Source organism: Pseudomonas sp. HMSC067G02 (assembly GCF_001813485.1).
GTDB classification, from domain to species: domain Bacteria; phylum Pseudomonadota; class Gammaproteobacteria; order Pseudomonadales; family Pseudomonadaceae; genus Pseudomonas; species Pseudomonas aeruginosa.
Genome location: NZ_KV812728.1, coordinates 1 through 54,692, shown reverse-complemented (window position 1 = coordinate 54,692; position 54,692 = coordinate 1). Strand labels below are relative to the sequence as shown.

Here is a 54,692-nt window from a genome sequence, read left to right as displayed (position 1 = left end):
CAGTCATGTCGGCCTGCGCCTGGTGCCGGCCACCGTGGAAGAGCACCACTATCCGCTGCTGGCCGATGCCGGCCTGCGCCGGCGGACCCTGGCGCGGCTGCGCGACAGCGGAGTGCGCACGCTGGACGTGGAGATCCTGCGCCTGCGTCCGGACACCCGCGTCGGCGAGTTCGCCGCGGTGCTGGAGGTCGGCGCCGAGTTCGGCGCGCGCTATGTGCTGGTGGCCGGCAACGATGACGACGAGCGGCGCAGCGCGGACAATTTCGCCGCGTTGTGCGACCTGGCGCGGCCGCTCGGCCTCGACCCACACCTGGAGTTCATGCCCTGGACCGGGATCCGCGACCTGCGGCAGGCCGCGCGGGTGGTCGAGGCGGCGGCGCGGGACAACGCCGGCCTGTTGCTGGACGCCTTCCATTTCGACCGCTCGGCCAGCAGCCTGGAAGACCTGCGGGCGATCCCGCCTGCGCGCCTGGGCTACGCGCAACTCTGCGATGTCGTCGGGCCGCGTCCGACGTCGATGGACGAAATCCTTCGCCAGGCCCGCGAGGAACGGCGTTTCCCTGGCGATGGCGGGCTCGATCTGCTGGCGCTGCTGCGCGCCCTGCCGGAGAACCTGCCGCTGAGCCTGGAGGTGCCCGCGCTGGATTTGCTCGCGCGCGGCGTGGATGGCACGGAGCGGGCGCGGCTGGCGATCGAGCGGACCCGGGCGCTGCTCGCCCGCCTGTAGCGCCACCGCGCAGGCAGGTTGCCCGTTTGCATAATGGAACGGGGTTCTATAGTTTCCAAACGTTGAAGCCGATCGTTTCTTTCCTCGATGGCGGGTACCGTCAGAATAAATAGCCTGCTATCGATTTGCCCTGGTGCCCGGACCCTCCGATGAACGCATCCACCTCCCCGCTGCCCGCCAGCGACCAGACCCTGCGCGGCATCCTGCTGATCTGTGCCGCGGTGTTCCTGTTCGCCAGCCACGACGGGTTGTCCAAGTTCCTTTCCGGTTTCTACCCGATCGTCATGGTGGTCTGGGCCCGCTACCTGGTGCACACCCTGCTGATGGTCGCCGTGTTCGTGCCGCGCAACGGCCTCGCGGTGATCCGCAGCCGCCGTCCGCTCATGCAGTTGGCGCGGGCGCTGTGCCTGATCGGCACCAGCCTGTTCTTCACCACCGGCCTGCGCTACCTGCCCTTGGCCGAGGCGACCGCGGTGAACTTCCTGGCGCCGCTGCTGGTGACCGCGTTATCCGTGCCGTTGCTGAAGGAGAAGGTCAGCCTCGGTCAATGGCTGGCGGTGCTCACCGGCTTCATCGGCGTGCTCTTCATCGTGCGTCCCGGTGGCGCGCTGTTCACCCCGGCGGCGTTGTTCCCGCTCGGCTCGGCGCTGTGCTTCGGGCTCTACCAGCTGCTCACGCGGATGCTCGCCAACAGCGACAGCCCGACCACCAGCAACTTCCTCGCCGGCATCTTCAACACGCTCATCATGAGCCTGCTGGTGCCGTTCTTCTGGCAGACCCCAAGTCTTCTCCACGGCCTGATGATGATCGCCCTGGGCGGTTGCGGCATGGGCGGCCACCTGCTGCTGACCCAGGCCTTCCGCCATGCGCCGCCGGCGACCCTGGCGCCGTTCAGCTATGGCCAGATCATCTTCGCCGGCCTGCTCGGCCTGCTGGTGTTCGGCCACGTGCCGGACGCCTGGTCGCTGCTCGGCATCCTCGTCATCTGCGCCAGCGGCCTGGTGGTCGCCTGGCGCCGTGGCCGCTGAACGCAACGGGGTCGGCGCGTAGGCTTCACAACAGGCTCAGCGGATAGCTGACGATCAGCCGGTTCTCGTCGAAGCGGGTATTGCTGCCCCAGTCGCGGCGCTGGCTGGAGTTGCGCCAGCGGACGTTGAGACGCCTGAAGGCGCCGCTCTGCAGCGTGTAGCCCAGCTCGCTCTCGCGTCCCCATTCGCTGCCGTCGTCGGTGACTCCGGCCAGGCGCACATGGTCGCCATGCAGGTAGCGGGTCATGAAGGTCAGGCCGGGTAGGCCGAGGCCAACGAAGTCGAAGTCGTAGCGCAGTTGCCAGGAGCGCTCGCCGGGATTGTCGTAGCTGGCGTTGTAGCTGTCGTTGGCCAGGGTTCCGCCACTGGTGCCGTTGACCCGCATCCAGCCATCGTCGCCACTGACCTTCTGCAGGCCGAGATAGAGGGTATGCAGCCCGTAGCGCGCGGAGAACAGCGCGGAAACGGTGCGGTTATCGAGCTTGCCGGCGCGCGCGCTGCCAGCGTCGCGGCCACGGAAGCCGCCGAGGTTGGCGCCCAGCAGCCAGTCGCCGAGCGGCTGGCTGTGTTGCAGTTGCAGGTACTGTTGGCGGTAGATGTCCTTCAGCTCGGCGTTCCACAGGCCGAGCAGGGTGCGTTCGCCATTGAAGCGATATTCGCCGCCGGCGAAATCGAAGCGGTCGGAAGTGGCGGCTGGCCGGCCGAACAGCGACATGTCCTGCATGCTTGCGTCGTTGCGCGGGCTGTTGCCGCGGAACTGGCCGGCGTAGAGGGTCAGGCCGGCGATCTCGTTGGCGCTGAGCTGGCCGCCGCGGAAGGTCTGCGGCAGCGAGCGGCCATCGTCGGAGCGGAGGATCGGCAGCACCGGCATCCATTCGCCGATCTTCAGTTCGCTGTTCGACACGCGCAGCTTGCCGGCCACCGCCAGGCGTCCGAAGTCGTCGGCCGGGCGGCCGTCGTCGTGGGTTGGCAGCAGTTGGGTGCCGGCCGTTCCCTTGCCGCCATCCAGCTTCAGGCTGTAGAGACCGAGGACATCGAGGCCGAAGCCGACGCTGCCCTGGGTGAAGCCGGAGCGGGCGTCGAGGATGAAGCTCTGCGTCCACTCCTCGGCCTTGCCCTGGCTGGCATCGCCGACGAAGTTGCGGTGCAGGTGGAAATTGCGCGCGGTGAGGCTGGCCTTGGCATCTTCGAGGAAACCTTGCCCGGCATGGACGTGCCCGGCATGGACTGGCAGGCCGGCGCCCAGGCAGAGGGAAGCGCAGAGCGCGCGGACGTGGCTCGGGTGCGACATGGGAGTGTCCCTTCGTTCTTGTTCTCTAGGCAGGGAGGCGCCCGGCGAGCGCCGGGCGCTTGGACTCAGGCTTCGATCCGGCGCGGGGCCATGAAGTACAGCCAGGTCAGGGCGATGAAGTACATCGCCGGGATCATGGTGAAGAGCACCGCGTAGTTGTTGTTCGTCGCGGTCAGTACGCCGCCGACGATCTGGGTCATGAACATCCCGCCCAGCGCCGCGCACATGCCGCCGAAGCCGAACACCGTGCTCATCAGGTGCTTGGGCGTGTAGTCCATCACCAGGCTCCAGATGTTCGCCGTCCACGCCTGGTGCGCGCCGACCGCCAGGGCGATGGCCAGCACGGCGATCCACAGGCCGCTGGCGTTGGCGGCGAACACCACGCCGACGATGGTGCAGGCGAACAGCAGCATCGACAGCAGGCGCGCGCGGATCGCCGGCATGCCGCGGCCGATCAGCCAGGACGAAAGGATGCCGCCGCCGACGCTGCCGAAGTCGGCGGTCAACCAGATCAGGATCAGCGGGATGCCCATCTGCGTCACGCTGATGCCCAGGCCGTACTGCTGGTTGAGGAACGGCGGCAGCCAGTAGAGGTAGAACCAGAACACCGGCGCGGTGATCGAGTAGGCCAGGGCGAAGGCCCAGGTGCCGCGGCGGCGGAGAATCTGCGAGAAGGGCACGCGGGTGGCGGGCGGCTCCTCCTGCTGCTGGATGTATTCCAGCTCGCTCTGCTTCACCCGCGGATGCTCCTCGGGGTTGTAGTAGTTGCGCCACCAGAACACCAGCCAGACCAGGCCCAGCGCCGACATGCAGAGGAACGCCGCCTGCCAGCCCCAGACGCCGAGGATCAGCGGCAACAGGGCCGGGGTGACCATCGCGCCGACATTGGTGCCGGCGTTGAAGATGCCGGTGGCCACCGCCCGTTCCCCGGCGGGGAACCACAGGCGGGTGGTCTTCACGCAGGCCGGGTAGTTGGCCGCCTCGGTCAGGCCGAGGATGAAGCGGCAGACCATGAAGCCCGCCGCCGAGGTCGCCAGGCCGTGGGCGCCGGTGGCCAGGCTCCAGAGCAGCACGGCGAGGAAGAACGCGCGCTTGACCCCGATCTTGTCGATGAAGCGGCCCTGGAGGATGAAGCCGATGGCGTAGCCGACCTGGAACCAGAAGTTGATGTTGGCGTAGTCCATCGCCGTCCAGCTCATCTTCTCGGCCAGGATCGGCTGCATCACGCCGAGGGCGGCGCGATCGATGTAGTTCAAGGTGGTGGCGAAGAACACCAGGGCGAGCATGCCCCAGCGCGTCCGGCCGACGGCGAAGGCGTTGCGGATCCTGCCGCCGCGGGATTCCCGCGGGGCGTCGGCGGCGAGCAGTCGAGAGCTGGAAGAGTGGATCATTGACGGGGCCATCCTTTCGGCGGCCGGCGCCTGGGCGCCCGGCCTGGATTTGTCGTTCTGGGTTGCACGCAGGCGGGCCAGGGGCCGCGCCGGTGTCAGCGGGCCAGGGGCGGTCGGGCCGGGCGAGCGGCGAGCGGACGGGATGGAGGGCGGACGGAGAGGTCGGCGATGGACATGAGCGGGTACCCGATTCTTGAAATTGTTATGTCGCGTGGGTTGCGCAGGTGCCCGGGGAAGAAGCGCGGAGCGCTTCCGGCAGATCGGGACGGCCTGCACGGGTGGCTGCGATGGTGCGCGATTGGTCGAAAAAGCGTCAATTCGATAATCGTGCTTCCGTTCGATATTCGAACGGAATACTAACCAGTTCGTACATTTTGCGTTGCCCGTCAGTTGGCGCAAACCAATAATCGGCTTGCCGGGCGAGCGGTCTCAGCGACCCGAAGTGGCTTCCCGGCGCATCCCGCGCGGGCTATCCGCGCCTCCGCCGTTCCGCCGCCGGCCCTCGCGCGGCGCCAGGCGCCGTAGAGCGCATTGAGGAGTCGAAGCATGCAGCGTTCGATCGCCACCGTATCCCTGAGCGGCACCCTGCCGGAAAAGCTCGAGGCCATCGCCGCCGCCGGTTTCGACGGGGTGGAAATCTTCGAGAACGACCTGCTTCATTACGACGGCAGCCCGCGCGACGTACGCCGGCTGTGTGCCGACCTGGGCCTGGAGATCCTGCTGTTCCAGCCGTTCCGCGACTTCGAGGGCTGCCGCCGGGAACGCCTGGGGCGAAACCTGGAGCGCGCCGAACGCAAGTTCGACCTGATGCAGGAACTCGGCACCGACCTAATGCTGGTGTGCAGCAACGTCGCTGCCGATGCCCTCGGCGAACCGGCGCTGCTGGCCGATGACCTCCGGCTGCTGGCCGAGCGCGCCGCCGTCCGCGGCCTGCGCATCGGCTACGAGGCGCTGGCCTGGGGGCGCCAGGTGAACACCTGGGAGCAGGCCTGGGACCTGGTGCGGCGGGCCGACCAGGCTAACCTCGGGCTGATCCTCGACAGCTTCCATACCCTTTCGCTGGACGGCGATCCGCGCGGCATCGCCGATCTTCCGGGGGAAAAGATCTTCTTCGTGCAGATGGCCGACGCGCCCTTGCTGGCAATGGACGTGCTGGAATGGAGCCGGCACTTCCGCTGCTTCCCGGGTCAGGGCGGCTTCGACCTGGCAGGCTTCCTCGCGCCGGTCGTCGCGTCCGGCTATCGCGGTCCGCTGTCGCTGGAGGTCTTCAACGACGGCTTCCGCGCCGCGCCGACCCGCGCCAACGCCGTCGACGGCCTGCGCTCGCTGCTCTACCTCGAGGAGAAGACCCGCGAGCGCCTGCAACGGCAGACGCCGCACGTGGCGGTGGACGAGCTGTTCGCGCCGCCGCCGGCGAGCCTCTGCGACGGCATCGAGTTCCTCGAGTTCGCCGTCGACGAGACGCTCGGCGCGCGCCTTGGCCAGTGGTTGCAGCGACTGGGCTTCGCCAGGGCCGGCGAGCACCGTTCGAAGAACGTCAGCCTGCTGCGCCAGGGCGGCATCAACCTGGTACTGAACGCCGAACCCTATTCCTTCGCCCACGGTTTCTTCGAGGCCCACGGACCGTCCTTGTGCGCCACCGCGCTGCGCGTGCGTGACGCCGGCCAGGCGCTGGAGCGCGCTCGTGCGTACGGAGGCCAGCCGTACCGCGGACTGCTCGGCCCCAACGAGCGGGAAATCCCGGCGGTGCGCGCCCTCGACGGCAGCCTGCTGTATCTGGTCGAGCGGCACACCGAGGGCCGCAGCATCTACGACAGCGACTTCGTGACGAACGACGCCGACACCTCCGGCCTCGGCCTGCGACGCGTCGACCACGTGGCCCTGGCGCTGCCCGCCGAAGGCCTGGACAGCTGGGTGCTGTTCTACAAGAGCCTGTTCGACTTCGGCGCCGATGACGAGGTGGTGCTGCCCGACCCCTATGGCCTGGTCACCAGCCGTGCCGTGCGTAGCCCCTGCGGCAGCGTGCGCCTGCCGCTGAACATTTCCGAGGACCGCAACACCGCCATCGCCCGATCGCTGTCCAGCTATCGCGGTTCCGGCGTGCACCACATCGCCTTCGATTGCGCCGACATCTTCGCCGCCGTGGCCCAGGCCAAGGAGGCCGGGGTCGCGCTGTTGGAAATCCCGCTGAACTATTACGACGACCTCGCCGCGCGCTTCGACTTCGACGACGAGTTCCTCAGCGAACTGGCCTACTACAACGTCCTCTACGACCGCGACGCCCAGGGCGGCGAGCTGTTCCATGTGTTCACCGAGCCGTTCGAGGAGCGCTTCTTCTTCGAGATCCTCCAGCGCCGCCACGGCTACGCCGGCTACGGCGCGGCCAACGTGCCGGTGCGCCTGGCGGCGATGGCGCAAGCGCGGCGGGGTGTGCGCCGGGCCAAGCTGTGAGAATTGTCGGGGCTCCGGCAGGTGCTCTTCCTACAGCCGGGCGGGCCCCGCATAATCGGCCGCAATTCCCGCCGGCCACGAGTGAGTCACCGATGTCCAAGCCTGATCCCGCCCTCGTGGAGGAATCCGCTCCGCGCGGCAAGGGACGCAAGAACAATCCCGAGAAGACCCGCCAGGACATCCTCCGCGCCGCCATCGACGAGTTCGTCGCCCAGGGCCTCTCGGGTGCGCGGGTGGACGCCATCGCCGAGCGCACGCATACCTCGAAGCGGATGATCTATTACTACTTCGGCAGCAAGGAGCAGCTCTACCAGGCCGTGCTGGAGAAGCTCTACAGCGACATCCGCGGTATCGAGGGCACCCTGCGGCTGGGTGCGCTGCCTCCGGCCAAGGCGATGGAGAAGCTGGTGGAGTTCAGCTTCGACTACCACGACCGGCACGTGGATTTCGTGCGCATCATCAGCATCGAGAACATCCACAAGGGCGAGCACATCGCCAGCAGCGAGCTGGTGCAGAGCGTCAACAGCTCGATCGTCCAGAGCATCGCCGAGATTCTCCGCCGCGGCGAAGCGGAAGGGGTGTTCCGCGCCGGGCTGGAGGCGCTCGACGTGCACATGCTGATCAGTTCGTTCTGCTTCTACCGGGTGTCCAATCGCTACACCGTGTCGCGGATCTTCCGCACCGACCTGCACGACGCCGAGGTTCGCCAGCGGCATCGGCGGATGATCGGCGAGGCGGTATTGCGCTACATCCGTGCCTGACTGCCGTCCCCTCTCCCCTTGGCGGGAGAGAGGTGCCATTCAGTCGTCCAGGCTGGCGAAGTGCGCCTGCATGCGCGCGGCGTCAGCCTCTACTCCGCTGAACAGTTCGAATGCCTTCACCGCCTGGAACACCGCCATGGTGCCGCCGTCCAGTGTGCGGCAGCCGAGGGCGCGGGCCTGGCGCAGCAGCTCGGTTTCCAGCGGAAAGTAGATCACCTCGGCGACCCACAGGTCGGCGCGCAACAGTTCCGCCGGCACCGGCATGCCGGGCAGCTTGGCCATGCCCACCGGGGTGGTGTTGACCAATCCCTGGGCGTCGCCCAGGGCGCCGGCCAGGTCGCTGCCGGCGAGCGCTCGTGGCGCGCCGAAGTGCTGGTTGAGGTTGTCCGCGAGGGCCTGGGCCCGCGCCGGGTCGACGTCGAACAGGGCCAGCCGCTCGACGCCCTCGGCGAGCAGTGCATGGGCCACTGCCGCGCCGGCGCCGCCCGCGCCCATCTGCACCACGCGCTGGCGCGGCGCGTCGGCCAGGCCGCGCCGAAAGCCCTCGGCGAAGCCCAGGCAGTCGGTGTTGTGGCCGATGCGCCGGCCATCGCGCAGCACCACGGTGTTCACCGCGCCGATGCCGCGCGCCTCGGCGGAGAGTTCGTCGAGCAGGGGGATGATCGCCTGCTTGCAGGGGAAGGTGACGTTCAGCCCGGTGAAGCCGAGGTCGCTGGCGGCGGCGAGCAGGAACTCCAGGTCGTCCGCCGACTTGCCCAGCGGGTCGAGATCGATCAGCCGGTACAGATAGCGGATGCCCTGGGCGTCGCCCTCGCGCTCGTGCAGGGCAGGGGTCCGCGACGCCTGGATGCCGGCACCGATCAGGCCGGCGAGAACCGATCGCGGCGCGCTCATGCGGCCGCCTCGAAACGCTCGGCGAAATGTTCCAGGGCCAGGCGGTAGCCGAGGCTGCCGAATCCGCAGATCACTCCCAGCGCCACCGGCGAGACGTAGGAGTGGTGGCGGAACGCTTCGCGCTGGTGGACGTTGGACAGGTGCACTTCGACCACCGGCAGTTCCACCGCGGCCAGGGCGTCGCGCAGCGCCACCGAGGTGTGGGTCCAGGCGGCGGGGTTGATGACGATGCCGGCGACCCGGCCGCGGGCCTGGTGGATCCAGTCGAGCAGTTGGCCTTCCTGGTTGGTCTGGCGGAAGTCCACGGCGAAGCCGCGCGTCTCGGCGAAGGCCGCGCATTCGGCGGCGATTTCGCCCAGGGTCCGCCGGCCGTAGGTCTGTGGCTCGCGGGTGCCGAGCAGATTCAGGTTGGGGCCGTTCAGGACCAGTACCGTGCGCGTCATGGCGCAGCCTCCACAGCAATGATGTCATCGATGCCGGGAAAATGTACCGAACGGTTACTTTTGTAAACCGGACGCCGTCGCCAACGGGACGAAAGCGTTCGATTATCGGCGTCCGCTCACTCGCCTGCCGCCGGTTGCGTCGCGCCGCGGCCGCGCAGGGTCATGTCGGGCAGTGCCGAGGCCACCGCCAGGCCGAGCAGCGCCACCGCCGCGTTGACCAGGAAGAGCACCTTGAAGGCATCCGCGAGGACATGCTGGAGGATCACCCGGGCCGGCCCGCTGGCGGCGTCCAGGCTGCTCAGCAGGGCGCTCTCGGAAAAGCCCTGGTCGAGCCCGCCGCCGATCCGCAGGTGCTTGAGCAGGGCCAGCAGGATCGCCGACATCAGCGCCACCCCGACCGCCCCGCCGAGGGAGCGGAACAACGTCGCGTTGCTGGTGGCGACGCCGATGTGGCGTTGCTCCACGGCGTTCTGCGCGGCCACCAGGCTGGTCGGGAACTGGGTACCGATGGCGATCCCGGTGAGCAGCATGCACAGCCCGGACAGCGAGTGGTCGCCGACCGGGACCAGGGCCAGGCCGGCGATGCCGCAGGGCAACAGGACGGCGCCGAGCAGGATCAGCGGCTTGTAGCGTCCCAGGCTGGCGGTCAGCCGCCCGCAGCCGTACGCGCCCAGCGGCAGGCCCATGACCAGCGGCAGCAAATGCAGCGCGGCGCTGTCGGCGCCGGCGCCGGTAACGCTCTGGTAGCGCAGCGGCACCAGCACGGTCAGCGAGATGGCCTGGAAGCTGGCGAAGAACGCAACCAGCCAACTGAGGGTGGCGGCGCGGACGGCGAACAGTTGCATCGGCACCAGCGGTTCGCGGAAGCGCCGCTCCTGGGCGACGAACAGCAGCAGGGCGAGCGCCGCCAGGGCGAACAGGCCGAGCAGCGCCGGGTCGCTCCAGGCTGCGCCCTGGCCGATCTGGGTGATGGCCAGGAGCAGCGCGGTGAGGCCCACCACCATCAGCACGATGCCCAGGTAGTCGATCACCGGTTGCCGGCGCGGCACCGGCAGGCCGACCAGGGTCCGCCGCGAGATGGCCAGCGCGAGAAGGCCGATCGGCAGGTTGATCCAGAACACCCAGCGCCACGACAGGTACTCGGTGAGCAGGCCGCCGAGCACCGGGCCGGCGACGCTGGCGATGGCGTACATGCTGCTGAAGTAACCCTGGTAGCGGCCGCGCTCGCGCGGCGGGACGATGTCGCCGATGATCGCCTGGCTCACCGCCATCAGCCCGCCCGCGCCGACCCCTTGCAGCACTCGCGCCAGCACCAGTTGGCCCATGCTCTGCGCGAGCCCGCAAAGCAGCGAGGCGGCGGTGAACACGACGATGGCGAAGAGCATCAGACGGCGGCGGCCGTAGAGGTCGCCGAGCTTGCCGTAGATCGGCATCGATACGGTCATCGCCACCATGTAGGCCGAGATCACCCAGGCCAGCAGGTCGAGGTCGGCGAAGTCGGCCGAGATCGCCGGCAGGGAGACGGCGACGATGGTCTGGTCGAGGGCGCTGAGGAAGATCGACAGCATCAGGCCGGCGAGGACGGTACGGACGGCGGGCGGGTTCTGGGCGAGATCGGACAAGACGGCACCTGGGGCGGACGGAACGCGAAGGCAGCGGGCATCATACTGCGCCTGGGGTAGGACAGGTGCCGGGGAATATCGATCCGAGGGTCGTCTTTCGTCGATATTCGCCTGCGCCAACGTTGCGTCCCGCCTTGGGAACGGTGCCCCGGCGTTGCGCCGGGGTGGCGCGGCCTACTCGATTTCCTCGTAGGGCAGGCCGACATAGTTCTCGGCGATGGTCGCCAGGCCCGCCTCGGAGCCCAGGTAGTACTCCAGTTCGGTCTGCTGGATGCGCTGGCTGAACGCGTCGGTGTCGGGGAAGCGATGCAGCACCGAAGTCATCCACCAGGAGAAGCGTTCGGCCTTCCAGATCCGCCGCAGGCAGATTGCCGAGTAGCGTTCCAGCAGTTCGCCGCGCCCTTCGCGGTAGGCCTTCAGCAGCAGCCGGTAGAGCGTGCTGACGTCGCTGGCCGCCAGGTTCAGTCCCTTGGCGCCGGTGGGCGGCACGATGTGCGCGGCGTCGCCGGCGAGGAACAGCCGGCCATGCTGCATCGGCTCGACCACGAAGCTGCGCAGCGGCGCGATGCTCTTCTCCAGCGAAGGACCGGTCACCAGTTTCTCCGCCACCTCGGCCGGGAGGCGCGCTTTCAGTTCCGTCCAGAAGCGCTCGTCGGACCAGTCCTCGACCTTCTCTGTCAATGGCACCTGTACGTAGTAGCGGCTGCGGGTCGCCGAACGCTGGCTGCACAGGGCGAAGCCGCGCGGATGGTTGGCGTAGATCAGTTCGTGGCTGACCGGCGGGGTGTCGGCGAGCAGGCCGAGCCAGCCGAACGGATAGACCCGCTCGAAGACCTTCAGCCGTTCCGCCGGGATCGATTGCCGCGAGATGCCGTGGAAGCCATCGCAGCCGGCGATGTAGTCGCAATCCAGGCGCAGCCGTTCGCCGTCGCGTTCGAAGGTCACGTAGGGGCGCTCACCTTGCAGGTCGTGCAGGCGCACCTCGGCGGCCTGGTAGACGGTAGTGGCGCCGCAGGCTTCGCGGGCTTCCATGAGGTCGCGGGTGACCTCGGTCTGGCCGTAGACCGTCACCGTCTTGCCGCCGCTCAGGCGCTTCAGGTCGATGCGCCGGCGCTGCCCGGCGAAGGCGATCTCCACGCCTTCGTGGACCAGCCCGTCGCGCGCCATGCGCCGGTCGACGCCGGCCTCGCGCAGCAGGTCGACCATACCCTGTTCCAGCACGCCGGCGCGGATGCGGCCGAGCACGTAGTCCGGGGTCTGGCGTTCGAGGATCACGTTGTCGATGCCGGCCTTGTGCAGCAACTGGCCGAGCAGGAGGCCGGACGGACCGGCGCCGATGATGGCGACTTGAGTCTTCATTGCGGATAGCCCTCTCGCTGTTATGGCTGGCCGGCGGCGCATGCGCCGGCGCTGATCTTGTCTGGAGGTGGCTGTATTTTTGTTTGCCGTGGGGTGCTATAGAAGGCAAATTGCCGATCTATTTCTGGACTTTTATAAACTCTGTTCGGCAATCGGCCATTTCGCTCGGAGGGCTCGATGACGGATTCCACCCGCGACGTCCCGGTGTTCAAGCTCTACGGCGCGCCCCTCGAATGGCCGACCCCGGACCTGCTGCACTGCGAGTCGATCCCCGCCCGCAGTCGCCTGCACGATTGGGAGATCAAGCCGCACCGGCACGCCGATCTCGCTCAGTTGCTCTACGTGCGCAAGGGCTGGGCGCAGCTCCAGGTCGAGGGCGAGCCGACTCGCGTCGAGCAGCCCTCCATCCAGTTCGTACCGCCGTTGTGCATCCATGGCTTCCAGTTCTCCGAGCGCATCGACGGCTACGTACTGACGCTCGCCGCACCGTTGCTGGCCCGCTTGCAGGCGCACCTCGGCGCGCAGCGCCAGGCGCTGGAAGCGCCGGGGCTGTACCCGGTGGGCGCGGACCGGCGCTATATCGACACGCTGTTCGACGCCATAGATGGCGAGTACGCCGGCGCTGCGCCGGCGCGCGAGCTGTTGTTGCAGTCGCTGATCGGCGTGCTGGCGGTGTGGCTGGGGCGGCAGGTGATGGTCCGGCGGGCGGAGGCACGGCCGGGTCGCGGTCAGGAATACCTATCGGCCTTTTCGCAACTGGTCGAGCGGCATTTCCGCGAGCACCTGGGAATCGACGAGTACGCGCGTCGCCTGGGCATCTCCCCGGCACACCTGAACGGCGTGGCGCGCCGCCTCAGCGGGCAGACCGCACTGGGCATCGTGCACCAGCGCCTGCTGCTGGAGGCCAAGCGCGACCTGGTCTACACGGCGATGACGGTGAACGAGATCGCCGACCGCCTCGGCTTCAGCGAGCCGGCCTACTTCACCCGTTTCTTCAAGCGCCTGAGCGGCGTCTCGCCGAGCGTTTTCCGTAAGGGCGACTAGTGTTCGCGGCGCAACTGGACGATCTCCAGCGCGCGCCCCTCGTCGTCGCGCGGGCGTCGGCCGCTCTCGACGAAGCCGCAGCGTGCGTAGAACCCCAGCGCCTCGCGGTTGGCGGCGTAGACCTCGACCTCCAGCGCGCCCTTCAGGGTTGCCGCGTGCTCCACCAGTTGCCGGCCGATCCCGCGCCCGTGGGCCGTCGGGGCGACGAACAGGCCGCCGATGAAGGCATCGAGCAGGCCGATGAAGCCCAGCGGCGTATCGCCGTCCAGCGCCAGCCAGGTTTCCGAGGCATCCAGATAATGATCGCGAACCAGTGCCTTCTGCTTCTGCAACTCGGCTTCGCCGAGGAAACCGTGGCCGACGCGCGAGGCCTCCAGCCAGATGGCGAGGGTGGCATCGCGGTCGGCGGGAATGTAGCGGCGGATCTTCGGCGGAGAGGGCATGGCGGCGGCTCGCAACGGCAACAGCCGCGGATTATCGCGTGAGCCGGCGGGAAAAGGGCAGGGCCGGCACGCCCGCTTCAGTCGCCGCGGATGTACTGTTCCAGTTGCTGGATCAGCTCGGCCTGCTCGGCGATCGCCGCCTTGACCAGGTCGCCGATGGACAGCAGGCCGAGCAACTGGCCGTCTTCCACGACCGGCAGGTGGCGCAGGTGGCGATCGGTCATCAGGTTCATGCAGGTGTCGACGCTCTGCTTCGAGTCCACGCTGACCACAGGCGCGCTCATGATCGCGCTGATCGGCGTACCGATGGACGAACGGCCCTTGAGGACCATCTTGCGCGCATAGTCGCGCTCGCTGACCACTCCGACCACCTCGCCATGGTTCACCACCAGCAGCGCGCCGATGTTCTTTTCCGCCATCAGGCGCAGGGCGTCGAGCACCATCTCGTCCGGTCCGATGGTGTACACCTGCTGGTTCTGCTTGGCGTTCAACAGTTGTGCCACGGTTTTCATGCGCGCCCCTCCGGAGCCGTTCTCACGTCCAGCAAGAATCGTAGACGGCGAGCGGATCGGCAAGCGGGGAAAACGGCATCGAACCGATTGAAAAACGTCATCGCCGGCTTCCCCGACGAAGGTAGGGCCTGGCGACGGGCCTCTTGCTCCGGTTGCCCGGCGACCTAATGCAGTATCCGCTCGAACCCTTCCGGACGTTGGCCGGTGACGTAGCAATGGCGATGCCGGTCGAGGCTGAGCGGATGTCCGGCGTCGTTCAGCACTTCGGCGATGCCTTCCAGGTGCTTGTTCACTTTCACCTGGTATTCCTGCTCGGTCAGCGGCACGACCCAGAGCAGGTCGACCGGATGGGCGGACAGGTCGAAACCGTCGAACAGGGCGGCATCTTCGCCCAGCGGGGTCGGCAGGAGAAGGAAGTGACGCAGCAGGCTGTGCTCGTAGAGCGGGAAACCGAATGCCACGCTGTGTCCGTGGCCGAGGGCCAGGCGTTCGTGGAACGGCAGGCCGGCGAGCCACTGCAGGTGGCGCAGGTCCTCACCGCCGAGGACGTCAAGGTAGCAGATCAGCTCGCTGGACCAGCGCGCGCTGCCCATATAGGGCGCGAAGTGCATCCGTGCCTGGCTCATCCCCGCGGTGATCACCACGTGGTGCGGGCGCCGGCTGCTTTCCAGGCGGTAGCCGAACACCGCCATTTCCGGTGCCGTCACGCAGTGCCTCCAGAAGTCACGGCAGTCCAGGACGATGCTCGGCGCACAGCCGAAATGGTCGTCGTATTTCTCGCGCAGCCGGGCGATGTAGTCGTTCATCTTCAGTCCTCGGAGTGGGGCGGGTAGGGCCGGACATGGGCAGGCGCCGGAGGCGCGTCCGTTGCCATGCGAGGGCAATCCAGTCATGGCCGATCCTCGTTGCCGTTGGGTGACCAATGGAATGCGAACGGCGACTGCCGAGAAATCGGCTCGTTCCGAGAGAGGCGAGAGGCTTTCCTTCTTGGTGCGTAGGAAAGCGCTGAGGGCAGCTGAGGGTATCTGTCGGGAACGGAAAAAAGCCCGTCGGGAACGGGCGAAGAGGGAAGCTTACCAGGGCAGCGGGAAGTGGCCTTCCGCGCGCAGGTAGTCAGGATCGGGGGTGAACGGGTCGATCTTCTGCCGCTCGCTGCAACCCTGGCGTTCGCAGTCCCGCAGGCGCTGCAACGGCGAGCGGTCGTCGCGCTGGATGCGGATGCCCGTGGCCGGCGCGCCGTCGGAAAGGCTGTAGCTGCGGCCGCTCTCGCAACCGGGCAGGATCAGGCAAAGGCAGAGGAGCAGGGTGGTGTGCGGGTGTCGTGGCATTGCGGGTCGAATGGGCTTGCGAAGGCCGCCCATGCTATCAATCGGCCAGCAAATAGGGGGCCGGATGGTCAGTCCATGACCGGGATGAGAGTTGCTTCGCAAACCCGGAGATGCCCTCGAAAGGCTATTGCGTCACGCGGGAAAGCCCGTCGAAGGCCCGCAGCAACTTGCCCAGGGCGAGGGTCAGCGCCTCTTCTTCCGGGCCGGCGCCGAGAGCCGCCAGCAGCCTTTCGTCGAGCCCTGCGACCTGTGCCAGGGCCTGCTCGAACACCGCCTGTGCCGCGGGGCTGCGGCGCACCAGCACGGCGCGCCCGTCGTCCGGGTCCGGCAGGCGGCTGACCCAGCCGCGCCGCACCAGCCGTTCGATGGTCCGGCCCAGCGCGGTGCGGTCGGTCTGCGAGTGCTCGATGAGCACGCTCATCGGCACGTCACCGTCGAAGGCGTGGATGATCCGCAACGCACGCCATTCATGCAGCCCCAGTTCGAGAGGGGCAAGCAGGGCGGTGAGTTGCCGTTCGCGCTGGCGGACGATCTCCGTCATCAGGTACAGCGGGCCTTGGGGCAGCCCCAGTGCGTTCGTCTCGGTCATTGGCCCGGTCACCTTCCTCGATCCTCTTTCGCCAGGGCGGGGATTGTAGCGCTCAGGCGTCGGCGAATCCGTAGTCGCTCCAGCGTTCTTCGACTCGCCTGCGCAGCGCCGTCGGATAGGCGTGGCGGAACGACGCCGTAGCGGCACGCATTTGCCCGGCGAACTGTTCCGGGTACAGGCAGTTGATCACCAGCCGACCGCCGCTGCCTCGTGCCTTGTCCTCGGCATCGAGGTAGGGAACCATCGGGAAGTCACGGATCTGCGGGAAGGCGAAATGGTCGTGCAGCGGATGCGCGCGGGTCGCCAGCGCCCATACCACCTGGTCGATCTCGGTGACGTCGATGTCGTTGCCGACCAGGATCAGCTTCGGCACCAGGTGCCCGGCATGCGAGCCGAAGACGGTCTCGGCGACCCGTGCGGCGAAGGCCGCGGCGTCGGTGCCCAGGGCCGCCAGGCGCTGCACGTCGATCGACAGCACGGCCCAGCAGGTCGCCGCCTCGTAGGAGCACCAGACCATGTCCACCGGCAGTCCGGCGTTCTGCGCCACGTCCAGCAGTTGCGCGGAAATCATGGTGCCCCAGATGGTGTGGTTTTCCTCCGGTGGCGTGCCGGCGACGCAGATCGGCAGGATCGGCTGGTCGCGGAAGCTCAGCGCATGGACGTGGAACAGCGGCTGCGGCTTGCCGGTGGGGAAGGAATAACCGTGGTATTCGCCCATCGGGCCTTCCAGCGCGGTTTCGTCGAGGCTGATCTCGCCCTCCAGGACGATCTCGGCATTGGCCGGAACCCACAGGCCGTTGGTCTGCGTGCGCACCACCTCCACCGGCTCGCCGACCAGGGCGCCCACGTAGCCGGCTTCGCTGACCCCCTCCGGCAACGGCATACCGGCCGCCGCGAGTGCCGCCGGCGGTGCGCCGAGGGCCATCGCCCAGGGCGTTGGCTTGCCCTGGCGGCGCCACTGCTCGCGGATGATGCCGATGTGCTGGGTGGGAATAGTCGGACCCGCCAGGGTGTTGCGGTCCACCAGCATCAGCCGGCCCACCGACCAACTGTCCCAACTGCCGTCCGGCGTCTGTACCACGTGGAAACCGTAGGTGCCGAAATAGCGGCCTCCGTCCTGCTCATGGAGCAAGGGGACCGGGAAGCGGGTCAGGTCCACCTGCTCGCCGAGCCAGACGTTTTCCTGCACCGGCCCGCGCTCCAGCCGGCGCGGCGCGATCGGTTCCGCGCGCATCGCGGCGCGCAGCGTGGCCACGATGTCCCGCGGCCCGCTGTGTTCCGGCAGGCCGAAATGCAGCGCCAGGCGCGAATGGGCGCGGGCCCTGTCGGCGCGCAGGCCGGCCGGCGCGCCCAGTACCCGCGCGCCGGGCAGGCTGTCGCGGATGTTGTGGAACAGCGGGGCGGGTGCGCGGCGTTCGTAGACCCGGCGGGTGATGGCGCCGATCTCCAGGTTGGCGTCGACCTCGGTGTGCACGTCCACCAGGTCGCCCTGGCGACGCAGGTGGTCGATGAAGTGGCGGAAATCCAGGGCGCTGCGGTTCATCGGCTCGCCACTCCATATAAGTGCGTGTGCATGCATCTTATGTGCTGGCGCGTTCTTTAGACAAGCGGAGCCCGGTCGGTTCGCGGGCTGGCCGGAAGGTCGCCACCTAGGCAAGATATATGGTTGGTTGGAAGCCTTGGCAAGCTTCCTTGCGCAGTCGCGGCACAGGATCGGCAAGCGCCGTCGTGGAGGAAACATGGAAGCGTGCGATACAGCGGGCATTATGGATGCGATCACGGCTGTCACCGGCGTACTCACCCTTCTGGTGGCGTGGGCAGCATTGTTTTCGTGGCGCCGGCAAGAGCGTCAGAAAGCGATATTGGCGTGGAAGGCCGATCTGGTGGACTACGCCTACGGGTTTCCCAATCTGCCGGTGATATGGGGTTACCAGACGCACAAGGACGAGGTCGACCAGGCCGCAGAGCGTTTTTATCGGTGCGTGAAAAGCTACATGGTCATGCGCGAGCTGGTGTCGCGGAAGCGGATGAAAGCCTATGAGCGAATCTGGCGCCAGGCTCATTTCGTTCATGAGAAATGTACATTCGAAGGGCAAATGACCTGCGCCATCGCCCGGGATCTGCTTTCCCAGGCTTACCTGAACGATTTTCTGAAATCTTGATGGGACAGCTCCCGGCCGCTCAACGCACCATATAGTCCATCTGCCATGGCCGCGGAATCACCAGTGCCAGCAACGCGAGAAGAGCCGCCAGCGCTGCGCTCGCCGCCATCGCCGCGAGGCCCAGTTGCTGTTCCAGCAGGGCGCCGAGCACCGCGCCGACGCACATGCCGCTCCAGGGCACCAGTTGCACCCGCCAGCCGTTGCGCCGCTCGCCCAGCAGCCAGCGGCCGAGGCCGCGGCCGAAGCGGGAGAGGGCGCCGGTGACGTAGGTCAGGCCGATGGGCAGGCCGTTGACCTGCTCGACCACGGCGTTGAGCATGCCCATGGCGAGGATCGCGGCGACCAGCGCCGGCACGTTCCAGTCGAATGGCCAGACCGCCGACAACGCCAGCAGCATCGCGCAGCAGACCAGGATCGGCGCCGCCCGGCGCCCGCTGAAGCGCGCCAGTATCACTCCCAGCGCGTTGCCGACGACGAAACTGGCCAGGGCGACGCTCAGCCGCACCAGCCCGCCGAAGTCGCCCTCGCCCAGCGATACCGCCAGGCGCGTGGTGTTGCCGCTCATGAAGGAAACGAAGTCGCCGGTGGCGAGGAAACCGATGGCGTCGGTCATGCCTGCCAGTACCGACAGCCCGGCCACCAGGCCGAGCCCGACACGCCCGCGCGTCCGCCGCAAACGAAGGCGCCGCGCGCTGCTACCCACCATGCTGTCTGGAAGCATCCGGAGAAACCACCCGCAGGAAGAGAAGGTCCGCCCCAGTGCGGACTCCCGATCTTAAGGCTCTCCCCAGGGAAAAGGCCAGGGGCGAGGCGGAGCGTCTGGGGCCGAAGATCCTGGGCAATCGGCAATGACAGTGCGGGGCGGGGCCTCAGATATCGAATACCGGTACCTGGTTTCCACCCAGTACCTCGATCTTGTCGGTCCGGTAGACCACCATCGCCTTGCTGCAGGTCACCGTGGAACGACCCTCTTTGCTGGCATTGAGATACACCGTGCCCTTGCCGGCGTAGACCGCTCTCGCGTTGGCGGCGATGCGCAGCTCGAGGGCCGCCGCTTCTCCGTCCTCGTCCCCGGCGAAGTCGCACCCGTAGAGGGCGATGGCCAGTTCCTTGCCGAACAGTTCGAGAAGGGTCGCACCAAAGGCCTGGGGCTCGACGAACTGCTTGCCCTGGACACGCCGGGCCATGACGTCCGCGGTGCTATCGCCGTGGGGGTTGCCCAGCCAGAGTTGGCCAGCCGTGCCGTGGGTGGCGATGAGGATCGTATCGATGAAGTACTGTTCGCCGCTCTCCGCGGCAACCTTGCCTAGATCCCGAACCAACTGGGCGTAGTTGGTATCGGCCTTGATCGCGAAGGCCGGCTTGTAGAGCTTGTTCCGCGCATAGGCGACGACCGCCTCCGCGAAGGCGCTGCCGGAGTCGCCTCTCCGGATCTCCTGCTGGAAGTCGTGGTAGATGACCAGGACCGCCCCTTTCCTGACCGGGCCGCTGAGCCCTCCCTTGACGATGTCGAGGGCGAAACGGAAATTGGCGCTGAGCACCTGGGACGCATGGGTAGGAAAGGTATCCGTATCGGTCAGCAGTTCCACTTCGGTACCGACCAGCACCTCCTTTCGTTCGTCGCCCTCCGCCCAGGGCGTGTCGTCCACATCCGTTCCGTAGATCCTTGCGTCCAGGTCGACCTCGACGAGCGTACTCACTGTGAAGGGCACCAGAAGCTCTTCCGGGCCGAGTCGATTCTTGACCACGGCGCCCTTGCCTTGCTTGGCGATTTTCGTGACTACGCCATGCCATGAGCGCATCCTGTTGCTCCTGTGGGAGTCCTGGTAGGAACGGCATCCGAGCATGCAGAACTATAGACGTGAAACGGCCAGCCCCGAGGAACTATCCGCCGATCGACCCTCCATCTGGCCCCGGCCTTGAGTGCCATTCCCGGCCGGACAGGATCGGTTGCTCTGGTCTCTGTGGCGAGGGACAGGCGCCGCTCGGCGGAGCGGGTGGCGGTGAGGCAGGTCTGAAAGCAAAAAGCCCGCACAAGGCGGGCTTCTGGAAGATGGCGCATCCGGCGGGATTCGAACCCACGACCCCTGCCTTCGGAGGGCAGTACTCTATCCAGCTGAGCTACGGATGCAGCGCCGCGGCTCGCGCGGCAGGCCGCAATCATACGCATCTCGTCGGCGGGAGTCCATTCCATGTGCGTACGTTCGTGATTTCGAACGAAAATGACCGTCCGTCGAGGATGTGCTCAGAAAAGCAGCAGAATTTTCCGACTTTCGTTGATTTTATCGAACGGGGTATTGCCCTTTGTCAGTGGTGGCCCTAGGATTCGTTTGAGATTTCAAACGCCCCCAAAGCCACAACAACAGGAGACCGGGGAATTGGCATCAGTTCAGCCGGCCGCGTGCCCCTGGAATGACCTCTTTCTGACCTGCCCGTCGCTCGTCCGGCCCTTCGCGCTGCCGGGCCGCCGTGGTGCCGGCGTGGCGTTTCGTCCGCAATCCCTTTCCCGCACGAGTCTTTCGTATCCTCCCCGACGCCTGCCGGCGGTCGCGTTCGTCCGCGTCCGCCCGTTGCGCACGGTGGCCGGCCGGTAACGGCGACGCCGCTGGCACAGGGCGCAGGAAATGGAACACCGGGGCGCTGGCCCTTTCGAATAACCAGCAGGCAACACTTTCCGGTTACAACCGAACCAGACAACCAGGCACGCGGGGTAGTCGAGGTAGACCCGCTGCTCACGGCATTCCTCGAAGGAGACAGGTCATGCAACTCAAAGATGCCAAGCTGTTCCGTCAACAAGCCTACGTCGATGGCGCCTGGGTGGATGCCGACAACGGCCAGACCATCAAGGTGAACAACCCGGCCACCGGCGAGATCATCGGCAGCGTGCCGAAGATGGGCGCCGCCGAGACCCGCCGCGCCATCGAGGCTGCCGACAAGGCCCTGCCGGCCTGGCGTGCGCTGACCGCCAAGGAGCGCGCCAACAAGCTGCGCCGCTGGTTCGACCTGATGATCGAGAACCAGGACGACCTGGCCCGCCTGATGACCATCGAGCAGGGCAAGCCGCTGGCCGAGGCCAAGGGCGAGATCGCCTACGCCGCCTCCTTCCTCGAATGGTTCGGCGAAGAAGCCAAGCGCATCTACGGCGACACCATTCCCGGCCACCAGCCGGACAAGCGCATCATCGTGATCAAGCAGCCGATCGGCGTGACCGCGGCCATCACGCCGTGGAACTTCCCCTCGGCGATGATCACCCGCAAGGCCGGCCCGGCCCTGGCCGCCGGCTGCACCATGGTGCTCAAGCCTGCTTCGCAGACCCCGTATTCCGCGCTGGCCCTGGCCGAACTGGCAGAGCGCGCCGGCATTCCGAAGGGCGTGTTCAGCGTGGTCACCGGTAGCGCCGGCGAAGTCGGCGGCGAGCTGACCAGCAACCCGATCGTGCGCAAGCTGACCTTCACCGGTTCCACCGAAATCGGCCGCCAACTGATGGCCGAGTGCGCCCAGGACATCAAGAAGGTGTCCCTGGAACTGGGCGGCAACGCGCCGTTCATCGTGTTCGACGACGCCGACCTGGACGCCGCCGTCGAGGGCGCGCTGATTTCCAAGTACCGCAACAACGGCCAGACCTGCGTCTGCGCCAACCGCCTGTACGTGCAGGACGGCGTGTATGACGCCTTCGTCGACAAGCTGAAGGCCGCCGTGGCCAAGCTGAACATCGGCAACGGCCTGGAAGCCGGCGTGACCACCGGTCCGCTGATCGACGCCAAGGCCGTGGCCAAGGTCGAGGAACACATCGCCGACGCGGTCTCCAAGGGCGCCAAGGTGGTTTCCGGCGGCAAGCCGCACGCCCTCGGCGGCACCTTCTTCGAGCCGACCATCCTGGTCGACGTGCCGAAGAACGCCCTGGTGTCCAAGGACGAGACCTTCGGCCCGCTGGCGCCGGTGTTCCGCTTCAAGGACGAGGCCGAGGTCATCGCTATGTCCAACGACACCGAGTTCGGCCTGGCGTCCTACTTCTACGCCCGCGACCTGGCCCGCGTGTTCCGCGTCGCCGAGCAACTGGAGTACGGCATGGTCGGCATCAACACCGGCCTGATCTCCAACGAAGTGGCGCCGTTCGGCGGCATCAAGGCCTCGGGCCTGGGCCGCGAAGGCTCCAAGTACGGGATCGAGGACTACCTCGAGATCAAGTACCTCTGCCTGGGCGGTATCTGAGTCCGGCGAGAAACGCATCCGGAGGGGCCGGACGGCAGGCAAGAGCTGCGCCGTCCGGTGTCGACGTTGCCGGTGGTGGCACCGGACGAACCGGGAGTCGCGGTCGCCGATCGCGAAGCGGCTCCGAGCCCTGGCGGGTCTGCAAGTCCCGAGGCAGTCGATCATCGCATGCTGCCTTGGGGAGCTTCCTTCCCGCCTTCATCCTTTGACCCGGCCGACCCGATGAGCGGCCACTGAGGAAGCCATGAGCAAGACCAACGAATCCCTGCTGAAGCGTCGCCAGGCCGCGGTACCCCGCGGCGTGGGCCAGATCCACCCGGTCGTCGCCGAGCGCGCCGAGAACTCCACCGTCTGGGACGTGGAAGGCCGCGAGTACATCGACTTCGCCGGCGGCATCGCCGTGCTGAACACCGGCCACCTGCATCCGAAGGTGATCGCCGCGGTCCAGGAGCAACTGGGCAAGCTGTCCCACACCTGCTTCCAGGTGCTGGCCTACGAACCCTACATCGAGCTGGCCGAGGAAATCGCCAAGCGCGTGCCGGGCGACTTCCCGAAGAAGACCCTGCTGGTCACCTCCGGCTCCGAAGCCGTGGAGAACGCCGTCAAGATCGCCCGCGCCGCCACCGGCCGCGCTGGCGTGATCGCCTTCACCGGCGCGTACCACGGCCGCACCATGATGACCCTGGGCCTGACCGGCAAGGTGGTCCCGTACTCCGCCGGCATGGGCCTGATGCCGGGCGGCATCTTCCGCGCCCTGGCGCCCTGCGAGCTGCACGGCGTGAGCGAGGACGACTCCATCGCCAGCATCGAGCGCATCTTCAAGAACGATGCCCAGCCCCAGGACATCGCCGCGATCATCATCGAGCCGGTGCAGGGCGAGGGTGGCTTCTACGTCAACTCCAAGTCCTTCATGCAGCGCCTGCGTGCCCTGTGCGACCAGCACGGCATCCTGCTGATCGCCGACGAAGTGCAGACCGGCGCCGGCCGTACCGGCACCTTCTTCGCTACCGAGCAACTGGGCATCGTTCCTGACCTGACCACCTTCGCCAAGTCGGTCGGCGGCGGCTTCCCGATCTCCGGCGTGGCCGGCAAGGCCGAGATCATGGACGCCATCGCGCCCGGCGGCCTGGGCGGCACCTATGCCGGCAGCCCGATCGCCTGCGCCGCGGCACTGGCCGTGCTGAAGGTGTTCGAGGAAGAGAAGCTGCTGGAACGTTCGCAAGCCCTCGGCGAGCGCCTCAAGGCCGGCCTGCGCGAGATCCAGGCCAAGCACAAGGTGATCGGCGACGTTCGTGGCCTGGGTTCGATGGTGGCCATCGAGCTGTTCGAGGGCGGCGATACCCACAAGCCGGCCGCCGAGCTGGTCAGCAAGATCGTCGTCCGTGCGCGCGAGAAGGGCCTGATCCTGCTCTCCTGCGGCACCTACTACAACGTCATCCGCTTCCTCATGCCCGTCACCATCCCCGACGCGCAACTGGAGAAGGGCCTGGCCATCCTGGCCGAGTGCTTCGACGAACTCGCTTAAGCTTCACCGGCAAAGCGATACCCCCGAGGCCCGCGCGTCCGCGCGGGCCTTTCTTTCAGAGGCTTCACGGAAACGGAAGCCTCTTTTTTCTGCCAGGGTTTTCCGCGAAACGCCCGACGAACGGTTTTCCCCTGTTACCCTTGGGCGCCTGGCGCATACGAATCCTCCCGCATTCCTCCGGTCGTTCCGTTCGTGGCGATTAGGACAGGTCCTAGAGGCGCACCGTGTTCGTCCGTCATACCCTTGTGTGCCCGCGGGCCGTGTCGTGCCCGCCTGTCATGCCTGGTGCGTCCCGCTCGGTTCGCCAGGTTCGAAGAGGAACGCCATGAGTGCCGCGAAAAAGGCCCCCGTCATCCTGATTGCCGACCCGGACCCCTGGAGTCGCGACCTGCTTGGCCAACTGGTCCTCGGCGTGCGTTGCGATGCCCGGCTGGTCCTCTGCGGCGATGGCGGAGAAGCGCTGGCGCATTGCCGGCGCCGGCGCTTCGCGTTGATCCTGGCCGAGCTGAACCTGCCGCAGGTGGATGGCTTCGAGCTGCTGCGCGAAGCGCGCCTGCGCCGCTCGGTCGCCGAGCAGCCGTTCATCCTGATCAGCGACCGCGCCGACCAGGCCAGCGTGCGCGCCGCCGTGGCACTGGCGCCGACCGCCTACCTGGTGAAGCCGTTCCAGGCCGAGAACCTGATGCAACGCCTGCGAGGGTTGTTGCTGAAGGGCGACGAAGTGGTCGCCTGTCCGCTGCCGGAGCGGGACGCGGGCGAGAACCTGGAGGCTTTCCTCGAACGCGCGCGCGACTCCGCGGAGGGGGCGCCGTTGCTGGCCGACGTGCGTGCCGCCAGCGATCGTTGCCTGAGCGCCGAGGAGCATCCGCTGCGCGTGCTGGAGGATGAGTTCGGTCGCGACCCGCAGATCACCGCTGGCCTGATCGCCGCCGCCAACAGCGCCGCCCGGCACGTCGGTCCGGCCTGCCAGACCCTGGGCCAGGCCCTGCGGCGGCTGGGACTCGGGCACAGCCTGAACCTGGTGCTCGGTTTCAGTCTGCAGCGGGCCATCCAGCTCGGCGAACCACTGCTGGCCGAGCGCGCCATGCACTTCTGGGATCTTTCGCAACGTTGCGCGGACATCGCCTGGGAACTGGCCGACGCCCTCGGCGCGGACGTCGAGCGCTGCTATACCGCAGGGCTGCTGCATCGCCTGGGCGACCTGGCGCTGCTGCGGACATTGCAGGATTGGTGCGATGGCGGCGGCGCGCTGGACGAGGCGCGCCTCGACGAGCTGCTGGGGCGTTTCGGCGCCAGCTTCGGCTCGGCCCTGCGGGCGCGTTGGCGGCTGCCGCTGGAGCTGCGCCGGCTGATCGCTGCGGCGTACCAGTTCGGTGGCGTGCTTTCCCGCGAAGAGCTGATCCTCAGCCTGGCGACCCAGGCCGCCAGCCTGCCCGAGGACGACGCGGAGCAACTGGCCGAGAGCAAGGCTGCCCGCATGCTCGGGCTGGACGGCGAACGACTGGCGAAACTGCTGCAGCCCTGAGCCGCCCTCGCCGGGCCTTTGCAAGGGGCGGCGCCTCCAGTAGGGCGGATAACGCGGCGCGTCATGCGCCGCTGGGCATGGGGCGCGGTTGCAATCGAGCCTCTGGCCGGGGGGATCGGCACCTACCTGCGCGCCGCCGAGTTGCCGGCCGTGGATGGGCGGAAGCGCGCCTAGCGCCGCAGCTCGGCGCGCAACAGGTCCAACGCCGGGTCGATGTCGTCCCGTTCGATGCAGCCGAAGCCGAAGAGGAAGCCGGCCTGTGCCGGGGTTTCCGCGTAGAAGGGCGGCAGGGTGCCGACCTCCAGGCCTTGCTGGCGCAAATGACGGGCGATGCGCAGCACATCCAGCGGTTCGCGACAGCGCGCCGCGAGGTGGATCCCGGCCACCGCCGGCAGCGCTTCGAGCCAGGGGCTCAGGTCGCCGTGCAGGCGTTCCAGCAGGCGCCCGCGACGCTGGGCGTATTCGCGTTGCAGGCGGCGCGTATGGCGGGCGAAGTCGCCGCGCTGGATGAACAGCGCGAGGGCGCGTTGCTGCAAGGTCTCGCTGTGCCGGTCGACCAGCTTGCGCGCCGCCAGCACCGCTTCGCGCAGGCTTGCCGGCGGCAGCAGGTAGCCGAGGCGCAGCTCGGGGAAGAGGGTCTTGGAAAAGGTCCCGAGGTAGGCCACCTGGCCGTTCCGGTCGAGGCTGCGCAGCGACTCCAGCGAACGCCCGTCGAAGCGGTACTCGCTGTCGTAGTCGTCCTCGATGATCAGCGCCCGGTGGCGCTGCGCCCAGTCCAGCAACTGCAGGCGCCGCTCCAGGCTCATCGGCATGCCCAGCGGGAACTGGTGCGACGGGGTGACGTAGACCAGCTTGGCGTTGTCCGGCAGCAGGTCGACGCGCAGCCCCTCGGCGTCCACCGGTACTCCGCGCACCTCGGCGCCGGTGGCCAGCAGGCTGGCGCGGGCCGGCGGATAACCGGGTTCCTCGACCACCGCCAGGTCGCCGGGGTCGAGCATCACCCGGGCCAGCAGGTCGAGTCCCTGCTGGGCGCCCTGGGTGACCATCAGGGCGTTCCAGTCGCACTGCACGGCGCGGTTGATCGCCAGGTAGCGGGAGATCGCCAGGCGCAGTTCGGGGTCGCCTTCGGTTTCCTTGTAGAACGCCGGCGAGCGCTGTTGCAGGCGTAGCGCCTGGAGCACGCAGGTACGCCAGGTATCGAAGGGAAAGCGGCGCTTGTCGGTCGTGCCGCCGGCGAAGCTGTAGCGGAGCGGTGCTCGCTGGTCCATTAGACCGGACTGCGGTTCGATGCGTGCCCAGCGCGCGGCCGGCCGCAGCGGACCGTCGGCGCGCTGCGGCGGCGCTTCCCCGGCGGGCCCGCGGGCGACGAAGGTGCCGCTGCCGACCCGGCCTTCGAGGAAGCCCTCGCTGGTGAGGCGCTCGTAGGCTTCGCTGACGGTCTTGCGCGACACTTCCAGGCGTTCGGCAAGGTAGCGCGTGGCTGGCAGGCGATCGCCGGTGGCCAGGCGACCGTGGAGGATCGCGTCGCGCAGCTGGCGATAGAGCTGGCCGACCAGGTCGTGGCGGCCGTCGAGGATCAGTTGCAGTTCCATGGCGAAATTGGCTACCTGGTATTTCTGGTAATTGGCTCTTCGTGGAAGCCAAAGGCAGGCTTAGTGTTACCCCATGCCGCGCCGCTTTCCACTCTCGCGGCTGCCAATCAGCCAAGGAGATTCGCCATGACCACCCGCCTCGAATGGGCCAAAGCCTCCCCCGACGCCTATGCCGCCATGCTCGGCCTGGAAAAGGCCCTGGCCAAGGCCGGCCTGGAGCGCCCGTTGATCGAACTGGTCTACCTGCGCACTTCGCAGATCAACGGTTGCGCCTACTGCGTGAACATGCATGCCAACGACGCGCGCAAGGCCGGCGAGACCGAGCAGCGTCTGCAAGCGCTCTGCGTCTGGCAGGAAACCCCCTACTTCACCCCGCGCGAGCGCGCTGCCCTGGCCTGGACCGAGCAACTCGCCCGCCTCAGCCAGGGGCCGTTGCCGCACGGCCCGCTCGACGAACTGCGCGAGCACTTCGACGACAAGGAGATCGCCGAACTGACCCTGGCGGTCTCGGCCATCAACGCCTGGAACCGCTTCGGCGTCGGCATGGGCATGCAACCGGAATGAGGTGGACGGCGATGAAGGCCAATCGATCGATCGCCTGCCTGCTGCTCGCCGCGCTGCCGACGCTGGCCAGCGCCCATGTTGCGGAGAAGGTGGAAACCCTGCACGACCAGGCCCTGGCCGAGATTCCCGGCCATCGTGGGTTGATGCTGACGGTGTCGTTCAAGCCCGGCCAGGTCTCCGCGCCCCATGTGCATCCCGGCTCGGTGTTCGTCTACGTGCTCGAAGGCACCGTGCAGACGCAACTGGAAGGCGGCCCGGTGGAAACCTACACGGTGGGCCAGAGCTGGTACGAGCCGGCGAACGTGCCGCACCTGCTGGCACGCAATCCCGATCCGATGAAGCCGGCCAAGTTGCTGGTCTGGGAGTTGCTCAAGGAGGGCGACCCGATCCTCAAGCCACTGGAGCGCGGCGCCCACTGAGGCGTCGCTCGTTCGTCCGGAGGAGCGTCCGTCATGAGCGCCAGCCAGGTCATCCGTATTCGCGCGCGCAACGGTCAGTCGGAACGGCTTGGCCTGCGCCTGCAACAACTGGTCGAACCGGGGCTGGAGGCGCCGGGTTGCCTGGAGTACCAGGTGCGCAGGGACGCCCTCGAGCCGGATCTCTGGCTGGTGTGCAGCCAGTGGCAGGAAGCGCAGCAGATGTTCGACTACCTGGCCGGCGGCATCCAGCAGGTATTCGCCGAAGTGCTCTGGCGCTCCCTGGCGGCGAGCCTCGAAGTGCAGGATGACGCAGGCTAGAGCAAACCCAGCTCGGCGCAGACGATCAGCACCTGTTCGCGCAGCCAGAGGTTCGCCGGGTCCTGGTCGGCGGCGCGGCTCCATGACAGGTGCAGGGCGAACGGCGGCAGCCCTGACGGTGCGAGGCAGGCGCGATGGCGGCCATCGTCGAGCAGCGCGTGGATACGTCGCGGCAGCATCAGCACGAAGTCGCTGCCCGACAGCAGTTGCAGGGCGGCGACGTAGCTGTTGGCGCGCGCGGCGACTTCGCGGCTGCGGCCCTGGCGTCGCAGCCACGTGTCCACCAGGTTGGCGTTGCTGGCGTCGAGCGGGGTCGGGAAGACGAAGCGGCGCCGGCAGAACTCGTCCAGTTCCAGGCGCTCGTGGCGCGGCTGGGCACGATCCTGCACGCAGAGCAGTTCGTCGCTGAACAGGGCGAGCGCCTGTAGCTCCGGTGCCGGTCGGTGGTACTCGGGACCGAAGTCGAAGACCAGGTCGACCTGGCCGTCGAGCAATGCTTCGGTGGGCAGTTCGGGACCCAGGCGGCGGATGTCCAGGCCGATCCTCGGGCCGTTGGCGGCGAGCCGTCGCAGGAGTGCCGGAAGGATCAGCAGCTCGACGTATTCCGGCGCGCAGAGGGTAAAGGTACGCGGCTCGCCACGCGGGTCGAAGCTGCCCTGGGCGGCGTGACAGGCGTTGATGCGGGCGAGCATTTCCTCCACGTGGGGCAGCATGGCGCGACTCTTGTGGGTCGGCTGCATGCCGCCGCGGGTGGCGATGAACAGCTCGTCGTCGAAGGCCTGGCGCAGCTTCTTCAGGCAGTAGCTGACCGTCGACGGGCTGAGGCTCAGGTGTTCGGCGACCTCGACGAGGTTCTGTCGTTGGTGGACCTGGAGGAAGACCAGCAGGTCCTGCATGTCGACCTTGCGCAGGCCGTTGGCGATCAGCATCGGGGCGTCCTGACGGCGTCGGGAGCGCCATCAGAACCCGTCCCCTTCCTCAGCGCAAGCTTTCGGCGCCGACGCCTCGCGCCTGCCGCTCGGCGAACAGTGCCGCATAGCGCCGCGGGTCGAAGCGCAGGCCCAGTCCCAGCAGCAGCGCCGCCACCGCGGTCAGTCCGAGCCAGGCGCCGGTGAAGCTGCCGAGGCTGTCGCGCAGCAGCCCGGCGACCCATGGCGAGACCCCGGCGATCAGGTAGCCGGCGCCTTGTACCAGGGCAGCCAGTTGACCGGCGCGTTGCGGCGCGTCGAAGTGGTCGAGGCAGACGATCAACCCCATGGGGAACAGCCCGCCGATGCCCAGTCCGAGGCACAGCGCCCAGAGCAGCGGCAGGCTGGCCGGCGCCCAGGCGAGGCCGAGGAAGCCGGCCAGCATCAGCGCGGTTAGCCCGACCAGCACCGGGCGGCGATCCCGCGAGCGGCTGGCCAGGGCCGGCGCGAGCAACCCGGAGAGTACCTCCACGGCCGTCAGGAAACCGAGCAGCAGCCCGGATTCCTGGGCGCTCCAGCCCTGTTCCAGGTAATAGGGCGCGAGCCAGGCCAGCACGCAGGTGTAGCAGGCCGTGCCGAGGCCGAAGAACAGGATCAGCAGCCAGGTCCGCGGATAGCGCAGGAGGCTCCTGCCCGGCTGCGCGTCGGGCAGGCGCAGGCGGGTGCCGGGTTGCAGCCACCAGGCCAGCAGCGCGAGCGCGGCGAGCGCCGCCCAGGCACCGAGGCCGAGCCGCCAGCCGGCGTGCTCCGCCAGGGTCGGCGCAGCGCTGGCGGACAGCGCCGCGCCAGCCATGATGGCGGTGACGTAGAGCCCCATGCAGAGCGGCGTGCGCGCGCCGAAACGGGCCTTGATCAGGGCCGGCATCAGCGCCTGGATCAGGGCGATGCCGAGGCCGGCGAGCATGGCGCTGCCGAGCAGGTCGGGCAGGCCTCGGCTGCCCAGGCGCAGGGCGCTGGCGGCGCCGATCAGCAGCAGGGCGAGGGCCACCGAACGCCACTCGCCGACGCGGCGGGCGATGCCCAGGCCGAAGAACATGCCGAGGCCGAGGGTCAGCACCGGCAGGGCGGTCAGCAGCGAGACGTCGCCGAAGCTGAGCGCGATCTCGCCGCGCATGGCGTTCAGCAGTGGGCCGACGGCGGCCATGGAGGGCCGCAGGTTGAGGCCGACCAGGACGATGGCGGCCATCAGCCAGAGGGTGCGGCAGGGTGGGTTGGCAGTGGGCATGGCGATCTCCTTTCGGGAGCACCATTGCGCCTGCGCCAGGGCGTGGCGGCAAATCAAAATCCGCAGGGCGGATTCGAAAAAATGCGCTGGCCAGGGAGTCGGGGCGGACGCTGGCGCAGCGTGGCGAGTGGCGAGTGGCGAGGTTATCCGCCCCGTGCGGCGCGTGGCCTCACTCCGCGCTCAAGCGCATCAGGCTTTCGCTCAGGGCCCGCGCGTGGCGGTCGACGATGATCGGCGCCCAGGGCCTGCCGGAAGCGCTGACCAGCGCGCTGCTCTTGCTGTTCAGGTCGCGCAGGGCCTGGCTCAGGTACTCCCAGCGGTTTTCCAGTTTCTTCAGTCCCGCCGGGTTGGCGCTTTGCTCCACCAGCAGGGCGATGCGCCGGTCGATCAGCGGAACCAGCACGCTCTCGTCCTGGCCGAGATAGTCCCGGGGCTGTTCGCGGGCAATCTCCAGCCCGCCCAGGTAGGCGCGTGCCAGGTATTGCAGGGACAGGTACTCGACCCGCACCGGCAACTGCCAGAGCGGCAGGGGTTGGCCTGGCGGGGGCGGCGGCACCTGGCGTTCCACCAGGTTGAGGAAGTCACGCAGGGCGCGACTCAGTTGCTGCGGATAGCGCCAGGGCAGGTCCTCCTCGCGGGGGCCGTAGGCCGCGCCTTCACGGATGCGCGCCACCAGCGTCCTTTCGCCTTGCCGCAGGAGCACCCCCTCGGGGGCGGCGGCGAGCGCGCGGTCGAGGCTGGCGAGATCCTTCTCCAGTTGCGCCGCGTGCTGTTCCTGGAAGCCCTCGCCGCGCAGCAGCAACAGGCTGCCCACCGCGCGACAGGCCTGGACCTGCAGTTGTTGCAGGGCGCGTTGCTGGTCGTCGAGGGCGGCGCGCGCCGGCAGCGCCAGCAACAGGCAGCAAAGACAGAGGACAGCGGGAAGCGCGGGACGGAGCATGGGGAGATCCTGTTGTTGTCGTTATGGATATCCGCACCGAGGGCAGGTGCCCTGCACACGGTAGCCGGCCATGGCGCGCCTGCAAGCGTTCGAAAGTGTGATTCGCGCTCAGCCGTGGGTGGCCGCGCGCAGGCCGGCTAGGTCGAGGATCTCGATGCCGCCGTAGCTGAGCTGGAGGATGCCCTGGGCTTCGAGGTCCTTGAGGATCTGGTTGGTGGTCTGCCGCGACAGCGACAGCATCAATGCCAGCTGTTCCTGCGGCAGGTGCAGGACCTGCCGGCTGCGGCTGTTGTCGTAGCCCTCGGCGAGCATCAGCAGGCGCCGCGCCAGGCGTTGCGCGGCCGGCAGCAGGGCCATCTCTTCCAGGGCGATGAATGCCAGGCGCAGCTTGTGGCTCATCAGCAGGGCCATGTCGCGCCAGTAATGCGGCTCGCGGCGAAGCAGTTCGAGCAGCGCCGCCTGCGGTATCTGGAGTAGCTGGGTGTGGCCTTCGGCGTAGGCGTCGTGGGTGCGCGCCTGGCCGTCGAACAGGGCGATCTCGCCGAACCAGTGCGGTGCTTCCACCAGGATCAGCAGCGCCTCCTTGCCGTTCTCGCTGACTGCGCTGATGCGGATTGCGCCCTCGACCACGCAGTACAGTCCGCAGGGCGCGTCGCCGCGGGCGAACAGGCGCTGGCCCGGCGGCAACTGGCGCGGTTGGGCGAGTGCCAGCAGGTGCGTCTGCAAGGCCTCCGGCAAACCCTGGAACCAGCGGCCGGCCTGGAGTTGCGAACGGTAGTCGGTACGCTCGTTCATGTTTGTCGTCTAGCTGACAGAGTGGAAACCGGGGTGGCGCGATGATGCGAGAACCCTGGCGTGAGACCACAACAATGAAAACCCTAGTCGATCACCTTGCGCAATACGCCGCCTACCACCGCGACCGGCGCAACATCTTCAGCCATTTCATCGGCATTCCGATGATCGTCCTCTCCATCGCCGTGTTGCTGGCGCGGCCGGCGCTGGGGTTCGGCCTGTCTCCGGCGCTGCTGCTGGCGCTCGCCGCGGCGCTGTTCTACCTGCGCCTGGACCTGCGCTTCGGCGCGGCCATGACGGCGTTGCTGGCGCTGACGGTGTGGGGCGCTGCGCAATTGGCGGCGGGGACTACCGCGGCCTGGCTGGGCTGGGGTGTCGGCCTGTTCGTGGTCGGCTGGATCATCCAGTTCGTCGGTCATTACTACGAAGGGCGCAAGCCGGCCTTCGTCGACGATCTCAGCGGGTTGATCGTCGGTCCGCTCTTCGTGCTGGCGGAACTGGCCTTTCTGCTGGGGCTGCGCGGCGACGTGCAGCGCGAGGTCGAGGAGCGCGCCGGCCCGACCTGCATTCGCGAGCACAAGCGGGCGGCGTGAGAAGGTCTCCCGCGAGCGCGGGAGACCGGGTCCGGAGCGTTACTTGCGATCCGCGGCGATACGCTGGCGGATGTGATCGGCGCGGGCCTGGGAGCCCGGGTGCGAATCGAACATGCTGCTGTCGCCGCCGCCCAGCTTGGCCAGCTTCTCGAAGGCGGTGACCAGGCCCTGGGTGTTCACTCCGCGCTTCTTCAGTAGCTCGTAGGAAAAATCGTCGGCGTCGGACTCCTGGGACTGGGAGAACTGCGCGTTGATCAGCGATTCGGTGAGTTCGCCCAGCTGGGAGCCGGACAGGGCGGCCAGCGCGCCGCTCTTCGAGGCGCCGGCGGCGCCGCGCACCGCGGCGGCCGCGTAGGCGGTCTGGGCGGCCTTGCGGGTGTGGCCGAGGGCGACGTGGCCCATCTCGTGGCCGAGTACGCCTTCGATCTCGTTGTCACTCATCAGTTCCATCAGCCCGCTGTAGACGCGAATGCAGCCGTTGGCCATGGCCCAGGCGTTGACCTCCTCGGTGAGGTAGACCTTGTAGTTCACCGGCACGCCGTCGATCTGGTCGCCCAGGGCCTTGGCGATCTTGTCCAGGCGCTGGCCGTACTTGCTGTTGGCCGGGGCGATGCGGTTCTGCTGGTCGGACTCGGCACAGGCCTGGTCGGCGACCTGGCGGACCTCGGCGTCGCTCAGGGTGGCGGCCTTCACCGCCATCATGCCGTGCTGCATGAGGTCCCCCTGGGGCAGGTTCTGGCAGCCGGCCAGGGTGGCGCAGGCGAGGGCCAGGGCGGAAAGGGAAAGACGGGTCTTCATCGTGTGCTCCTTGCGATAGGTGGCGTTCCGTGCCGGACGGGCGTGTTCCGCCCGGTGCCGCGCGCCCGGTGGGGGTCGCGCGGCGGCGGATGATAGCGGCTTGTGCCGTTCGTCGGAAGTCCCGCGAAGGCCGCAGGCCCGCCCTGGCGGGTGCGCAATGCGTCCCTGGCGTCAGTGGAAACCGCGCCAGGCGAGGTCGGCGCCGAGCAGCAGGAGACCGACGAAGAAGCAGCGCCTGAACAGCGTCGCGCTGATCCGCTGGCGCAGCCACTGGCCGAGGAGCATCCCGCCCAGCGCCGGGACCAGGGTCAGCAGCGAGGCACCGAGCATCTGCGGTTCGAGCAAGTCGCCATGCACGCCGAGAGTGACCGCCAGGGCCAGGGTCGAGGCGCTGAACGACAGGCCGAGGGCCTGGACCAGTTCGTCGCGCTGCAATCCTAGGGCTCCCAGGTAGGGCACCGCGGGAATCACGAAAACCCCGGTGACCGCGGTCAGCGCGCCGGTCGCCAGCCCGACCAGCGGGCCGGCCCAGGGCTCGTGGCGTGCCGGCAGGTGCAGCGGGATCGCGGCCAGGCCGAGCAGCGCGTAGGCCACCAGGGCCAGGCCGAGCACGCCGGTGGCCTGCCTTGGTGCGTCGCCGCCGAGCCATGCGCCGACCAGCAGGGTGCCCACGACCACCCCGAGCAGCAGGCCGGCCAGGCGCTTCATCAAGCCGAGGAAGCGCGGGCCGCAGGCGAGCTGCCAGAGGTTGGTCACCATCGATGGTACGATCAGCAGCGCCGCCGCCTGCATCGGCGGCATGGCCAGGCCGAGCAGACCCACCGAGACCGTCGGCAGGCCCAGGCCGACCACGCCCTTGACGAAGCCGGCGAGAAGGAAGGTGAGGGCGATCAGCGGGATCAGGGCGTGGAGGTCGACGGACATGCGGGTTCTTCCTTGTCTCGGGCTGGCGCGAACGGGCGATGGCGGCCAGTATCTCTCGTCGTCGACAGGCAATGTTTCATCCGGAGGTGAAGCATGCAATTCAATCCCGGCTTCAGTTCGCTGGCTGCGCTGCTCGCCGATCCCGGCCGCGCGCAGATGATCTGGGCACTGATGGATGGCAGCGCCCGCCCGGCCAGCGAGCTGGCGCTGCTGGCGGGCGTCTCGCCGTCCTCCGCCAGCGGCCACCTGGGACGGCTGGTCGAGGGCGGCGTGCTGAGCCTGGAGGCGCGCGGGCGCAATCGCTTCTATCGCCTGGCCGGGCCGGAAGTGGGGCAGGCGGTGGAAGCGCTGGCCAGCGCCTCCCTGGCCCTGCAGCCGCAGCGGCGCAGCCTGCCGCCGAGCCACGGCACGCCGTCGGCGTTGCGCGAGGCGCGGACCTGCTACGACCACCTGGCCGGCGAACTCGCGGTCGGTGTGTTCGCACGGATGCTGGATGCCGGCTGGATCGAGCAGGAGGGCAGGACGCTGCGCCTGAGCGCGACCGGCGAGGCCGGGCTGGCCGGGTTGGGGATCGACCTGGCGGAGGTCCGCCGCCGCCGTCGGCAGTTCGCCTGCGCCTGCCCCGACTGGAGCGAACGCAAGCCGCACCTCGGCGGCGCGCTGGGGGCGGCGTTGCTGGAGGCCTGTCTGCGCCAGGGCTGGTTGCGGCCGCAGGACGGCTCGCGGGCGTTGCAGGTGTCGTCGAAGGGCCGCGCGGGACTGCGCGGCCTGGCGGAGCGCACGGCGGGCTGAACCCGCCGCGGGATCAGAGATTGGCCACCGGCTGGAAGGCCTTCGGCTTGAAGTAGAGGGTCTCGCCGCGGGCCAGGCCGGCCAAGCTGTCGTGGTCCTTCACCACTTCGGCTTCGATCAGTTCGTCCTGGCCATCGACCTTCAGCGTTACCCGGGTGATCGCCCCCAGCGGACGGATGTCGCGGACCTCGGCGGCGCGGTGCTCGGCCACCGCGGAACGCGACAGCGACACTTCGTGGGGGCGGAACAGCAGGTGCTGGTCGTTGCCCAGTTGCAGGCGGTTGGAGTCGCCGAGGAAGTGGTAGACGAAATCGCTGGCCGGGTTCTCGTAGACCTCGCCGGGCGAGCCGATCTGCTCGATCACGCCCTTGTTCATCACCACGATGCGGTCGGCCACTTCCATCGCCTCTTCCTGGTCGTGGGTGACGAACACCGAGGTCAGGTTGATCTCCTCGTGCAGGCGCGCCAGCCAGCGGCGCAGCTCCTTGCGCACCTTGGCGTCGAGGGCGCCGAAGGGTTCGTCGAGGAGCAGGATCTTCGGCTCCACCGCCAGCGCGCGGGCCAGGGCGATACGCTGCCGCTGGCCACCGGAGAGCTGCTCGGGATAGCGGTCGGCGAGCCAGTCGAGCTGCACCATGTTGAGCAGTTCGTGGACCTTGGCCTTGATCGCGGACTCGCCCGGCCGCTCGCCCTTGGGCTTCATGCGCAGGCCGAAGGCGACGTTGTCGAACACCGTCATGTGGCGGAACAGCGCGTAGTGCTGGAAGACGAAGCCGACGTTGCGGTCGCGCACGTCGTGCTGCGAGACGTCCTCGCCATGGAACACGATGTTGCCGGCGTCCGGGGTTTCCAGCCCGGCGATGATCCGCAGCAGGGTGGTCTTGCCGCACCCGGAGGGGCCGAGCAGGGCCACCAGCTCGCCGCTCTGGATGTCCAGGTTGATGTCGTCCAGGGCCTTGAAGGCGTTGAAGTTCTTGCTGACGTTACGGATTTCGATGCTCATGGTTCATTCCTCGTCAGCATTGCTTTTCAGTCGGGACATGCGGGATTCGCTCCACTGCTTGAGCAGAAGGATGACCAGCGCCATCAGCAGCAACAGGCTGGCGACGCTGAAGGCGGCGACGTGGTTGTATTCGTTGTAGAGGATCTCGACGTGCAGCGGCAGGGTGTTGGTGACGCCGCGGATGTGTCCGGAAACCACCGACACCGCGCCGAACTCGCCCATCGCCCGGGCGGTGCAGAGCACCACGCCGTAGATCAGGCCCCACTTGATGTTCGGCAGGGTCACGTGCCAGAACATCTGCCAGCCGTTGGCGCCGAGCAGGCGGGCGGCCTCCTCTTCCTGGGTGCCCTGTTCCTGCATCAGCGGGATCAGTTCGCGGGCGACGAAGGGCACGGTGACGAAGAGGGTCGCCAGGACGATGCCGGGCACCGCGAAGACGATCTGGATGTCGTGGTCGCTCAGCCATTCGCCGAAGTAGCCCTGGGCGCCGAACAACAGCACGTAGATCAGGCCGGCGATCACCGGCGAGACCGAGAACGGCAGGTCGATCAGGGTCACCAGGATGCTCTTGCCGCGAAACTCGAACTTGCTCACGCACCAGGCGGCGGCGACGCCGAACAGCAGGTTGAGCGGCACCGAGATGGCCACCGCGATCAGGGTCAGCTTCAGCGCGGCCAGCGCGTCGGGCTCGAGGATCGCCTCGAAGAAGGTGCCGAACCCCTGCTTCAGCGCCTCGCTCAGGACCACGTAGAGCGGCAGCAGGAGGAACAGGGCGAAGACCAGCCAGGCCAGGACGATCAGGGCCAGGCGGCCGCCGGCGTTGCCGCGGCGGGAGGCGCTGGCGGTGGCAGCGGAAATGCTTGCACTGGACATGGCGCCCTCCTTACGGGGTTTCGATGCGGCGCTGCAGCAGGTTGATCAGCAGCAGCAGGATGAAGGACACCACCAGCATCAGCACGCCGATGGCGGTGGCGCCGGTGTAGTCGTACTGGTCCAGCTTGACCATGATCAGCAGCGGCAGGATCTCGGTCTTCATCGGCATGTTGCCGGCGATGAAGATCACCGAGCCGTATTCGCCGACGCCCCGGGCGAAGGCCAGGGCGAAACCGGTCAGCCAGGCCGGCAGCAGCGCCGGCACGAGGATATGGCGGAACACCTGCAGCGGCCTGGCGCCGAGGCAGGCGGCGGCTTCCTCGACTTCCTTGGGAATGTCGGCGAGCACCGGCTGCACCGTGCGGACCACGAACGGCAGGGTCACGAAGGTCAGCGCCAGGGTGATCCCCAGGGGGGTATAGGCGATCTTGAAGCCGAGGTCGCTGGCGAACTGGCCGACCAGGCCGGCCGGCGCATAGAGCGCGGTGAGGGCGATACCGGCGACGGCGGTGGGTAGGGCGAAGGGCAGGTCGATCATGGCATCGATGATCTTCCGTCCGGGGAATTCGTAGCGCACCAGGACCCAGGCCAGCAGCGTGCCGATCAAGCCGTTGAGCACGGCGGCGGCGAGCGCGGTGCCGAAGCTCAGCTTGAGCGCGGCGAGCACCCGCGGCGCGCTGATGATGGCCCAGAATTGCTCCCAGCTGAGCTGGGTGGTCTTGAGGAACATGGCCCCCAGCGGGATCAGGACCAGCAGGCTGAGGTACACCAGGGTGTATCCCAGGGTCAGCCCGAAGCCGGGTATGACCGGGGAAATGCGTCGTGACATGTTCTGTCCTTACTCTGCGTTGGAACGCTTGGTGGCTCTCCCGGTGCCGGTTCCTTCCGGCAGTGGGCCCGGTACGGGACCGGGCCTGCTAGCCCCCTCGCCCGTCCGGGAGAGGGTCTGGGAGAGGGGCCGTGGTTCGGGCGACGGGTCTGCCGTCGCGATCATTGCGCCTGGTAGATCTGGTCGAAGATGCCCCCGTCGTTGAAGAACTTCGGCTGGGCCGTCTTCCAGCCGCCGAAATCGGAGTCGACGGTGACCAGGTTCAGTTTCGGGAACTGCGTGGCGAACTCGGCGGCGACCTTCTGGTTGCGCGGCCGGTAGAAGTTCTGCGCGGCGATGCGCTGGCCTTCCTCGCTGTACAGGTATTGCAGGTAGGCCTCGGCGACCTTGCGGGTGCCTTTCTTCTCGACCACCTTGTCGACCACCGCGACCGGCGGTTCGGCGAGGATGGAGATGGAGGGTACGACGATCTCGAAGTTTTCCCCGCCCTGTTCCTTCTTCGCCAGGAACGCCTCGTTCTCCCAGGCCAGCAGCACGTCGCCGATCTGGTTGTTGACGAAGGTGATGGTCGAGCCGCGGGCGCCGGTGTCGAGTACCGGTACGTGCTTGTACAGCGCCTGCACGTAGTCCTTGGCCTTCTCGTCGCTGCCGTACTGCTTCTTCGCCCAGGCCCAGGCGGCGAGGAAGTTCCAGCGCGCGCCGCCGGAGGTCTTCGGGTTCGGCGTGATGACTTCCACGCCTTCCTTGGTCAGGTCGCCCCAGTCCTTGATTCCCTTGGGGTTGCCCTTGCGCACCAGGAACACGATGGTCGAGGTGTAGGGGGTGCTGTTGTCCGGCAGGCGTGCCTGCCAGTCGGCCGGCAGCAGCTTGCCGAGCTTGTGCAGTTCGTCGATGTCGCCGGCCAGGGCCAGGGTCACCACGTCGGCCTTGAGCCCGTCGATCACCGCGCGGGCCTGCTTGCCGGAGCCGCCGTGGGACTGCTGGACGGTCAGGTCCTCGCCGCCCTGGGCCTTCCAGTGCTTGATGAAGGCCGCGTTGTAGGCCTGGTACAGCTCGCGGGTCGGGTCGTAGGAAACGTTCAGCAGTTGCGTGGCTGCGGCAACCGGGCCGGAGACCAGGGCGCTGGCGAGTGCGGCCAGGGCGAAACGACGAAGGGACATGTGCAGCTCCTAGGTGTGTGCTGTTTCGATTGTTCTAATGGGGTGTTGGCGGAACGACGGGAACACGGGGCGTCAGGCGCGCATTCGCGGCCGACAGCTGCAGTACCGGTGCGGATGGGGTATCGAACGGATGTTCATGGCGAGACGCCTCCGGTGGTCCAGTCGGGTCGTGTGCTTCAGGCCTGCTTGACGGCCGGTTGCTGCAGACGGAATTTTTCCTTGCGCTCGATCTGCACCACCTGGCCGTTGTGCACGGTGATCTCGACGGCGCCGAAGCGCAGGCCGCGCAGGGCACTCTGGATTTCACGCAGGATGGTGGCTTCGTCCTGGCCATCCAGGCTTCTGAGGGTTGCGCTCATGGGTCTCTGCTCCTGTGGCTCGAGGTGCCGCGTTGCTCGACGAAGTGGAGGCGGCGTGAGGCGCATAGTAAGCAGTGGGCAATATTCTTAAAAATATTGTTTAAGAATCTTTATAGGTAAAGTGGTTATAAGACGGCGAAGCGGCCCGGCTTCGCCGCCAGGCTCAGTCTTCCGGCAACGCCACGGGCGGCAGGTCGAAGCGCAGCGCTTCCGCCGGTTGCGGCCGTCCGTACCAGTAGCCTTGGCCGAAGTCGCAGCCATGTTCGCGCAGGAACAGCGCCTGGTCCTGGTGCTCGATACCCTCGGCAACCACCCGCAGGCCCATGCTTTGCGCCAGGGCAACGATCGCCCGGGCGATCGCGGCGTCGTCCACCGCGCCGGGCAGGCCGGCGACGAAGCCCTGGTCGATCTTCAGCTTGTGCACCGGCAGCCGCTTGAGGCGCATCAGCGAGGAATAGCCGGTGCCGAAGTCGTCGATGGCCAGGTTCACGCCGAGGATACGCAGGCGGCAGAGCAGGTTGAGGGACTGCTCGAAGTCCTCCATCACCGCGCTTTCGGTGACTTCCAGCTCCAGGTAGCGGGGCTCCAGCCCGGACTCTTCCAGGGCATTGGCGATCCTTTCTTCCAGGCCGCCGCGGTTGAACAGCCGGCTGGAGACGTTGACCGCGACGAACTCCAGCTCGACACCGCGCTGTTGCCACTCGCGCATCTGCCGGCAGGCACGCTTGAGCACCCAGTTGTCCAGCGCGGCGATCAGCCCGCATTCCTCCGCCACCGGGACGAACTCGCCTGGCGGCACCAGGCCGCGCTCGGGATGCTGCCAGCGCACCAGCGACTCGACGCCGACGATCCGCCCGCTGGCCAGGTCGTGCACCGGCTGGTAGTGGACGCGCAGTTCGTCGTGCTCCAGCGCATGGCGCAGGGCCGATTCCACCTGGACATGGGCGCGGGCCCGGGCGGTCAGCACGCGGGTGTAGAAGGCGTAGGCGTTACGCCCGCTGTCCTTGGCCTGGAACAGCGCGGCGTCGGCGTGTTGCATCAGGTGGTCGACGTCGCTGGCGTCTTCCGGGTAGAGGCTGACACCGAGGCTTGCGCTGATATAGATCGGCTGGCAGTGGATGTCGAACGGCGCGTTGAAACCGTCGAGGATGCGCTGCGAGAGTCGCGCGACGGCTTCCGGGTCGTCGTTCTCGACGAGGATGGCGAATTCGTCGCCGCCCAGTCGCGACAGCAGGCAGCGCTCGTCGAGCTGGTGTTGCAGGCGCTTGCTGACCTCCTTGAGGAGCATGTCGCCAGTTGTATGGCCGAGGCTGTCGTTGATGTGCTTGAAGTGGTCGAGGTCGATCAGCAGCAGGGCCCCGGCCACCGTCCGGTCCTTGCCGTTCTCCAGCGCCTGCTCGATGCGCTCGCGCAGCAGCACGCGGTTGGGCAGGCCGGTCAGCGAGTCGTGGTGGGCGAGGAAGTCCAGCTCGTTCTCCGAGCGCTTGATGCTGCTCAGGTCGGAGAACACCCCGACGTAGTGGGTCAGTTGGCCCTGGTCGTTGCGCACCGCGCGGATGTGCAGCCACTGCGGGTAGATCTCGCCGCTCTTGCGACGGTTCCAGATCTCTCCGCTCCAGACGTCCTGCTCGCGCAGGGCCAGCCACAGGCGCTGGTAGAACGCTTGGTCCTGGCGGCCGGAGCGGAGGATCGCCGGGGTCTTGCCGAGCACGTCCTCGGAACGGTAGCCGGTGATGCGCTCGAAGGAAGGGTTGACGTGCACGATCACCGCCTGGGCATCGGTGACCAGAACGCCCTCGCGGGTGCTGTCGAATACCGCCGCGGCCTGGCGCAGGTGGTCTTCCTTGAGCCGCTGCAGGGTGATGTCGCGGGCCACGCCGGTGTAGTGCAGCGGCTTGCCCAGGGCGTCGCGGAGGACCCGGCCGCGCGAGTGGATCCAGCGGTAGTCGCCGTCCTTGTGGCGCAGGCGGTAGATGTGGTCGAGATTGTCGGTCAGGCCCTGCAGGTGGTTGCGGTGGGCCTCCAGCACGGTGGCGTACTCTTCCGGGTGCAGGCGCTTCTTCCAGGTCTCGATGGGGTCGCCGAGTTCCTCCGGGGCGAGGCCGATCAGCGCGGCGTAGCCCGGCGAGACGAACATCCGGTCGGTCACCAGGTCCCAATCCCAGAGTCCGTCGCGCACCGCTTCCAGGGCACGGTTCAGGCGCTGCTCGCTGCCGTGCAGTTCGTCGTAGGCCTGGGCCTTGCGGCGAAACTGGCGTACCAGGTAGAGGTACAGGAGCAGGCCGGTGGCGGCGAAGAAGAACAGCCGCTTGGCGGTCATCCAGAACACCAGCTGGTCGTGGTCCTGGACCTGGTTTTGTAACAAATGATCGCTCAGGAACGCCCAGGCGATGGCGATTGCGAGATAAGCCAGGCTCAGGCGAAGGGCACTCAGGCGGGGGCTCATGGGATTTTCAGTGGGCAATTATTGGCCGGGCAGTATAAATGATGGCCATCCGGCCCTGTTCATATCTAAAAGAACGGATGGTAATCCCCAGCCGCTTGGTGATAATGCCCCCAGGTTTTGTCAGACAAGGCCCTCATCACTCCCAAATCCCCCCGAGGTTCAGTACCGCCTATGTGGTTCAACGGTTTTCTCGACCTGTCGCCCTGGCAACTGGTGGCAGTTACCCTGGTGCTGACGCATATCACCATCGTCAGCGTGACCGTCTACCTGCATCGCTATTCCGCCCACCGTGCACTCGACCTGCACCCTGCGTTGCAGCACTTCTTCCGTTTCTGGTTGTGGTTGACCACAGGGATGAACACGCGCGAATGGACCGCGATCCACCGTAAGCACCATGCCAAGTGCGAGACCGTCGAGGATCCGCACAGCCCGGTGCACAAGGGCCTGTTCACCGTCCTGCGCGCAGGCGCTGAGCTGTACAAGGCCGAGGCGAAGAACCAGGACACCCTGCGCATCTACGGCAAGAACTGCCCGGACGACTGGATCGAGCGCAATCTCTACTCGCGCTTCCCGATCGGCGGCGTGGTGCTGATGGCGCTCATCGACCTGGCCCTGTTCGGCGCCCTTGGCCTGACCGTCTGGGCCGTGCAGATGGTATGGATTCCGTTCTGGGCCGCCGGCGTGGTCAACGGCCTCGGCCACGCGGTCGGCTATCGCAACTTCGAATGCCGCGACGCCGCCACCAACCTGGTGCCCTGGGGCATCCTCATCGGCGGCGAAGAGCTGCACAACAACCACCACACCTACCCGAACTCGGCCAAGCTGTCGGTGAAGAAGTGGGAATTCGACCTGGGCTGGGCCTGGATCAAGCTGTTCAGTTTCCTGCGCCTGGCCAGGGTCGCCCGGGTCGCGCCGATCGCCCATCGGGTCGAGGGCAAGCACAGCCTGGACATGGACACCGCCATGGCGATCCTCAACAACCGCTTCCAGATCATGGCGCAGTACCGCAAGCTGGTGATCGCGCCGCTGGTCAAGCAGGAAGTGGCCAAGGCCGACGAGTCGGTGCGCCACCTGTTCCGCCGCGCCAAGCGCCTGCTGTCGCGCGAGACCAGCCTGCTGCAGGACCGCCACCATGTGCGCATCGACTCGATGCTCGCCCACAGCCAGGCGCTGAAGGTGATCTACGAGAAGCGCCTGGCGTTGCAGCAGATCTGGGCCAAGACCAGCGCCAACGGCCACGACATGCTGGCGGCGATCAAGGACTGGGTGCATGAGGCGGAAGCCAGCGGTATCCAGTCGCTGAAGGAGTTCGCCGCGCAACTGAAGACCTACTCGCTGCGTCCCGCCTGACGCCTGGCGCGCCCTCGCGGGTGCGTCAGCCGTCTCTACAACGCGCCGGCTCCTGCCGGCGCGTTGCGTTTCGGCGTCGCCAATGCGACGCCCCGCCGATACTTCTCTTCCTCCGCAAGTCGACTTGCCCGATCCGGGATTCAGCCCGGGCGGCGCCCGGCCTATCTTCGGCGTGCCCAGGCGCCACGCCGGGCGTCACGCAGAACAACAAGAAAAGGAGCGCGGGCGATGTTGCTGGATTACCTGATCATGCTGGTCTACGCCCTGGCCATGCTGGGCCTGGGCTGGTACGGAATGCGCAAGGCGAAGAGCCAGAGCGATTTCCTCGTCGCCGGACGCCGTCTCGGCCCCGGCCTCTACCTGGGAACCATGGCCGCGGTGGTGCTCGGCGGCGCGTCGACCATCGGTACGGTCAAGCTCGGCTACCAGTTCGGCCTGTCCGGCTTGTGGCTGGTGTTCATGCTCGGCCTGGGGATCATCGTCCTCAGCCTGGTGTTCTCGCGGCAGATCGCGCGCCTGCGGGTGTTCACCGTGACCCAGGTGCTGGAGCAGCGCTACCAGGCCTCCTCGCGCCTGATCGGCGGGGTGGTCATGGTCGCCTACGACCTGATGGTGGCGGTCACCGCGACCATCGCCATCGGCTCGGTCACCGAGGTGGTATTCGGCATCCCGCGGATCCCGGCGATCCTCTGCGGTGGCGGGATCGTCATCGTCTATTCGGTGATCGGCGGCATGTGGTCCCTTACGCTGACCGACATCATCCAGTTCGTGATCAAGACCGTCGGTATCTTCCTGGTCCTGCTGCCGTTGTCGATCGACGGCGCCGGTGGCCTGGCGCGCATGCAGGAGGTGCTGCCGGCGGGCTTTTTCGACCTCGGCCACATCGGCCTGGATACCATACTCACCTACTTCCTCCTGTACTTCTTCGGCGCGCTGATCGGCCAGGACATCTGGCAGCGGGTGTTCACCGCGCGCAGCGAGACGGTGGTGCGCTACGCCGGGCTTGGCGCCGGCGTCTACTGCATGCTCTACGGCGCCGCCTGCGCGCTGATCGGCGCGGCGGCGCGGGTCCTCCTGCCGGACTTGGCGGTGCCGGAGAACGCCTACGCCGAGATCACCCGCGAGGTACTGGCGCCGGGCCTACGCGGCCTGGTGGTGGCGGCCGCGCTGTCGGCGATCATGTCCACCGCCAGCGGGTGTCTGCTGGCGGCGGCCACCGTGCTGCAGGAAGACATCTACGCGCGCTTCCTGCGCCCCGGTACCACCAGCGACATCCGCCTGAGCCGTTGCATCACCCTGCTGATGGGGGGGGCGATGCTGGTCCTGGCGTGCCTGGTCAATGACGTCATCGCGGCCCTGAGCATCGCCTACAACCTGCTGGTCGGTGGCCTGCTGGTGCCGATCGTCGGCGCGCTGCTGTGGCGTCGGGCCAGTCCGCGGGGAGCGATCGCCAGCATCGTCGCCGGTTGCCTGGCGGTGATCGTCTGCATGGCCCGCGACGGCCTGCTCGCCAACTCGCCGATCGTCTACGGCCTGCTGGCCAGCCTGGCGACCTTCGTCGCGGTCAGCCTGGCCACCCGTCCTGCCGCCAGCCTGCGAGCCCAGCCGGAATGAACCCACGGCGCCGGGCGGCGCCCGGTGCTTTCTTCCCGCCACACGGAGACGCTCCATGTCGAACGACCATCCGCAGCCCCTCGACGCCGCCGAGATTCCCCGCTTCGCCGGTATCCCGACCTTCATGCGCCTGCCGGCGTTCACCGACCCGGCGGCGCTGCAGGTCGGCCTGATCGGCGTGCCCTGGGACGGCGGCACCACCAACCGCGCCGGTGCCCGCCATGGCCCGCGCGAGGTGCGCAACCTGTCCAGCCTGATGCGCAAGGTGCATCACGTCAGCCGCATCGCGCCCTACGACCTGGTGCGGGTCGGCGACCTCGGCGACGCGCCGGTGAATCCTATCGACCTGCTCGATTCGCTGCGCCGCATCGAAGGCTTCTATCGCCAGGTCCATGCCGCCGGCACCCTGCCGCTGTCGGTCGGTGGCGACCACCTGGTGACCCTGCCGATCTTTCGCGCCCTGGGTCGCGAGCGGCCGCTGGGCATGGTGCATTTCGATGCGCATTCCGATACCAACGACCGCTACTTCGGCGACAACCCCTACACCCACGGCACGCCATTCCGCCGAGCCATCGAGGAAGGTCTGCTCGATCCGCTGCGCACGGTGCAGATCGGCATCCGCGGCTCGGTGTATTCGCCGGACGACGACGCTTTCGCCCGCGAGTGCGGCATCCGCGTGATCCACATGGAGGAGTTCGTCGAACTGGGCGTCGAGGCGACCCTGGCCGAAGCGCGGCGGGTGGTGGGCGACGGGCCGACCTATGTGAGTTTCGACGTCGACGTGCTCGACCCGGCCTTCGCGCCCGGCACCGGCACCCCGGAGATCGGCGGCATGACCAGCCTCCAGGCCCAGCAGCTGGTCCGCGGCCTGCGCGGGCTGGACCTGGTCGGCGCCGACGTGGTGGAAGTCTCGCCGCCGTTCGATGTCGGCGGCGCCACGGCGCTGGTGGGGGCGACCATGATGTTCGAGCTGCTCTGCCTGCTTGCCGAGTCGGCCGCGCGAAGCGCCTGACGGCGTTCCGCCGGCCCGGCTTTGGCGCTATAACGAAGGCGGACCGAACGCCATGGGGGCGGGAATGCTGGGCAACCTCAACGACATCGACCTGCGCATGCTGCGCACCTTCTGCGCCATCGTCGAGGCCGGCGGCTTCACTGCCGCCCAGGTGCGCCTGAACACCAGCCTGTCGCGCCTGAGCGTGCTGGTGCGCGACTTGGAGGTGCGCCTGGGCTATTCCCTGTGCCGGCGCGGCAACGGCGGTTTCCAGTTGACCGAGGAGGGACAGGAACTCTATGACGCCGCGCTCGGCCTGTTCAGCGACATCGCCCGTTTTCGCGAGCAGGTCCGCGGCCTCGGCGGGCGCGATCGCGAGGCGTTGCACCTGGGTTGCGTCGATGGCGTCATCGGCCAGCATTGCCTGCCGTTGCCGCTGGCCATCCGGCTGTTTCGCCAGCGCGCCCCGGAGGTCCTGCTCAAGCTGCACACGCGGCGTCCCGACGAACTCGAGCACGCGGTGCTGGAAGAGCGCCTACAACTGGCGGTGGGGGCCTTCCATCACCGGTTGTCCGGGCTCTACTACCAACCCCTGTTCCGCGAGGAGCAGAACCTCTATTGCGGCAGCGCGCACCCCTTCTTCGCCCGGGCGGACGACGAGCCGGCGCTGGACGAGATCTGCGCCGCCGACTATGTCGGCCGCGGCTACATGGCGGAAAACCACCGCCCGCACGACCTGCGCTTCAACCAGGGGACCGACGCCTACACCATGGAGGCCATCGCTACCCTGGTCTTCAGCGGCACCTACATCGGCTACCTGCCGACGCACTACGCCGCCACCTGGGTCGCCGAAGGACGCATGCGGGCGATCCGGCCGCGGCAACTGGCCTACGACTCGGAATTCCATTGCATTACCCGCCAGGGACACGAAGAACGACCGACCCTGACCCTGTTCCTGCGCTCGCTGTTCGAGGCGCAGAAACAACTGGGCGTGCAGGTGCCGGCGAATACGAACGGTATCGCTCGGCAACTGTGACCGAGCGCACTGGCTGGAGCCTTTCCCTGCCGTTCGGCGGGCATTTCTGTATCGCCGCGACCCCTGCGCTAAGTTGGCGGTCGAACCCGTTCCGCGAGCAGAGCGACGATCCATGGACGACCTACCCGGCATTCCCGAAGACCCGCAGGAGGCCGCGCTGGCCTTGCTGCACAGCCGTGCCGAAGTGGCCCGGCTGAAGGAACGCGAGCAACTCTTCAGCGCCTTGCTGGCCAGCGTCAACTCGGTGCTCTGGGCCTACGACTGGCAGAACCGGCGGATGGTCTACGTCAGCCCCGCCTACGAGAAAATCTTCGGCCGTTCCGCGGCGCTGCTGCTGGCGGACTACGAGGAGTGGCGCAACAGCATCTACCCGGACGACCTCGACTACGCCGACAGCAGCCTGCTGCAGGTGCTCGAACGTGGCGCCGTGGAACAACGCGAATACCGCATCGTGCGCGGCGACGGCGAGGTCCGCTGGCTCAACGACAAGTGCTTCGTCAGTCGCCAGGGCGAGGCGGGACTGCCGCTGATGGTGGTGGGCATCGCCGAGGACATCACCGACAAGAAGCACATGGAGAGCGAGCTGCAACGGCTGGCCACCACCGATGTGCTGACCCAGAGCAGCAACCGTCGCTATTTCTTCGACAGTGCCGAGGCGGCCTTCAAGGAGTGTCGCCGCGAGGGGATACCGTTGGCGTTCCTGCTGCTGGACGTCGATGACTTCAAGAAGATCAACGACCGCTTCGGCCACCAGGTCGGCGACCAGGTCCTCCAGCGTATCGCCCAGAGCGGCAGTGCCGCGTTGCGCCGTGGCGACCTGTTCGGGCGGATCGGCGGCGAGGAGTTCGCCGTGCTGCTGCCCGGCTGCGACGAGCAGACCGCGCGACAGATCGGCGAACGCCTGCAGCGCGAGGTGCAACGCCTGCGCTTCCAGGAGGGCGAACAAAGCTTCGGGATCACCGTCAGCCAGGGCCTGACGGTCCTCCAGGCCGATGACGAGGGGCTCGGTGCCCTCTACAGCCGGGCCGACGCCGCGATGTACTCGGCCAAGCGCCAGGGCAAGGACTGCATCGTCGTGGGCTGACCGCTGGGCAAACGTTTCCGTTTTGTCGACGGCGCCACGGAATACCTCTTTGGGGAGGCGACCGGCAGGCTGCGGCTGCGGTACAATATTCCTTAAAGCTATTAAATACGAATAATTAATTCTTTTTAGGTTTATTGTGGATATTTTACTGTTTATTACCCACGCGCTATAAAGCGCAGGAAATAACGATTTTCTGAAACGTGGCGGTAACTCGCCAGAAAGGAAGCTGTAATAGGCGGTTTTCTGCCGATACCCTCCGGCCCCGTCAGCCGGGAGAAGGGCAGGAAGCCCGAGAGGACGCGAAGGCGGAGCCCGATGGAAAGATTGGCTTACAAATTGCCTTCACTGGCGGTGGGTCGAGATACCCGCCGCACAATAACAAGACACGAGTACACCCATGCACACGCTTCCGTTCGCTGCCTCCCTGCCTGCTTGCCTGCCCCGTCGTTCCATCGTCGCGGGTTGCGCCGTTTCCTGATCCATCGAATGCCGAGTTTCGCGCGCGCCATCTTCCGGGATGGTACGGCGCTCAGTGTTTCAACGACCGGTCGGGCCCACGCGTTCCACTTCCCCCGACCGGAAGACAATTAGCAATACCAATGGGGAAAAGACCAATGAAGAGTCGCAAGATCAACAAGTCACGACTGGCCCTGGCCATCACTGCCGGTACCCTCGGTGCCCTGGCGCAACAGGCGGTCGCCGCCGGTTTCATCGAGGACAGCAAGGCATCGCTGACCCTGCGCAACTTCTACATCAATACCGACAACCGCAATGGCACCGCCTCGCCGAGCAAGCAGGAAGAGTGGGGCCAGGGCTTCATCCTGAATTACCAGTCGGGCTTCACCCAGGGCACCGTCGGCTTCGGCGTCGACGCGCTGGGCCTGCTCGGCGTGCGCCTGGACGGCGGCGGCCGTGCCGGCAAGAGCGGCCTGGACCGCCAGCCGGGCACCGTGTTCCCGCTGGAAAGCAACGGTGAGCCGGTGCACGACTTCGCCAGCCTGGGCCTGACCGCCAAGGCCAAGGTATCCAACACCGAGTTCCGCTACGGCACCCTGCAGCCGAAGCTGCCGGTGGTCACCTACAACGACGGCCGCCTGCTGCCGGTCACCTTCGAGGGCGGCCAGGTCACCTCGACCGATCTCAAGGACTTCACCCTGGTTGCCGGCCAACTGGAGCACTCCAAGGGCCGTAACTCCACCGACAACCGCAGCCTGAGCATCGCCGGCGCCAACGGCAGCAGCGCCAGCTCGCGCGACAGCAACAAGTTCTACTACGCGGGTGGCGACTACAAGGTCAACAAGGACCTGACCCTGCAGTACTACTACGGCAACCTGGACGACTTCTACAAGCAGCACTTCCTCGGCCTGATCCACAACTGGCAGATCGGCCCGGGCGTCCTGAAGACCGACCTGCGCGCCTTCGACAGCAGCTCCGACGGCAAGAACGGCAGCCGTTCCGGCCGTGCCGACGGCTACGTCAGCAGCGGCTACTACGGCAGCGGCGTGACCAAGGGCGAAGTCGACAACCGCGCCTTCAGCGGTCTCTTCACCTATACCGTCAGCGGCCACAGCATCGGCGCCGGCTACCAGATCCTCAACGGCGACAGCGACTTCCCGTTCCTGAACCGTGGCGATGGCGAAGGTTCCACCGCGTACCTGATCACCGACGTGCAGATCGGCAAGTTCCAGCGTGCCGGCGAGCGCACCTGGCAGGTCCGCTACGGCTACGACTTCGCCACCGTCGGCGTGCCGGGCCTGACCTTCAACACCATTTACCTGAGCGGCGACAAGATCAAGACCGCCCGCGGCGACCAGAGCGAGTGGGAACGCGATATCTCCCTGGCCTACGTGATCCCGGACGGCACCTTCAAGGGCCTGGGCTTCACCTGGAAGAACGCCTCCTTCCGCAGCGGCCTGCCGGCCGCCGGTTCGAGCAACAACCAGCGCGACCAGGACGAAAACCGCCTGATCGTCAGCTACACCCTGCCGCTGCTGTAAGCTCCGGCCGGACAGGAAAAAGCCCGCGTCCTCCTGGAGGACGCGGGCTTTTTTCATTCAGGGCGCCACTCGGCGTGCCGGGCCGGCCAGCGCGAACAGCGCCGCGGCTGGCCATCCGCCCTGGGGGATGCCCGTCAGGCCTTGCGCGGCGCTGGTTGCTGCTGGGTGATGCAATGGATGTTGCCGCCGCCGAGGAGGATCTCGCGCCCCGGGACCATCACCACCTCGTGCTCGGGGAACACCCGCTGGAGTATCGCCCTGGCCTCGGCGTCCTTGGGATCGTCGAAGCTCGGCGCGATGATGCCGCCGTTGACGATCAGGAAGTTCACGTAGGAACCGGCCAGGCGAATGGAGGGATCGCGCGGCTGGCTGCCCTCGACGATATCCACGCCGTCGCACTCTTCCTGGGTCGCGTACAGCGGGCCGGGGATCGGCATCTTGTGCACCACCAGCTTGCGTCCCTTGGCGTCGCGGCTTTCTTCCAGCACGCGGAGGGCGGCCTGGCAGCGCAGGTAGTTCGGGTCGTCCTGGTCGTCGGTCCAGGCCAGCAGCACCTCGCCGGGACGCACGTAGCAGCAGAAGTTGTCGACGTGGCCGTCGGTCTCGTCGTTGTAGAGGCCGTTCGGCAGCCAGATGATGCTGTCCACCGCAAGGTAGTCGCGCAGGGTCCGCTCGATCTCCGCCTGGCTCAGGTGCGGGTTGCGGTTGTGGTTGAGCAGGCATTCCTCGGTGGTGATCAGCGTGCCTTCGCCGTCGACGTGGATCGAGCCGCCCTCGAGGACGAAGTCGTCGGTGCGGTAGCGGGCGCGCCGTTCGATCTCGAGGATCTTGCGTGCCACCTGGTCGTCGCGCTGCCAGGGGAAGTACAGGCCGCCTTCGAAGCCGCCCCAGGCGTTGAAGCCCCAGTCGACGCCGCGTACATCGCCCTTGTCGTCGATGACGAAGGTCGGGCCGGTGTCGCGGACCCAGGCATCGTCGCTGCTGATTTCCACGACGCGGATGTTGCCGTCGTCGAGGCGCGCGCGCGCGTTCTCGTACTGCCCGGCGCTGGCGCAGACGGTGACCGGCTCGAAGCGCGCGATGGCCTTGGCCACCGCGGCGAAGGCCGCTTGGGCCGGCTTGCCGCCGTTGCGCCAGTTGTCCGGGCGCTCCGGCCAGACCATCCAGGTCTGCTCGTGGGGTTCCCATTCGGCGGGCATGCGGAAGCCGTCGGCGCGTGGGGTGCTGGTCGGATTGCTCATCGCTGCTCCTGAAATCGTTGCTATGCGCGGCGGACGCCGGCGCGGAATGCGCGGGGCGTCCCCGCGCGGATCGTTTCCCGAGGCCTCAGGACTCCAGCGAGCCGTCGAGGGTCTTCAGCGGACCGTAGAGGTTCGGCCGGCGGTCGCGGAACACGCCCCAGGCGCTGCGGGTACGCTCCAGCGCATCGAGGTCGAAGGTGTGGACAAGGATACCTTCCTCGGTGCGATTCAGCTCCTCGACTTTCTCGCCGAACGGGTCGGCGATGAACGAAGAACCATAGAAGGTGATGTCGTAGCCGTCCTGCTCCTCGCGGCCGATGCGGTTGGAAGCCACCAGTGGCATCAGGTTGGCCCCGGCATGGCCTTGCTGCACGCGCTGCCAGTGATCGCGCGAGCTGATGCTGGCGTCGTGCGGTTCGCTACCGATGGCGGTCGGGTAGAACAGGAGTTCCGCGCCGAGCAACGCCATGCTGCGCGCCGATTCGGGGAACCACTGGTCCCAGCAGATACCGACGCCGATCCGTGCGTAGCGGGTCTGCCAGACCTTGAAGCCGGTGTCGCCCGGATTGAAGTAGTACTTCTCGTGGTAGCCCGGGCCGTCCGGGATGTGGCTCTTGCGGTAGACCCCGAGGTTGCCGCCATCGGCGTCGATGACCGCGATGCTGTTGAAGCGGGCGCGCCCGGCGCGTTCGAAGAAGCTGATCGGCAATACCACCTGCAACTCCCGGGCGAGGGCCTGGAAGTGGGCGATGGCGGCGTTCTCCTCGACCGTGGTGGCCAGCTGCAGGTAGTCCGGGTTCGGCTTCTGGCAGAAGTAGGGCGTCTCGAACAGTTCCTGGATCAGGATGATCTGCGCACCCCTGGCGGCGGCCTGGCGCACCAGTTTCTCGGCGCGGGCGATGTTCGCCGGACGATCCCAGGAGCAGGCCATCTGGGTGGCGGCGACGGTGACGTTGCGGGTCATGGAACACCTCGTGTGCTGGCTCGGATGGCTGCCGGGCTTGGCGGCGGCCGGTTGTGGGTCGGGCGGGCGGGAACGGGGTGTCGCGCCCGATCGAGGGATGGGCGGATTTATATCCGATAAAAATCGGACTGTGAAGCGGTTTAAGAGGGTTTTATGGGTTTTCTATCGATTTAAATCGGATATAAATCTGGTTAATGGTTCGCTACGCTTTTCCAGGATCGGCGGCAGGTAGAGCCCCAGGTAGGCGTCGAACACCCGCATGCCTTCTTCCGCCAGGCGTGCGTCGATGATCCCGTGACGCTGGACCGACAATGCGTAGACGCGATCGCCTAGCTCCATGGCCAGGCTGAAGATCTCGATATCGGTCGGCAGCGGTGGCAGCAGGAAATGCCGCTCGAACAGGGCGCGCATGGCCTGGCCGAGTTGCACGTCATGTTGGCGATCGGCCTGGGTGACTTCGGCCAGGCCGTGGCTGGCGAGAATCAGTTGGCGGGCCGCCGCGTCGCGGGCGTAGACCGCCAGCATGCGCTCCTCGACGATCCGCGACAGGTCGCGCCAGCAGCGCAGGCCTGCATGGTCCACCGGCTGTTCGAGGCACGCGCGGAAGGCGGCGTGGACCTCGCCGGTCAGCCCCTGGAGCAGGGCCGGCACGCTGGGGAAGAAGTGGTAGACCGACGATGGCGGCATTTCCGCGCGTTCGGCCACGCTATAGATGGTCAGGCCGCCGATGCCTTCGTTGGCGAGCAGGCCGCGGGCGGCGTCGAGGATCGCGGCGATCCGGGCCTGGCTGCTGGCGCGGGGCTTGCGGGTGGACGAGGTGGGCTGCATGGCGGGTCTCCGGGCGTGAGCGGCTATTGGACGCCAGCTCACGCGACCGGGGCAAGCCGCTCAGTGGCTGGCGCCGCGGAAGGCCTTCCAGATCTCGTCGACCACTGGCCGGAGTTTTTCCGGCGGCGTTTCCAGGGCGAACAGGCGGCGGCTGGTGTCGCGGTCCGGATACAGGCCGGGTTGCTGGCGCAGGGCGGGATCGAGGAAGCCGGCGGCGTCGGCGTTGCCGCTGGGGTAGAGGGTGGCGGCGGTGATCTGTGCGGCGATCTTCGGTTGCATCAGGTAGTCGATGAAACGGTGCGCCTCGCGTGGATGCTGGGCGCCGGCCGGGATCACCAGGTTGTCGATGAACAGCACCGAGCCTTCCTGCGGTACCTCGAAACTTACCGGCTGGCCCGCCTTGGCCGCGCGCAGGGCGTCGCCGACCCAGGCCATGGCCAGGCAGAGGCGACCGCCTTCGAGGTCGGCGATGTAGCGCTCGCTGTCGACGTAGCGCAGGTTCGGTCGCAGTCCGTGCAGCGCCTCGGCGGCGCGGCGTACCTGGCTCGGCGCGGTACGACCGAGGTTGCGGCCCTGGTAGTTGAGGAGGATCGCCAGGGTTTCGTCCGGCGCGTCCAGCAGGCTGATGCCGCAGCTTTTCAGGCGCTGGCTCTGGCTGGCGTCGAACAGCAGGCTCCAGCTGTTGGGCAGCGGCCCGCCATAGGCGGCTTCGGCCTGCGGGGTGTTGATGGCCAGGCCTACGGCACCCCATAGATAGGGGACGGCGTGGCGGTTGTCAGGGTCGACTGCGGCCAGTTTGCTCAGCAATTGACGGTCGAGATGGCTGCGGTTGGGCAACTGGGTGAAGTCCAGCGGCCGCAGCAGGTTGTCCTTCAGCAGGGCCGGCAGGGTGTCGTGGGAGGGGACGGCGACGTCGATCGCCTCGCCACTGCGCAGCGCCTTGTCCAGTTCCTCGGCGGTGGCGAAGGTGTGGTACTCGACGCGGATGCCGGTGTCCTTCTGGAAGGACTCGAGCACCTGCGGGTCGATGTAGTCGTTCCAGTTGTAGACGCGCAGGGTCTCCTCGGCCTGAGCCAGCCAGGGCGCGAGGGCGAGGAACAGCAGGACGGAAAGGCGGGGCATGGAATCTTCTCGCTGGACGGAACGGAGCGGACGATGGTGCCGGAGCCAGGCGGCAGAGGCATTGATGCAGGCCAGCATCGAGTCTGGCGGGAGGCGTGGCGGCAGGCTGTGCCGTGGCGCACATTTCCCGGTTCCAAGAAAAGGACCGGGGCGGTTTCCCAGACACAGACGCCCCCGCGTTGAGTGTCTGCGAAACCGCCCCGGATTTCGCTGCGTACGGCGCCGGCCCAGGACCGGCGCGCCGATACCGCTACCTCAGACGGTATGCAGGTACCAGTTGTACTCGAGGTCGGAGATCGAGTGCTCGAATTCCTCCAGCTCGCTTTCCTTGCAGGCGACGAAGATGTCGATGTACTTCGGGTCGATGTACTTCGCCATGATCTCGCTTTCGTCCAGCTCGCGCAGGGCGTCGCGCAGATTGTTCGGCAGGCTCGGCTCCATCTGCTCGTAGGAGTTGCCTTCGATCGGCGCGCCCGGCTCGACCTTGTTGGTCAGCCCGTGATGAACGCCGGCCAGCACCGCTGCCAGTAGCAGGTAGGGGTTGGCGTCGGCGCCGGCCACGC

The 54,692-nt window shown here is 67.5% G+C and carries 51 protein-coding genes, 1 tRNA gene and 1 pseudogene (1 of these 53 running past the window's edge); 20 read left to right on the top strand and 33 right to left on the bottom strand.

Going from position 1 to position 54,692, the window contains the following annotated elements; translation table 11 throughout:
* A protein-coding gene (locus HMPREF2914_RS28295; RefSeq protein WP_003101868.1) for a sugar phosphate isomerase/epimerase family protein crosses the window boundary here: on the top strand, nucleotides 1–727 show its 3' portion. Its footprint begins 89 nt before the window's first position; only the last 727 of its 816 coding nucleotides appear in the window; its start codon lies off the left edge, out of view; it ends in the stop codon at nucleotides 725–727.
* A gap of 149 nt (nucleotides 728–876) precedes the next feature.
* Complete coding sequence (locus HMPREF2914_RS28290) at nucleotides 877–1,755, top strand: DMT family transporter (protein ID WP_003084083.1); 879 nt, start codon at nucleotides 877–879, stop codon at nucleotides 1,753–1,755.
* Nucleotides 1,756–1,780: 25 nt separating this feature from the next.
* Here HMPREF2914_RS28290 and HMPREF2914_RS28285 read toward each other — a convergent pair whose 3' ends face one another.
* Together HMPREF2914_RS28285 and HMPREF2914_RS28280 are read right to left on the bottom strand one after the other, a co-directional pair.
* Nucleotides 1,781–3,046 carry an OprD family porin gene (locus tag HMPREF2914_RS28285; RefSeq protein WP_023092278.1) on the bottom strand — a complete coding sequence of 422 codons (1,266 nt, stop codon included), beginning with the start codon at nucleotides 3,044–3,046 and terminating at the stop codon, nucleotides 1,781–1,783.
* Nucleotides 3,047–3,111: 65 nt separating this feature from the next.
* The gene (locus HMPREF2914_RS28280; RefSeq protein ID WP_009315005.1) at nucleotides 3,112–4,437 is read right to left on the bottom strand and encodes an MFS transporter; all 1,326 of its coding nucleotides are present in this window, start codon (nucleotides 4,435–4,437) and stop codon (nucleotides 3,112–3,114) included.
* Nucleotides 4,438–4,983: 546 nt separating this feature from the next.
* Here HMPREF2914_RS28280 and quiC point away from each other — a divergent pair.
* Together quiC and HMPREF2914_RS28270 are read left to right on the top strand one after the other, a co-directional pair.
* Complete coding sequence (quiC, locus tag HMPREF2914_RS28275; protein ID WP_023092279.1) at nucleotides 4,984–6,888, top strand: 3-dehydroshikimate dehydratase QuiC; 1,905 nt, start codon at nucleotides 4,984–4,986, stop codon at nucleotides 6,886–6,888.
* Nucleotides 6,889–6,980: 92 nt separating this feature from the next.
* On the top strand, nucleotides 6,981–7,649 hold the full coding sequence (locus HMPREF2914_RS28270) for a TetR/AcrR family transcriptional regulator (protein ID WP_003133062.1): 669 nt from the start codon (nucleotides 6,981–6,983) through the stop codon (nucleotides 7,647–7,649).
* A gap of 39 nt (nucleotides 7,650–7,688) precedes the next feature.
* Here HMPREF2914_RS28270 and HMPREF2914_RS28265 read toward each other — a convergent pair whose 3' ends face one another.
* The 4 genes from HMPREF2914_RS28265 to pobA form a co-directional block, all read right to left on the bottom strand.
* On the bottom strand, nucleotides 7,689–8,543 hold the full coding sequence (locus HMPREF2914_RS28265; RefSeq protein ID WP_023092280.1) for a shikimate dehydrogenase: 855 nt from the start codon (nucleotides 8,541–8,543) through the stop codon (nucleotides 7,689–7,691).
* Nucleotides 8,540–8,986 (bottom strand): type II 3-dehydroquinate dehydratase, encoded by a 447-nt coding sequence (gene aroQ, locus HMPREF2914_RS28260; protein ID WP_003084089.1) that lies wholly within the window; start codon nucleotides 8,984–8,986, stop codon nucleotides 8,540–8,542. Before aroQ ends, HMPREF2914_RS28265 begins: the two co-directional genes overlap by 4 nt.
* Before the next feature lie 116 nt (nucleotides 8,987–9,102).
* Nucleotides 9,103–10,608, bottom strand: a complete 1,506-nt coding sequence (locus tag HMPREF2914_RS28255) for an MDR family MFS transporter (RefSeq protein WP_023092281.1) — start codon at nucleotides 10,606–10,608, stop codon at nucleotides 9,103–9,105.
* Nucleotides 10,609–10,782: 174 nt separating this feature from the next.
* On the bottom strand, nucleotides 10,783–11,967 hold the full coding sequence (gene pobA, locus HMPREF2914_RS28250; RefSeq protein WP_003084095.1) for a 4-hydroxybenzoate 3-monooxygenase: 1,185 nt from the start codon (nucleotides 11,965–11,967) through the stop codon (nucleotides 10,783–10,785).
* A gap of 177 nt (nucleotides 11,968–12,144) precedes the next feature.
* On the opposite strand from pobA, the gene HMPREF2914_RS28245 reads away from it, so the two are divergent.
* Nucleotides 12,145–13,011: a helix-turn-helix domain-containing protein gene (locus HMPREF2914_RS28245; RefSeq protein WP_003084097.1), complete on the top strand. Its 867-nt coding sequence runs from the start codon at nucleotides 12,145–12,147 to the stop codon at nucleotides 13,009–13,011.
* Here HMPREF2914_RS28245 and HMPREF2914_RS28240 read toward each other — a convergent pair.
* From HMPREF2914_RS28240 to hudA, 6 genes are all read right to left on the bottom strand, one after another.
* On the bottom strand, nucleotides 13,008–13,454 hold the full coding sequence (locus HMPREF2914_RS28240) for a GNAT family N-acetyltransferase (protein ID WP_003111458.1): 447 nt from the start codon (nucleotides 13,452–13,454) through the stop codon (nucleotides 13,008–13,010). The two genes, HMPREF2914_RS28245 and HMPREF2914_RS28240, sit on opposite strands and share 4 nt — an antisense overlap.
* Before the next feature lie 77 nt (nucleotides 13,455–13,531).
* Nucleotides 13,532–13,966, bottom strand: coding sequence for a CBS domain-containing protein (locus tag HMPREF2914_RS28235; RefSeq protein WP_003084101.1), 435 nt, complete (start codon nucleotides 13,964–13,966; stop codon nucleotides 13,532–13,534).
* Between the two features lie 164 nt (nucleotides 13,967–14,130).
* A complete protein-coding gene (locus HMPREF2914_RS28230) occupies nucleotides 14,131–14,772 on the bottom strand; it encodes a suppressor of fused domain protein (RefSeq protein ID WP_003084105.1) in 642 nt (213 codons plus the stop codon).
* 267 nt (nucleotides 14,773–15,039) lie between these two features.
* A complete protein-coding gene (locus HMPREF2914_RS28225) occupies nucleotides 15,040–15,327 on the bottom strand; it encodes a hypothetical protein (protein ID WP_021263260.1) in 288 nt (95 codons plus the stop codon).
* Between the two features lie 91 nt (nucleotides 15,328–15,418).
* Nucleotides 15,419–15,895: a MarR family winged helix-turn-helix transcriptional regulator gene (locus HMPREF2914_RS28220; protein ID WP_003118626.1), complete on the bottom strand. Its 477-nt coding sequence runs from the start codon at nucleotides 15,893–15,895 to the stop codon at nucleotides 15,419–15,421.
* 40 nt (nucleotides 15,896–15,935) lie between these two features.
* Complete coding sequence (hudA, locus tag HMPREF2914_RS28215) at nucleotides 15,936–17,426, bottom strand: UbiD family decarboxylase HudA (RefSeq protein WP_023092282.1); 1,491 nt, start codon at nucleotides 17,424–17,426, stop codon at nucleotides 15,936–15,938.
* A 196-nt stretch (nucleotides 17,427–17,622) separates the two neighbouring features.
* On the opposite strand from hudA, the gene HMPREF2914_RS28210 reads away from it, so the two are divergent.
* A complete protein-coding gene (locus HMPREF2914_RS28210) occupies nucleotides 17,623–18,045 on the top strand; it encodes a hypothetical protein (protein ID WP_009315011.1) in 423 nt (140 codons plus the stop codon).
* A gap of 19 nt (nucleotides 18,046–18,064) precedes the next feature.
* Here the strand turns inward: HMPREF2914_RS28210 and HMPREF2914_RS28205 are convergent, their stop codons facing one another.
* From HMPREF2914_RS28205 to HMPREF2914_RS28195, 3 genes are all read right to left on the bottom strand, one after another.
* Complete coding sequence (locus tag HMPREF2914_RS28205; RefSeq protein ID WP_003106170.1) at nucleotides 18,065–18,751, bottom strand: YoaK family protein; 687 nt, start codon at nucleotides 18,749–18,751, stop codon at nucleotides 18,065–18,067.
* Nucleotides 18,752–18,914: 163 nt separating this feature from the next.
* The gene (locus HMPREF2914_RS28200) at nucleotides 18,915–19,847 is read right to left on the bottom strand and encodes a hypothetical protein (RefSeq protein WP_003084116.1); all 933 of its coding nucleotides are present in this window, start codon (nucleotides 19,845–19,847) and stop codon (nucleotides 18,915–18,917) included.
* 252 nt (nucleotides 19,848–20,099) lie between these two features.
* Nucleotides 20,100–20,176 (bottom strand) — tRNA-Arg (locus HMPREF2914_RS28195).
* A gap of 629 nt (nucleotides 20,177–20,805) precedes the next feature.
* On the opposite strand from HMPREF2914_RS28195, the gene gabD reads away from it, so the two are divergent.
* The 3 genes from gabD to HMPREF2914_RS28175 all read left to right on the top strand — a co-directional run bounded on the left by gabD (nucleotide 20,806) and on the right by HMPREF2914_RS28175 (nucleotide 25,307).
* On the top strand, nucleotides 20,806–22,257 hold the full coding sequence (gene gabD, locus HMPREF2914_RS28185; RefSeq protein WP_003106269.1) for an NADP-dependent succinate-semialdehyde dehydrogenase: 1,452 nt from the start codon (nucleotides 20,806–20,808) through the stop codon (nucleotides 22,255–22,257).
* Between the two features lie 244 nt (nucleotides 22,258–22,501).
* Nucleotides 22,502–23,782, top strand: coding sequence for a 4-aminobutyrate--2-oxoglutarate transaminase (gene gabT, locus HMPREF2914_RS28180; protein ID WP_003084201.1), 1,281 nt, complete (start codon nucleotides 22,502–22,504; stop codon nucleotides 23,780–23,782).
* 325 nt (nucleotides 23,783–24,107) lie between these two features.
* Entirely contained in the window at nucleotides 24,108–25,307 is a 1,200-nt protein-coding gene (locus HMPREF2914_RS28175) for an HDOD domain-containing protein (RefSeq protein ID WP_003084206.1), read from the top strand.
* A gap of 170 nt (nucleotides 25,308–25,477) precedes the next feature.
* Here the strand turns inward: HMPREF2914_RS28175 and HMPREF2914_RS28170 are convergent, their stop codons facing one another.
* The gene (locus HMPREF2914_RS28170) at nucleotides 25,478–26,899 is read right to left on the bottom strand and encodes a MocR-like pyridoxine biosynthesis transcription factor PdxR (protein ID WP_023092283.1); all 1,422 of its coding nucleotides are present in this window, start codon (nucleotides 26,897–26,899) and stop codon (nucleotides 25,478–25,480) included.
* A 126-nt stretch (nucleotides 26,900–27,025) separates the two neighbouring features.
* Here HMPREF2914_RS28170 and HMPREF2914_RS28165 point away from each other — a divergent pair, with 126 nt between their 5' ends.
* Genes HMPREF2914_RS28165 through HMPREF2914_RS28155 form a run of 3 tightly spaced genes read left to right on the top strand, consistent with a single transcriptional unit; the run spans nucleotide 27,026 to nucleotide 28,200 of the window.
* Nucleotides 27,026–27,463: a carboxymuconolactone decarboxylase family protein gene (locus tag HMPREF2914_RS28165; RefSeq protein WP_023092284.1), complete on the top strand. Its 438-nt coding sequence runs from the start codon at nucleotides 27,026–27,028 to the stop codon at nucleotides 27,461–27,463.
* Between the two features lie 11 nt (nucleotides 27,464–27,474).
* The gene (locus HMPREF2914_RS28160; protein ID WP_003118713.1) at nucleotides 27,475–27,882 is read left to right on the top strand and encodes a cupin domain-containing protein; all 408 of its coding nucleotides are present in this window, start codon (nucleotides 27,475–27,477) and stop codon (nucleotides 27,880–27,882) included.
* A gap of 33 nt (nucleotides 27,883–27,915) precedes the next feature.
* On the top strand, nucleotides 27,916–28,200 hold the full coding sequence (locus tag HMPREF2914_RS28155; RefSeq protein WP_023092285.1) for an antibiotic biosynthesis monooxygenase family protein: 285 nt from the start codon (nucleotides 27,916–27,918) through the stop codon (nucleotides 28,198–28,200).
* Here HMPREF2914_RS28155 and HMPREF2914_RS28150 read toward each other — a convergent pair.
* From HMPREF2914_RS28150 to HMPREF2914_RS28135, 4 genes are all read right to left on the bottom strand, one after another.
* Nucleotides 28,197–29,129, bottom strand: coding sequence for a LysR family transcriptional regulator (locus HMPREF2914_RS28150; protein WP_003128492.1), 933 nt, complete (start codon nucleotides 29,127–29,129; stop codon nucleotides 28,197–28,199). The genes HMPREF2914_RS28155 and HMPREF2914_RS28150 overlap by 4 nt on opposite strands.
* A gap of 49 nt (nucleotides 29,130–29,178) precedes the next feature.
* Entirely contained in the window at nucleotides 29,179–30,393 is a 1,215-nt protein-coding gene (locus tag HMPREF2914_RS28145) for a cyanate transporter (RefSeq protein ID WP_023092286.1), read from the bottom strand.
* A gap of 169 nt (nucleotides 30,394–30,562) precedes the next feature.
* Complete coding sequence (locus HMPREF2914_RS28140) at nucleotides 30,563–31,333, bottom strand: hypothetical protein (RefSeq protein WP_015502189.1); 771 nt, start codon at nucleotides 31,331–31,333, stop codon at nucleotides 30,563–30,565.
* Nucleotides 31,334–31,441: 108 nt separating this feature from the next.
* Nucleotides 31,442–32,128 carry a Crp/Fnr family transcriptional regulator gene (locus HMPREF2914_RS28135; protein WP_023092287.1) on the bottom strand — a complete coding sequence of 229 codons (687 nt, stop codon included), beginning with the start codon at nucleotides 32,126–32,128 and terminating at the stop codon, nucleotides 31,442–31,444.
* A 74-nt stretch (nucleotides 32,129–32,202) separates the two neighbouring features.
* On the opposite strand from HMPREF2914_RS28135, the gene HMPREF2914_RS28130 reads away from it, so the two are divergent.
* Nucleotides 32,203–32,718: an Mpo1 family 2-hydroxy fatty acid dioxygenase gene (locus HMPREF2914_RS28130; protein WP_003084225.1), complete on the top strand. Its 516-nt coding sequence runs from the start codon at nucleotides 32,203–32,205 to the stop codon at nucleotides 32,716–32,718.
* Nucleotides 32,719–32,757: 39 nt separating this feature from the next.
* On the opposite strand, the gene HMPREF2914_RS28125 is transcribed toward HMPREF2914_RS28130, so the two are convergent.
* A complete protein-coding gene (locus tag HMPREF2914_RS28125; protein ID WP_003112168.1) occupies nucleotides 32,758–33,516 on the bottom strand; it encodes a metalloprotease LoiP in 759 nt (252 codons plus the stop codon).
* Between the two features lie 171 nt (nucleotides 33,517–33,687).
* Nucleotides 33,688–34,440 carry a sulfite exporter TauE/SafE family protein gene (locus HMPREF2914_RS28120; RefSeq protein WP_003112932.1) on the bottom strand — a complete coding sequence of 251 codons (753 nt, stop codon included), beginning with the start codon at nucleotides 34,438–34,440 and terminating at the stop codon, nucleotides 33,688–33,690.
* 93 nt (nucleotides 34,441–34,533) lie between these two features.
* Between HMPREF2914_RS28120 and HMPREF2914_RS28115 the strand changes: the two genes are divergently transcribed.
* The gene (locus HMPREF2914_RS28115) at nucleotides 34,534–35,232 is read left to right on the top strand and encodes an ArsR/SmtB family transcription factor (RefSeq protein ID WP_003112933.1); all 699 of its coding nucleotides are present in this window, start codon (nucleotides 34,534–34,536) and stop codon (nucleotides 35,230–35,232) included.
* Nucleotides 35,233–35,245: 13 nt separating this feature from the next.
* Here the strand turns inward: HMPREF2914_RS28115 and HMPREF2914_RS28110 are convergent, their stop codons facing one another.
* The 6 genes from HMPREF2914_RS28110 to HMPREF2914_RS28085 form a co-directional block, all read right to left on the bottom strand.
* Nucleotides 35,246–36,235, bottom strand: a complete 990-nt coding sequence (locus HMPREF2914_RS28110) for a sulfate/molybdate ABC transporter ATP-binding protein (protein ID WP_003084237.1) — start codon at nucleotides 36,233–36,235, stop codon at nucleotides 35,246–35,248.
* Between the two features lie 3 nt (nucleotides 36,236–36,238).
* Complete coding sequence (gene cysW, locus HMPREF2914_RS28105) at nucleotides 36,239–37,108, bottom strand: sulfate ABC transporter permease subunit CysW (protein ID WP_003084239.1); 870 nt, start codon at nucleotides 37,106–37,108, stop codon at nucleotides 36,239–36,241.
* A 10-nt stretch (nucleotides 37,109–37,118) separates the two neighbouring features.
* Complete coding sequence (cysT, locus tag HMPREF2914_RS28100; RefSeq protein WP_003084241.1) at nucleotides 37,119–37,937, bottom strand: sulfate ABC transporter permease subunit CysT; 819 nt, start codon at nucleotides 37,935–37,937, stop codon at nucleotides 37,119–37,121.
* 161 nt (nucleotides 37,938–38,098) lie between these two features.
* On the bottom strand, nucleotides 38,099–39,097 hold the full coding sequence (locus tag HMPREF2914_RS28095; protein ID WP_003084243.1) for a sulfate ABC transporter substrate-binding protein: 999 nt from the start codon (nucleotides 39,095–39,097) through the stop codon (nucleotides 38,099–38,101).
* A 176-nt stretch (nucleotides 39,098–39,273) separates the two neighbouring features.
* Nucleotides 39,274–39,456: a sulfur starvation response protein OscA gene (gene oscA, locus HMPREF2914_RS28090; RefSeq protein WP_003084246.1), complete on the bottom strand. Its 183-nt coding sequence runs from the start codon at nucleotides 39,454–39,456 to the stop codon at nucleotides 39,274–39,276.
* 163 nt (nucleotides 39,457–39,619) lie between these two features.
* A complete protein-coding gene (locus HMPREF2914_RS28085; protein ID WP_003084250.1) occupies nucleotides 39,620–41,902 on the bottom strand; it encodes a putative bifunctional diguanylate cyclase/phosphodiesterase in 2,283 nt (760 codons plus the stop codon).
* Between the two features lie 171 nt (nucleotides 41,903–42,073).
* Between HMPREF2914_RS28085 and desA the strand changes: the two genes are divergently transcribed.
* The 6 genes from desA to HMPREF2914_RS28055 all read left to right on the top strand — a co-directional run bounded on the left by desA (nucleotide 42,074) and on the right by HMPREF2914_RS28055 (nucleotide 49,974).
* Nucleotides 42,074–43,252, top strand: coding sequence for a delta-9 fatty acid desaturase DesA (gene desA, locus HMPREF2914_RS28080; protein WP_003104496.1), 1,179 nt, complete (start codon nucleotides 42,074–42,076; stop codon nucleotides 43,250–43,252).
* A gap of 228 nt (nucleotides 43,253–43,480) precedes the next feature.
* Nucleotides 43,481–44,866, top strand: coding sequence for a sodium:solute symporter family protein (locus HMPREF2914_RS28075; protein ID WP_023092288.1), 1,386 nt, complete (start codon nucleotides 43,481–43,483; stop codon nucleotides 44,864–44,866).
* A gap of 55 nt (nucleotides 44,867–44,921) precedes the next feature.
* Nucleotides 44,922–45,878, top strand: a complete 957-nt coding sequence (speB, locus tag HMPREF2914_RS28070; protein WP_003104498.1) for an agmatinase — start codon at nucleotides 44,922–44,924, stop codon at nucleotides 45,876–45,878.
* A gap of 52 nt (nucleotides 45,879–45,930) precedes the next feature.
* Nucleotides 45,931–46,893, top strand: coding sequence for a LysR family transcriptional regulator (locus tag HMPREF2914_RS28065; protein WP_023092289.1), 963 nt, complete (start codon nucleotides 45,931–45,933; stop codon nucleotides 46,891–46,893).
* 112 nt (nucleotides 46,894–47,005) lie between these two features.
* A complete protein-coding gene (locus tag HMPREF2914_RS28060; protein ID WP_003137214.1) occupies nucleotides 47,006–47,977 on the top strand; it encodes a GGDEF domain-containing protein in 972 nt (323 codons plus the stop codon).
* A gap of 614 nt (nucleotides 47,978–48,591) precedes the next feature.
* Entirely contained in the window at nucleotides 48,592–49,974 is a 1,383-nt protein-coding gene (locus HMPREF2914_RS28055; protein ID WP_003084265.1) for an OprD family porin, read from the top strand.
* A gap of 134 nt (nucleotides 49,975–50,108) precedes the next feature.
* Here HMPREF2914_RS28055 and aguA read toward each other — a convergent pair whose 3' ends face one another.
* The 5 genes and pseudogenes from aguA to HMPREF2914_RS28030 all read right to left on the bottom strand — a co-directional run.
* Nucleotides 50,109–51,215: an agmatine deiminase gene (gene aguA / locus HMPREF2914_RS28050; RefSeq protein WP_023092290.1), complete on the bottom strand. Its 1,107-nt coding sequence runs from the start codon at nucleotides 51,213–51,215 to the stop codon at nucleotides 50,109–50,111.
* 85 nt (nucleotides 51,216–51,300) lie between these two features.
* A complete protein-coding gene (gene aguB / locus HMPREF2914_RS28045) occupies nucleotides 51,301–52,179 on the bottom strand; it encodes an N-carbamoylputrescine amidase (RefSeq protein ID WP_003111119.1) in 879 nt (292 codons plus the stop codon).
* Nucleotides 52,180–52,341: 162 nt separating this feature from the next.
* Nucleotides 52,342–53,007, bottom strand: coding sequence for a TetR/AcrR family transcriptional regulator (locus HMPREF2914_RS28040; protein WP_023092291.1), 666 nt, complete (start codon nucleotides 53,005–53,007; stop codon nucleotides 52,342–52,344).
* Nucleotides 53,008–53,067: 60 nt separating this feature from the next.
* Nucleotides 53,068–54,129 carry a polyamine ABC transporter substrate-binding protein gene (locus HMPREF2914_RS28035; protein ID WP_023092292.1) on the bottom strand — a complete coding sequence of 354 codons (1,062 nt, stop codon included), beginning with the start codon at nucleotides 54,127–54,129 and terminating at the stop codon, nucleotides 53,068–53,070.
* A 255-nt stretch (nucleotides 54,130–54,384) separates the two neighbouring features.
* Nucleotides 54,385–54,692 (bottom strand): annotated as a pseudogene (locus HMPREF2914_RS28030) (glutamine synthetase); the annotation flags it as partial.

Coding starts and splice junctions, on each gene's coding strand:
- HMPREF2914_RS28290 (WP_003084083.1), top strand. CDS start 877: ATGAACGCATCCACCTCCCCGCTGCCCGCCAGCGACCAGACCCTGCGC.
- HMPREF2914_RS28285 (WP_023092278.1), bottom strand. CDS start 3,046: ATGTCGCACCCGAGCCACGTCCGCGCGCTCTGCGCTTCCCTCTGCCTG.
- HMPREF2914_RS28280 (WP_009315005.1), bottom strand. CDS start 4,437: ATGATCCACTCTTCCAGCTCTCGACTGCTCGCCGCCGACGCCCCGCGG.
- quiC (WP_023092279.1), top strand. CDS start 4,984: ATGCAGCGTTCGATCGCCACCGTATCCCTGAGCGGCACCCTGCCGGAA.
- HMPREF2914_RS28270 (WP_003133062.1), top strand. CDS start 6,981: ATGTCCAAGCCTGATCCCGCCCTCGTGGAGGAATCCGCTCCGCGCGGC.
- HMPREF2914_RS28265 (WP_023092280.1), bottom strand. CDS start 8,543: ATGAGCGCGCCGCGATCGGTTCTCGCCGGCCTGATCGGTGCCGGCATC.
- aroQ (WP_003084089.1), bottom strand. CDS start 8,986: ATGACGCGCACGGTACTGGTCCTGAACGGCCCCAACCTGAATCTGCTC.
- pobA (WP_003084095.1), bottom strand. CDS start 11,967: ATGAAGACTCAAGTCGCCATCATCGGCGCCGGTCCGTCCGGCCTCCTG.
- HMPREF2914_RS28245 (WP_003084097.1), top strand. CDS start 12,145: ATGACGGATTCCACCCGCGACGTCCCGGTGTTCAAGCTCTACGGCGCG.
- HMPREF2914_RS28240 (WP_003111458.1), bottom strand. CDS start 13,454: ATGCCCTCTCCGCCGAAGATCCGCCGCTACATTCCCGCCGACCGCGAT.
- HMPREF2914_RS28235 (WP_003084101.1), bottom strand. CDS start 13,966: ATGAAAACCGTGGCACAACTGTTGAACGCCAAGCAGAACCAGCAGGTG.
- HMPREF2914_RS28230 (WP_003084105.1), bottom strand. CDS start 14,772: ATGAACGACTACATCGCCCGGCTGCGCGAGAAATACGACGACCATTTC.
- HMPREF2914_RS28225 (WP_021263260.1), bottom strand. CDS start 15,327: ATGGGCGGCCTTCGCAAGCCCATTCGACCCGCAATGCCACGACACCCG.
- hudA (WP_023092282.1), bottom strand. CDS start 17,426: ATGAACCGCAGCGCCCTGGATTTCCGCCACTTCATCGACCACCTGCGT.
- HMPREF2914_RS28210 (WP_009315011.1), top strand. CDS start 17,623: ATGGAAGCGTGCGATACAGCGGGCATTATGGATGCGATCACGGCTGTC.
- HMPREF2914_RS28205 (WP_003106170.1), bottom strand. CDS start 18,751: ATGGTGGGTAGCAGCGCGCGGCGCCTTCGTTTGCGGCGGACGCGCGGG.
- HMPREF2914_RS28200 (WP_003084116.1), bottom strand. CDS start 19,847: ATGCGCTCATGGCATGGCGTAGTCACGAAAATCGCCAAGCAAGGCAAG.
- gabD (WP_003106269.1), top strand. CDS start 20,806: ATGCAACTCAAAGATGCCAAGCTGTTCCGTCAACAAGCCTACGTCGAT.
- gabT (WP_003084201.1), top strand. CDS start 22,502: ATGAGCAAGACCAACGAATCCCTGCTGAAGCGTCGCCAGGCCGCGGTA.
- HMPREF2914_RS28175 (WP_003084206.1), top strand. CDS start 24,108: ATGAGTGCCGCGAAAAAGGCCCCCGTCATCCTGATTGCCGACCCGGAC.
- HMPREF2914_RS28170 (WP_023092283.1), bottom strand. CDS start 26,899: ATGGAACTGCAACTGATCCTCGACGGCCGCCACGACCTGGTCGGCCAG.
- HMPREF2914_RS28165 (WP_023092284.1), top strand. CDS start 27,026: ATGACCACCCGCCTCGAATGGGCCAAAGCCTCCCCCGACGCCTATGCC.
- HMPREF2914_RS28160 (WP_003118713.1), top strand. CDS start 27,475: ATGAAGGCCAATCGATCGATCGCCTGCCTGCTGCTCGCCGCGCTGCCG.
- HMPREF2914_RS28155 (WP_023092285.1), top strand. CDS start 27,916: ATGAGCGCCAGCCAGGTCATCCGTATTCGCGCGCGCAACGGTCAGTCG.
- HMPREF2914_RS28150 (WP_003128492.1), bottom strand. CDS start 29,129: ATGCTGATCGCCAACGGCCTGCGCAAGGTCGACATGCAGGACCTGCTG.
- HMPREF2914_RS28145 (WP_023092286.1), bottom strand. CDS start 30,393: ATGCCCACTGCCAACCCACCCTGCCGCACCCTCTGGCTGATGGCCGCC.
- HMPREF2914_RS28140 (WP_015502189.1), bottom strand. CDS start 31,333: ATGCTCCGTCCCGCGCTTCCCGCTGTCCTCTGTCTTTGCTGCCTGTTG.
- HMPREF2914_RS28135 (WP_023092287.1), bottom strand. CDS start 32,128: ATGAACGAGCGTACCGACTACCGTTCGCAACTCCAGGCCGGCCGCTGG.
- HMPREF2914_RS28130 (WP_003084225.1), top strand. CDS start 32,203: ATGAAAACCCTAGTCGATCACCTTGCGCAATACGCCGCCTACCACCGC.
- HMPREF2914_RS28125 (WP_003112168.1), bottom strand. CDS start 33,516: ATGAAGACCCGTCTTTCCCTTTCCGCCCTGGCCCTCGCCTGCGCCACC.
- HMPREF2914_RS28120 (WP_003112932.1), bottom strand. CDS start 34,440: ATGTCCGTCGACCTCCACGCCCTGATCCCGCTGATCGCCCTCACCTTC.
- HMPREF2914_RS28115 (WP_003112933.1), top strand. CDS start 34,534: ATGCAATTCAATCCCGGCTTCAGTTCGCTGGCTGCGCTGCTCGCCGAT.
- HMPREF2914_RS28110 (WP_003084237.1), bottom strand. CDS start 36,235: ATGAGCATCGAAATCCGTAACGTCAGCAAGAACTTCAACGCCTTCAAG.
- cysW (WP_003084239.1), bottom strand. CDS start 37,108: ATGTCCAGTGCAAGCATTTCCGCTGCCACCGCCAGCGCCTCCCGCCGC.
- cysT (WP_003084241.1), bottom strand. CDS start 37,937: ATGTCACGACGCATTTCCCCGGTCATACCCGGCTTCGGGCTGACCCTG.
- HMPREF2914_RS28095 (WP_003084243.1), bottom strand. CDS start 39,097: ATGTCCCTTCGTCGTTTCGCCCTGGCCGCACTCGCCAGCGCCCTGGTC.
- oscA (WP_003084246.1), bottom strand. CDS start 39,456: ATGAGCGCAACCCTCAGAAGCCTGGATGGCCAGGACGAAGCCACCATC.
- HMPREF2914_RS28085 (WP_003084250.1), bottom strand. CDS start 41,902: ATGAGCCCCCGCCTGAGTGCCCTTCGCCTGAGCCTGGCTTATCTCGCA.
- desA (WP_003104496.1), top strand. CDS start 42,074: ATGTGGTTCAACGGTTTTCTCGACCTGTCGCCCTGGCAACTGGTGGCA.
- HMPREF2914_RS28075 (WP_023092288.1), top strand. CDS start 43,481: ATGTTGCTGGATTACCTGATCATGCTGGTCTACGCCCTGGCCATGCTG.
- speB (WP_003104498.1), top strand. CDS start 44,922: ATGTCGAACGACCATCCGCAGCCCCTCGACGCCGCCGAGATTCCCCGC.
- HMPREF2914_RS28065 (WP_023092289.1), top strand. CDS start 45,931: ATGGGGGCGGGAATGCTGGGCAACCTCAACGACATCGACCTGCGCATG.
- HMPREF2914_RS28060 (WP_003137214.1), top strand. CDS start 47,006: ATGGACGACCTACCCGGCATTCCCGAAGACCCGCAGGAGGCCGCGCTG.
- HMPREF2914_RS28055 (WP_003084265.1), top strand. CDS start 48,592: ATGAAGAGTCGCAAGATCAACAAGTCACGACTGGCCCTGGCCATCACT.
- aguA (WP_023092290.1), bottom strand. CDS start 51,215: ATGAGCAATCCGACCAGCACCCCACGCGCCGACGGCTTCCGCATGCCC.
- aguB (WP_003111119.1), bottom strand. CDS start 52,179: ATGACCCGCAACGTCACCGTCGCCGCCACCCAGATGGCCTGCTCCTGG.
- HMPREF2914_RS28040 (WP_023092291.1), bottom strand. CDS start 53,007: ATGCAGCCCACCTCGTCCACCCGCAAGCCCCGCGCCAGCAGCCAGGCC.
- HMPREF2914_RS28035 (WP_023092292.1), bottom strand. CDS start 54,129: ATGCCCCGCCTTTCCGTCCTGCTGTTCCTCGCCCTCGCGCCCTGGCTG.